The sequence below is a fragment of the Pseudarthrobacter sp. Pseusp20 genome (assembly GCF_059492155.1).
This window is the reverse complement of sequence record NZ_CP168521.1, coordinates 561,331-617,037: the sequence shown is the minus strand read 5'-3', so window position 1 is coordinate 617,037 and position 55,707 is coordinate 561,331. Positions and strand designations below refer to the sequence as shown.

At 66.8% G+C, this 55,707-nt stretch carries 52 protein-coding genes and 1 pseudogene (2 of these 53 cut by a window edge); 13 read left to right on the top strand and 40 right to left on the bottom strand.

Annotated features, from left to right (window positions below; all coding sequences use genetic code 11):
• Both malQ and ACEN9K_RS03000 read right to left on the bottom strand, forming a co-directional pair.
• On the bottom strand, window positions 1-1,987 hold the 5' portion of the coding sequence (gene malQ / locus ACEN9K_RS03005) for a 4-alpha-glucanotransferase (protein WP_134166014.1). Its footprint begins 236 nt before the window's first position; only the first 1,987 of its 2,223 coding nucleotides appear in the window; the start codon lies at window positions 1,985-1,987; its stop codon lies off the left edge, out of view.
• Window positions 1,988-2,148: 161 nt separating this feature from the next.
• Window positions 2,149-2,883: a GAF and ANTAR domain-containing protein gene (locus ACEN9K_RS03000; protein ID WP_134166011.1), complete on the bottom strand. Its 735-nt coding sequence runs from the start codon at window positions 2,881-2,883 to the stop codon at window positions 2,149-2,151.
• A 177-nt stretch (window positions 2,884-3,060) separates the two neighbouring features.
• Between ACEN9K_RS03000 and ACEN9K_RS02995 the strand changes: the two genes are divergently transcribed.
• Window positions 3,061-4,107: an aldo/keto reductase gene (locus ACEN9K_RS02995; protein WP_056388212.1), complete on the top strand. Its 1,047-nt coding sequence runs from the start codon at window positions 3,061-3,063 to the stop codon at window positions 4,105-4,107.
• A gap of 95 nt (window positions 4,108-4,202) precedes the next feature.
• Window positions 4,203-4,382 (top strand): annotated as a pseudogene (locus tag ACEN9K_RS02990) (DUF3040 domain-containing protein); the annotation flags it as partial.
• On the opposite strand, the gene ACEN9K_RS02985 reads toward ACEN9K_RS02990, so the two are convergent.
• The 10 genes from ACEN9K_RS02985 to ACEN9K_RS02940 all read right to left on the bottom strand — a co-directional run bounded on the left by ACEN9K_RS02985 (window position 4,369) and on the right by ACEN9K_RS02940 (window position 12,975).
• Complete coding sequence (locus ACEN9K_RS02985) at window positions 4,369-5,502, bottom strand: DMT family transporter (protein ID WP_495635158.1); 1,134 nt, start codon at window positions 5,500-5,502, stop codon at window positions 4,369-4,371. The pseudogene ACEN9K_RS02990 and the gene ACEN9K_RS02985 sit on opposite strands and share 14 nt — an antisense overlap.
• Window positions 5,499-6,095: a TetR/AcrR family transcriptional regulator gene (locus ACEN9K_RS02980; RefSeq protein ID WP_495635157.1), complete on the bottom strand. Its 597-nt coding sequence runs from the start codon at window positions 6,093-6,095 to the stop codon at window positions 5,499-5,501. Before ACEN9K_RS02980 ends, ACEN9K_RS02985 begins: the two co-directional genes overlap by 4 nt.
• Window positions 6,096-6,169: 74 nt before the next feature.
• A complete protein-coding gene (locus ACEN9K_RS02975) occupies window positions 6,170-6,712 on the bottom strand; it encodes a gluconokinase (RefSeq protein WP_018772089.1) in 543 nt (180 codons plus the stop codon).
• Window positions 6,709-7,800 (bottom strand): L-idonate 5-dehydrogenase, encoded by a 1,092-nt coding sequence (locus ACEN9K_RS02970; RefSeq protein WP_495635156.1) that lies wholly within the window; start codon window positions 7,798-7,800, stop codon window positions 6,709-6,711. Before ACEN9K_RS02970 ends, ACEN9K_RS02975 begins: the two co-directional genes overlap by 4 nt.
• Window positions 7,800-8,570: an SDR family oxidoreductase gene (locus tag ACEN9K_RS02965; RefSeq protein ID WP_018772091.1), complete on the bottom strand. Its 771-nt coding sequence runs from the start codon at window positions 8,568-8,570 to the stop codon at window positions 7,800-7,802. Before ACEN9K_RS02965 ends, ACEN9K_RS02970 begins: the two co-directional genes overlap by 1 nt.
• Window positions 8,567-9,508 (bottom strand): 2-hydroxyacid dehydrogenase, encoded by a 942-nt coding sequence (locus tag ACEN9K_RS02960; RefSeq protein WP_223993511.1) that lies wholly within the window; start codon window positions 9,506-9,508, stop codon window positions 8,567-8,569. Before ACEN9K_RS02960 ends, ACEN9K_RS02965 begins: the two co-directional genes overlap by 4 nt.
• A gap of 45 nt (window positions 9,509-9,553) precedes the next feature.
• The gene (locus ACEN9K_RS02955; protein WP_056388221.1) at window positions 9,554-10,309 is read right to left on the bottom strand and encodes an SDR family oxidoreductase; all 756 of its coding nucleotides are present in this window, start codon (window positions 10,307-10,309) and stop codon (window positions 9,554-9,556) included.
• Window positions 10,310-10,445: 136 nt separating this feature from the next.
• Complete coding sequence (locus ACEN9K_RS02950) at window positions 10,446-11,459, bottom strand: 5-oxoprolinase subunit C family protein (protein WP_056388223.1); 1,014 nt, start codon at window positions 11,457-11,459, stop codon at window positions 10,446-10,448.
• Window positions 11,456-12,187: a 5-oxoprolinase subunit B family protein gene (locus ACEN9K_RS02945; protein ID WP_056388225.1), complete on the bottom strand. Its 732-nt coding sequence runs from the start codon at window positions 12,185-12,187 to the stop codon at window positions 11,456-11,458. The genes ACEN9K_RS02950 and ACEN9K_RS02945 overlap by 4 nt, the downstream gene beginning before the upstream one ends.
• A gap of 2 nt (window positions 12,188-12,189) precedes the next feature.
• Entirely contained in the window at window positions 12,190-12,975 is a 786-nt protein-coding gene (locus tag ACEN9K_RS02940) for a LamB/YcsF family protein (protein WP_056388227.1), read from the bottom strand.
• Window positions 12,976-13,368: 393 nt separating this feature from the next.
• Here ACEN9K_RS02940 and nac point away from each other — a divergent pair, with 393 nt between their 5' ends.
• Complete coding sequence (nac, locus tag ACEN9K_RS02935; RefSeq protein ID WP_134166002.1) at window positions 13,369-14,331, top strand: nitrogen assimilation transcriptional regulator NAC; 963 nt, start codon at window positions 13,369-13,371, stop codon at window positions 14,329-14,331.
• 123 nt (window positions 14,332-14,454) lie between these two features.
• Window positions 14,455-14,697: a hypothetical protein gene (locus ACEN9K_RS02930; protein ID WP_026266203.1), complete on the top strand. Its 243-nt coding sequence runs from the start codon at window positions 14,455-14,457 to the stop codon at window positions 14,695-14,697.
• Between the two features lie 96 nt (window positions 14,698-14,793).
• On the opposite strand, the gene ACEN9K_RS02925 is transcribed toward ACEN9K_RS02930, so the two are convergent.
• Together ACEN9K_RS02925 and ACEN9K_RS02920 are read right to left on the bottom strand one after the other, a co-directional pair.
• Window positions 14,794-15,489, bottom strand: a complete 696-nt coding sequence (locus ACEN9K_RS02925; protein ID WP_223993509.1) for a 4-carboxy-4-hydroxy-2-oxoadipate aldolase/oxaloacetate decarboxylase — start codon at window positions 15,487-15,489, stop codon at window positions 14,794-14,796.
• A 46-nt stretch (window positions 15,490-15,535) separates the two neighbouring features.
• Complete coding sequence (locus ACEN9K_RS02920; RefSeq protein ID WP_495635155.1) at window positions 15,536-16,744, bottom strand: aspartate transaminase; 1,209 nt, start codon at window positions 16,742-16,744, stop codon at window positions 15,536-15,538.
• Window positions 16,745-17,046: 302 nt separating this feature from the next.
• Here ACEN9K_RS02920 and ACEN9K_RS02915 point away from each other — a divergent pair, with 302 nt between their 5' ends.
• From ACEN9K_RS02915 to ACEN9K_RS02895, 5 genes are all read left to right on the top strand, one after another.
• Window positions 17,047-17,610: a hypothetical protein gene (locus tag ACEN9K_RS02915; RefSeq protein ID WP_261377410.1), complete on the top strand. Its 564-nt coding sequence runs from the start codon at window positions 17,047-17,049 to the stop codon at window positions 17,608-17,610.
• 322 nt (window positions 17,611-17,932) lie between these two features.
• Window positions 17,933-19,312, top strand: coding sequence for an MFS transporter (locus ACEN9K_RS02910; protein WP_056388237.1), 1,380 nt, complete (start codon window positions 17,933-17,935; stop codon window positions 19,310-19,312).
• A gap of 353 nt (window positions 19,313-19,665) precedes the next feature.
• Window positions 19,666-20,526 (top strand): SDR family NAD(P)-dependent oxidoreductase, encoded by an 861-nt coding sequence (locus ACEN9K_RS02905; RefSeq protein WP_223993504.1) that lies wholly within the window; start codon window positions 19,666-19,668, stop codon window positions 20,524-20,526.
• 144 nt (window positions 20,527-20,670) lie between these two features.
• Window positions 20,671-20,970: a DUF4193 domain-containing protein gene (locus ACEN9K_RS02900; protein WP_018772148.1), complete on the top strand. Its 300-nt coding sequence runs from the start codon at window positions 20,671-20,673 to the stop codon at window positions 20,968-20,970.
• Between the two features lie 127 nt (window positions 20,971-21,097).
• Window positions 21,098-22,168 (top strand): quercetin 2,3-dioxygenase, encoded by a 1,071-nt coding sequence (locus tag ACEN9K_RS02895; protein WP_495635154.1) that lies wholly within the window; start codon window positions 21,098-21,100, stop codon window positions 22,166-22,168.
• A 108-nt stretch (window positions 22,169-22,276) separates the two neighbouring features.
• Here the strand turns inward: ACEN9K_RS02895 and ACEN9K_RS02890 are convergent, their stop codons facing one another.
• From ACEN9K_RS02890 to ACEN9K_RS02875, 4 genes are read right to left on the bottom strand one after another with little or no spacing between them, the layout of a single operon-like run.
• Window positions 22,277-23,521, bottom strand: a complete 1,245-nt coding sequence (locus tag ACEN9K_RS02890) for a DUF3500 domain-containing protein (protein WP_144600924.1) — start codon at window positions 23,519-23,521, stop codon at window positions 22,277-22,279.
• Window positions 23,499-25,325 (bottom strand): FAD-dependent monooxygenase, encoded by a 1,827-nt coding sequence (locus ACEN9K_RS02885; RefSeq protein WP_495635153.1) that lies wholly within the window; start codon window positions 25,323-25,325, stop codon window positions 23,499-23,501. Before ACEN9K_RS02885 ends, ACEN9K_RS02890 begins: the two co-directional genes overlap by 23 nt.
• Window positions 25,325-26,206, bottom strand: a complete 882-nt coding sequence (locus tag ACEN9K_RS02880) for a fumarylacetoacetate hydrolase family protein (protein WP_495635152.1) — start codon at window positions 26,204-26,206, stop codon at window positions 25,325-25,327. Before ACEN9K_RS02880 ends, ACEN9K_RS02885 begins: the two co-directional genes overlap by 1 nt.
• A 56-nt stretch (window positions 26,207-26,262) precedes the next feature.
• Complete coding sequence (locus ACEN9K_RS02875) at window positions 26,263-27,189, bottom strand: alpha/beta hydrolase fold domain-containing protein (protein ID WP_495635151.1); 927 nt, start codon at window positions 27,187-27,189, stop codon at window positions 26,263-26,265.
• Between the two features lie 235 nt (window positions 27,190-27,424).
• Here ACEN9K_RS02875 and ACEN9K_RS02870 point away from each other — a divergent pair, with 235 nt between their 5' ends.
• Window positions 27,425-28,177: a MerR family transcriptional regulator gene (locus ACEN9K_RS02870; RefSeq protein ID WP_018772154.1), complete on the top strand. Its 753-nt coding sequence runs from the start codon at window positions 27,425-27,427 to the stop codon at window positions 28,175-28,177.
• A 34-nt stretch (window positions 28,178-28,211) separates the two neighbouring features.
• Here ACEN9K_RS02870 and ACEN9K_RS02865 read toward each other — a convergent pair whose 3' ends face one another.
• The 9 genes from ACEN9K_RS02865 to ACEN9K_RS02825 all read right to left on the bottom strand — a co-directional run bounded on the left by ACEN9K_RS02865 (window position 28,212) and on the right by ACEN9K_RS02825 (window position 38,964).
• Entirely contained in the window at window positions 28,212-28,694 is a 483-nt protein-coding gene (locus tag ACEN9K_RS02865; RefSeq protein WP_018772155.1) for a hypothetical protein, read from the bottom strand.
• The gene (locus ACEN9K_RS02860; protein WP_495635150.1) at window positions 28,691-31,156 is read right to left on the bottom strand and encodes a molybdopterin oxidoreductase family protein; all 2,466 of its coding nucleotides are present in this window, start codon (window positions 31,154-31,156) and stop codon (window positions 28,691-28,693) included. Before ACEN9K_RS02860 ends, ACEN9K_RS02865 begins: the two co-directional genes overlap by 4 nt.
• Window positions 31,157-31,282: 126 nt before the next feature.
• Window positions 31,283-32,281, bottom strand: coding sequence for a bile acid:sodium symporter family protein (locus ACEN9K_RS02855; protein ID WP_018772157.1), 999 nt, complete (start codon window positions 32,279-32,281; stop codon window positions 31,283-31,285).
• Window positions 32,282-32,386: 105 nt separating this feature from the next.
• Entirely contained in the window at window positions 32,387-33,946 is a 1,560-nt protein-coding gene (gene menE / locus ACEN9K_RS02850; protein WP_134165982.1) for an o-succinylbenzoate--CoA ligase, read from the bottom strand.
• A 7-nt stretch (window positions 33,947-33,953) separates the two neighbouring features.
• The gene (locus tag ACEN9K_RS02845) at window positions 33,954-35,282 is read right to left on the bottom strand and encodes an MFS transporter (protein ID WP_495635149.1); all 1,329 of its coding nucleotides are present in this window, start codon (window positions 35,280-35,282) and stop codon (window positions 33,954-33,956) included.
• Window positions 35,283-35,401: 119 nt separating this feature from the next.
• Entirely contained in the window at window positions 35,402-35,857 is a 456-nt protein-coding gene (locus tag ACEN9K_RS02840; RefSeq protein WP_018772160.1) for a MaoC family dehydratase, read from the bottom strand.
• A gap of 59 nt (window positions 35,858-35,916) precedes the next feature.
• Complete coding sequence (locus ACEN9K_RS02835) at window positions 35,917-37,131, bottom strand: acyl-CoA dehydrogenase family protein (protein ID WP_495635148.1); 1,215 nt, start codon at window positions 37,129-37,131, stop codon at window positions 35,917-35,919.
• Between the two features lies 1 nt (window position 37,132).
• The gene (locus ACEN9K_RS02830) at window positions 37,133-38,023 is read right to left on the bottom strand and encodes a 4-hydroxyphenyl-beta-ketoacyl-CoA hydrolase (protein ID WP_018772162.1); all 891 of its coding nucleotides are present in this window, start codon (window positions 38,021-38,023) and stop codon (window positions 37,133-37,135) included.
• Window positions 38,024-38,025: 2 nt separating this feature from the next.
• The gene (locus ACEN9K_RS02825; protein WP_223993480.1) at window positions 38,026-38,964 is read right to left on the bottom strand and encodes an SDR family NAD(P)-dependent oxidoreductase; all 939 of its coding nucleotides are present in this window, start codon (window positions 38,962-38,964) and stop codon (window positions 38,026-38,028) included.
• Window positions 38,965-39,098: 134 nt separating this feature from the next.
• Here ACEN9K_RS02825 and ACEN9K_RS02820 point away from each other — a divergent pair, with 134 nt between their 5' ends.
• Complete coding sequence (locus tag ACEN9K_RS02820; protein ID WP_495635672.1) at window positions 39,099-39,566, top strand: MarR family winged helix-turn-helix transcriptional regulator; 468 nt, start codon at window positions 39,099-39,101, stop codon at window positions 39,564-39,566.
• 51 nt (window positions 39,567-39,617) lie between these two features.
• On the opposite strand, the gene ACEN9K_RS02815 is transcribed toward ACEN9K_RS02820, so the two are convergent.
• Genes ACEN9K_RS02815 through ACEN9K_RS02805 form a run of 3 tightly spaced genes read right to left on the bottom strand, consistent with a single transcriptional unit; the run spans window position 39,618 to window position 43,223 of the window.
• The gene (locus tag ACEN9K_RS02815) at window positions 39,618-40,085 is read right to left on the bottom strand and encodes a DUF3237 domain-containing protein (protein WP_268002483.1); all 468 of its coding nucleotides are present in this window, start codon (window positions 40,083-40,085) and stop codon (window positions 39,618-39,620) included.
• Entirely contained in the window at window positions 40,082-41,827 is a 1,746-nt protein-coding gene (locus ACEN9K_RS02810; protein WP_495635147.1) for a CocE/NonD family hydrolase, read from the bottom strand. Before ACEN9K_RS02810 ends, ACEN9K_RS02815 begins: the two co-directional genes overlap by 4 nt.
• A 28-nt stretch (window positions 41,828-41,855) precedes the next feature.
• A complete protein-coding gene (locus ACEN9K_RS02805; protein WP_018772239.1) occupies window positions 41,856-43,223 on the bottom strand; it encodes an MFS transporter in 1,368 nt (455 codons plus the stop codon).
• Window positions 43,224-43,400: 177 nt separating this feature from the next.
• Between ACEN9K_RS02805 and ACEN9K_RS02800 the strand changes: the two genes are divergently transcribed.
• Window positions 43,401-44,336 carry a PaaX family transcriptional regulator gene (locus tag ACEN9K_RS02800; RefSeq protein ID WP_134166162.1) on the top strand — a complete coding sequence of 312 codons (936 nt, stop codon included), beginning with the start codon at window positions 43,401-43,403 and terminating at the stop codon, window positions 44,334-44,336.
• Between the two features lie 77 nt (window positions 44,337-44,413).
• Here the strand turns inward: ACEN9K_RS02800 and manD are convergent, their stop codons facing one another.
• The 7 genes from manD to ACEN9K_RS02765 form a co-directional block, all read right to left on the bottom strand.
• Complete coding sequence (manD, locus tag ACEN9K_RS02795) at window positions 44,414-45,643, bottom strand: D-mannonate dehydratase ManD (protein ID WP_495635146.1); 1,230 nt, start codon at window positions 45,641-45,643, stop codon at window positions 44,414-44,416.
• A gap of 61 nt (window positions 45,644-45,704) precedes the next feature.
• Entirely contained in the window at window positions 45,705-46,676 is a 972-nt protein-coding gene (locus ACEN9K_RS02790; protein WP_495635145.1) for a sugar kinase, read from the bottom strand.
• On the bottom strand, window positions 46,673-47,356 hold the full coding sequence (locus ACEN9K_RS02785; RefSeq protein WP_495635144.1) for a bifunctional 4-hydroxy-2-oxoglutarate aldolase/2-dehydro-3-deoxy-phosphogluconate aldolase: 684 nt from the start codon (window positions 47,354-47,356) through the stop codon (window positions 46,673-46,675). Before ACEN9K_RS02785 ends, ACEN9K_RS02790 begins: the two co-directional genes overlap by 4 nt.
• Before the next feature lie 5 nt (window positions 47,357-47,361).
• Window positions 47,362-48,510 (bottom strand): galactonate dehydratase, encoded by a 1,149-nt coding sequence (gene dgoD / locus ACEN9K_RS02780; RefSeq protein WP_018770859.1) that lies wholly within the window; start codon window positions 48,508-48,510, stop codon window positions 47,362-47,364.
• A gap of 9 nt (window positions 48,511-48,519) precedes the next feature.
• On the bottom strand, window positions 48,520-49,398 hold the full coding sequence (locus tag ACEN9K_RS02775; protein WP_495635143.1) for a carbohydrate ABC transporter permease: 879 nt from the start codon (window positions 49,396-49,398) through the stop codon (window positions 48,520-48,522).
• Window positions 49,395-50,348 carry a carbohydrate ABC transporter permease gene (locus ACEN9K_RS02770; RefSeq protein WP_186447807.1) on the bottom strand — a complete coding sequence of 318 codons (954 nt, stop codon included), beginning with the start codon at window positions 50,346-50,348 and terminating at the stop codon, window positions 49,395-49,397. Before ACEN9K_RS02770 ends, ACEN9K_RS02775 begins: the two co-directional genes overlap by 4 nt.
• Window positions 50,349-50,443: 95 nt before the next feature.
• Window positions 50,444-51,742, bottom strand: coding sequence for an ABC transporter substrate-binding protein (locus tag ACEN9K_RS02765; protein WP_134165247.1), 1,299 nt, complete (start codon window positions 51,740-51,742; stop codon window positions 50,444-50,446).
• Window positions 51,743-51,879: 137 nt separating this feature from the next.
• Between ACEN9K_RS02765 and ACEN9K_RS02760 the strand changes: the two genes are divergently transcribed.
• The gene (locus ACEN9K_RS02760; RefSeq protein WP_018770863.1) at window positions 51,880-52,635 is read left to right on the top strand and encodes a FadR/GntR family transcriptional regulator; all 756 of its coding nucleotides are present in this window, start codon (window positions 51,880-51,882) and stop codon (window positions 52,633-52,635) included.
• A gap of 36 nt (window positions 52,636-52,671) precedes the next feature.
• On the opposite strand, the gene ACEN9K_RS02755 is transcribed toward ACEN9K_RS02760, so the two are convergent.
• The 3 genes in view from ACEN9K_RS02755 to ACEN9K_RS02745 are tightly spaced (at most 20 nt apart) and all read right to left on the bottom strand, a layout consistent with a single transcriptional unit that may run on beyond the window.
• The gene (locus tag ACEN9K_RS02755) at window positions 52,672-53,616 is read right to left on the bottom strand and encodes an alpha/beta hydrolase (RefSeq protein ID WP_495635142.1); all 945 of its coding nucleotides are present in this window, start codon (window positions 53,614-53,616) and stop codon (window positions 52,672-52,674) included.
• A 20-nt stretch (window positions 53,617-53,636) separates the two neighbouring features.
• Window positions 53,637-54,659 carry an alpha/beta hydrolase fold domain-containing protein gene (locus ACEN9K_RS02750; protein ID WP_495635141.1) on the bottom strand — a complete coding sequence of 341 codons (1,023 nt, stop codon included), beginning with the start codon at window positions 54,657-54,659 and terminating at the stop codon, window positions 53,637-53,639.
• Window positions 54,656-55,707, bottom strand: the 3' end of a protein-coding gene (locus tag ACEN9K_RS02745) for an alpha-L-rhamnosidase (protein WP_495635140.1). It continues 1,681 nt past the right edge of the window; 1,052 of the gene's 2,733 nt are visible here — the last part of the coding sequence; its start codon lies off the right edge, out of view — the gene reads right to left on this strand; the stop codon is at window positions 54,656-54,658. The genes ACEN9K_RS02750 and ACEN9K_RS02745 overlap by 4 nt, the downstream gene beginning before the upstream one ends.

The following is a 55,707-nucleotide window of genomic DNA, read 5'->3' as shown; positions in this document are numbered from 1 at the left end:
CCTCGATGGTGTGCTCCTCGGACGGCTGCCCCTCCACGCCGCCGGCGGCGCCCTCGGAGAGGTACCCGCGCTCGCGCAGCAGGGCGAACATCTTCTCCAAAGACGCGTTGTGCTCCGCGCGCTCCTCCTGCTCGGACCGTTCCAGCAGCCCCAGCCGGCTTCGGAGCCCCACATGGTCCCCGGCAAGGTAGCCGGCGGTGGGTGGCAGGTCGTGGGTGTTGACGCTGGCGAGCGCCTGCGTGCGGTACTTTTCGGGCGCAAGGGGCGAATCGCCGTCGTACTCAAACCACAGGATGGACGTGCCCAGGATCCCCCGGGCCGCAAGGTAGTCACGCACCCAGGGCTCGAAAGTGCCCAGGTCCTCCCCGATCACCACGGCACCGGCGCGGTGCGCCTCGAGCGCGAGGATGCCGATCAGGGCCTCGTGGTCGTAGCGGACGTAGGCGCCATCCCCCGGAGCGTTCCCCATGGGGATCCACCACAGCCGGAAGAGTCCCAGGATGTGGTCCACGCGGATGCCGCCGGCATGCCTGAGCACGTTGGCCAGCATGTTGCGGAACGGTTCATATCCGGCCTCGGCCAGGCGTGCGGGGTGCCATGGGGGCTGGCCCCAGTCCTGCCCCTGCTGGTTGTACATGTCAGGAGGTGCGCCCACGCTGGTGTTCGGGGTCAGCACGCCGCGCAGCGTCCAGGCGTCGGCACTGCTGTGGTCCACGCCTACTGCAAGGTCGTGCACCACGCCCAGCCGCATCCCCGACCGGAGCGCGGCCCTCTGGGCGTTCTCGAGCTGCTCGTCGCAGATCCACTGCAGCCAGCGGTGGAACCCGATCCGGTCCGCCAGCTTCTCCCGGAGGGCTTCGGCTTCCGGTGTTCCGATGGCGCACTCCGGGTCCGTCCACAGGGGGTCGTCCGGCGCCAGGTCCTCGCGGATGGCTGACCAGAGCGCGAAGTCCTCCAGGCCGCGGCCGGAGCTGCGGCAGAACTCATCGAAGGCGGCCTGCCGGGCCGGTGAACGGCGCGTGTGATAAAGCATTTCCAGCGCCTGCAGCTTGGCCGCGTACACGGCATTGCGGTCGAGGCGGGTGCCTTCCCGGTTCAGCCATGCCACTTCCTCGTGCAGCTTTTCCAGCGCCGCACGTTTCCGCGGCCGGAGGTATGCCAGCTCGGGAATGGCCTCGATGCGGATGTACAGCGGATTGAAGAACCGGCGGGTGGACGGCGAGTAGGGCGACGGCTGGACCGGCGGTACCGGCTCGGCCGCGTGCAGCGGGTTGACCAGCACGTAGTCGGCGCCGCGCGCACCACTGATCGCGGCCAGGTCCGCCAGGTCCGCAAAGTCGCCGATGCCCCACGACCGCTTTGAGCGGACCGAATACAGCTGCGTGGCCAGCCCCCAGCCGCGGCGTTCCTCCAGCGGCTTTGCCGTGGCCAGCCGCGCAGGGGTTACCACCAGGGCGGCGCTGGCCATAGCGCCCTCCGACTCGACATGCAGCGTGTGCCAGCCCAAGGGCAGGTCCTGGGGAAGGGCGAAGGTGGCACGTCCGGTGGAGACGCCGTCCACCTCCCGGGGCTGGACCCAGACATCCTGCTGGACCGCTTCGCGCTGTCCGGTTCCACCTTCCAGGGTGACGGTCAGGCGCGCGGTGGCGCCGTCGCGCACGTGGACCGGCACTTGGGCCGGTTCGCCCTGCTTAATGACGACGGCGGGCGGCAGCATCCGCCGCCACGGCGCCAGTTCGGCTTCGGCCAGGGCAGCCTCAATGTGACTGTTGGTGTGTGCCTCAACACCGAGGGCTGCCAGCACCTTGACCAGCGTCTCCTGGGCAACGGAATGCGGCAGCCCATCCCAGCCCTGGAAGGACGTACCCACACCATGCGCGTCGGCCAGCTGCTGCAGCAGGTGCGGATCGACTGGCCCGGCCGCAGCGGCGGGAGGGCCTGCTGGGATCGCTGGGCCTGGTGCGTGCTGCTGGTCTGAAGCCGTCATGGGTGTCCGCCTCGTCTGTGATGGTCCCGGAACTTACAGTGCTGTTGTACCGGGCGCTGACACCCCCGTGCACAACCGTTGGTTCAGATTATTGCAGGGCGGCGCGGAGGCGAAACCGGGACGGCATCCAGGCGGATCAGGACGGGTTCCGGAGGTGGACGTTACGGATCGAAGTGCGTGGTCACGGCTCCGTCGCTGACCCGGCCGATGACTCCCGCTGCAAGGTCCCGCAGCTTCTGGTTCCGGTGGCTGGACGCCTTGGTGAGCAGCGCCATGGCTTCATCCTGGCTGCACCGGTTCTGGGCCATGATCACCCCGCACGCCAGGTCGATCGTGGTGCGGTTGGCCATTGCGGCCCTCAGGTCGTCCGCCAGGTTCTGGGCGTCGGCGATCCGCAGTGCCAGCCTCAATGCGCGGCCCGCGAGGTCAGCAAACCCCTCAGCCCTGCGAACGACTTCGTCAGCGAAGACGTCCGGTTCCGAAGCGAAAAAATTCAACGCGGCGGACTGGTGCCCGTCCAGGGCAAGCGGGACGCCCAGGACGCTGCGGCAGCCGTTCTCGGCCAGCAGCTTCTGGTACTTGGGCCAGCGGGTATCGGTCTCCACATTGGAAAGGATGACGGGCTTCATGGCCTCCAGCGCCGCAATGCACGGACCTTCACCCAGGACCTGCTCCAGCTTGTCCAGGACAACGGCGCGTTCACTGCTGCCCGCAATGGTGGCACTGCGTTTGCGGCGCTGGAGGGTCACGCCGCACTCGACGAACACGCCCGCGTCCTCGCTGACGGCGGAGGCTGCAACAGAGGACAGCTCAGTCAGGAAATCAGCAACATTGCCGCTGCCCATGATGATGTCATGCAACTGGACGAACTGGTCGTCACTATTGGAGGAGCCCATCCCTCAATATAGGCGCTATGGAGTGCCGCGTGCGCGCCACAAAACGTCATTTGCGGGGCGCCGGTTACTCCGTACGACGAAAAGAGAAGGACTAAGGCGGGAATCTGTGGCGGCCTGCCGAATCTGTGTAGCCTCGTGACGATCCAAGGCACGGCAACTGAATGGAGGAGGCCGCAGATGAGCCTGAGCGAACTGCGGGTGTTCGGACGGTCGGGAACCCCCATCAGTCCCCTCACCCTTGGCACCATGAACTTCGGCGAGGGGAACGGCAGCTCCCAGGGAGCCCCCACCGGCGCGGACGAGAGCATCCGGATCATCCATGAAGCCCTGGACGCCGGCATCACCGCAATCGACACCGCTGACGTCTACTCCCAGGGTGAGTCCGAACAGGTGGTGGGCCGGGCCCTCCGCGGCCGCCGGGACGATGTCTTCCTGGCCACCAAGTTCCACGGCCAGATGAGCCCCAACCCGGCGCACTCCGGGAACTCGCGGCGCTGGATCACCCAGGCCGTGGAGGGCAGCCTCCGGCGCCTGCAGACGGACCGCATCGACCTGTACCAGGCGCACCGGCCGGACTACAACACCGACGTCCTGGAGACCATCACCACCCTCAACGACCTGATCCGCCAGGGCAAGATCCTGTATTACGGGACCTCGGTGTTCACGCCGGCCCAGCTGGTGGAGGCCCAGTGGCTGGCCACCACAAACCATCTGATCCCGCCGCTGGGCAACCAGGTTCCGTACTCCATGCTGGTCCGCGGCAACGAGCGGGACGTCCTGCCCATCGCCCAGCAGTATGGCCTGGGCGTGCTTGCCTACGGCCCACTCGCGGGCGGTTGGCTGTCCGGCAGCTTCGTCCTCGAATCGGGCAAGCCGCCCACCCGGGTCCACACACTGCCCGGCCGGTACGACATCTCCGGGCCATCCAGCGAGCGGAAGCTGCTGGCCGCGGACTCGCTGGCCCGGCTGGCGGACAAGCTGGAAATGTCCCTGGTGGACCTGGCCGTGGGGTTTGCCCTGACCCATCCCGCCATCAGCAGCGTGATCATCGGCCCGCGCAGCGAGGAACACCTCCGGGCGTACCTGCGCGCGGCGGATGTCCAGCTGGGCGAGACCGTACTGGATGCCATCGACGACCTGGTGCCGCCGGGAACCAACTTTGTGGAGCGGGACGCGGGCGCAATCGTGCCGTCCATCGAGTTCGCGGAATTACGACGCCGGTAGGCGGCTTCCAGCCCGGACCCCGGACTATTGACTAACCGGTGGAAGGCTCCTACGGTCGATACCGATACCGCCGCCCAAGGAAGCCGGGGCCTGCCATGCCAATGTCCGATGAGGAGCGACGCCTGCTCAAGGAGCTGGAACTGGGGCTGATCGCGGACGATCCCCACCTGGCCATGGAACTGCTGTCCGGCTATCCGGCACGCCGTTTCCCCGCAGGCCTGTTCCCGGGCATGGCGGCGGCACTGATTGGTGTGGTGCTCATTATCGCGGGGGCCGGGCTGCCGGCTCCCGGTGCGGTGGTGCTAGGGATTCTGTTGCTGGGGCTGGGCGCCTGCCTGCTGCTCGGTCCCACGGTGCTGGCCCGGAGCGGCGGCCGGCAGACCACCGGCTAATGGCCGGGTTGGTGCACCTGCGCGGCCCCCCGGGTGCCGCAGCAGTTTGCCGCCGCGGCGCCAGGATGAACATGCTTGCCAGGACGACGGCGGCGCCAAGCCAGGCAAGTGCTTGGAGCCGTTCTCCCACCACGAGCACGGCCAGGACGGCGGCCACCACGGTTTCGAGCAGCGAGATGCCGGTGGCCGTGCTCGCCCCTACCCGGGCCAGGCCCCACCCGAACAGCAGGTACCCGGCAAACATGGGGACCGCCGCCATGTAGGCGCCGACGCTGGCGCTGGTCCAGGACTCCAGCAGCGGGCGTCCCGTTGCGGCAAGGACAGGCACCAGGAGGAGCCCGCCGAGTCCGAACACGGCGCCCATGGCCGCCCGTGAAGAGACCCCGTCACCGGTCAGCCGGTGTGCCGCCCAGGAGTACAGAGCATAAGTAGTTCCGGCCAGCAGCCCCAGCAGGATTCCCGCCGTCGGCGCCAAGGAAGTCAATGTCAAGGAAGTCGAGTTCCAGGAATCAGCCCCGGCGCCAGCAGCCCCGTGTGCGGGTGCTGCCGGCGAGTGCCCGGCAAGGGACAGCAGGGCTGCGCCGCCAATTCCCAGCAGCGCCCCGAGAATCCAGCGTCGGCTCAGCGGCTTCCCGTCCGCGAAACGTTCGATCAGGGCGGCCGCTACCGGAGCTGAACCGATGGAAACCACCGTACCCACGGCCACTCCGGAGAGGCGCATGGAACTGTAGAAGGCCAGGGGGTAGACAGCAACCGCCACGGCACCGAGAGATACCAGGCGCCATCGCGCAAGCAGGCTGCCTGACTGAACGGCAATGTGCCGTGCGGCGTACAGTGCCTGCATCAGTCCGCCCAGCCCCATTGCCACCGCGCCGATGGCCAGTGGGCTCACGGCGGGCGCGAAGGTGGCCGCTGTTCCGGTGGTTCCCCAGAGGATGGATGCCGCCACTATGGAGAGCGCTCCCCAGGGCTGGGCCTGCTGATGGTTTGGCTTGTTGTTCACAGGTCGTCCAGCAGTTGCCCGGCGATGGCCCGGGCTTGCCGCAGCGGCACGTCGCCGCCCTCCAGGCCTGCCCTGGCCATGGCACCTTCGAGGAGGAAGGCCAAGTGGGCGGCAACGGCAGGCGCCTGCCCCTCCCTCCCGGGCAACAGTGCCGTGACGTGCCGGGCCAGGAGTTCCTGCACTTCCTCCTTGTGGAGCCGCACTGCAGTCCGCCCGGGGTCCCCTGCGGGCAGTTCAGCCGCCGCGTTGAGCAGCCCGCAGCCGCGGAATCCGTGCTGGTAGGCGGCATTTGCGTGGTCGAGGTAGGCGTCGAAGACCGCCAGTGCCTGCTCCGACGGGGTCCCGGCCTTTTCCAGCCGCGTCCGGTAAAGGCCGAGCCACTCCTCATGCCGTGCTTCCAGGTAGGCGGCCACGAGGTCCGTTTTGGACGTGAAGTTGTTGTAGAGGCTTTTTTTGGCAACGCCCGCCTCGGCAGTGATGGTGTCGATCCCGGTGGCCGCAACGCCGCGGGCATAGAAGAGGCGTGCGGCGGCGTCGAGCAGCAGGTCCCGGGCGGGGCGGCGGCTGGTCGCCGAAGCGCGTGACACAGGCATGGGGCTCCTTGCGGTGGTAGTAGGTAGGCCAGTCTACCTACTACCACCACAAGGGCGGAACACCCGTTTGTGAATCAGGCGGTGCGGACCGCCTTAGCGGACACGGCCTGGAGCTCCGTGGCCAGCCGTTCCACCAGGAGTTCCGGGGGCTCGGTGATATCGGCCAGGAGGTGGGCCTCGTCCTCGTCCAATTCCTCCAAGGCTGCGAACTGGGATTCCAGCAGGGTCCGCGGCATGAACTCGTGGGCGCGGGCTTCCATCCGCGCGCCAATGGTGCCCGCGCTTCCGGTCAGGTGGATGAAGACAACATCCGGCGCTGCGCTGCGCAGCAGGTCCCGGTAGCGGCGCTTCAACGCTGAGCAGGCGACGATAGGCGGGACTGTTGTGACGCCGTCGGCCTTTCCTGCGAGCAGCTCCCCCAGCGTGCCAAGCCAGGGCTCCCTGTCAACGTCCGTGAGCGGTTTGCCGGCGCCCATTTTCTGCTTGTTGGCGGCCGGATGGAAATCGTCGCCATCGAAGAATGGCATGTCCAGGCGCAGGCCCAGCAGGGAGCCCATGGTGGATTTCCCCGAGCCGGACACGCCCATCACCACCAGGGGCGGCAACGGGGCGTTCACCGTCCCTCCCCGTTCCCGTCGAAGCTGAGGAGGACTTTGCCGGAACTGGTGGAGTCCTTGGCCACCTCGAAGGCGTGCAGGGCGTCCTCCACGGGGTATTGGTGGGTGATGACGGGGTCGATGTGCAGTGACCCGTCGGCAAGCGCCGCGATGACCTCGTCGATTTCGTCGTTGAAGCGGAAGGAGCCCTTGAGGTCCAGTTCGCGGGTGATGGCCAGCGAGATGGGTAGCGGCTGCATGCCGGTGGGCAGCAGCCCCACCATCACCACGGTCCCGCCCCGCACCGCGCCGCGGATGGCGGAGGCCAGTCCGTGGTGGTTGCCGGAGGATTCGATCACCACGTCCGCCTCCACGGCGGCGATCGCTTCCGTGTCTGCGGCGTTGATGACCTGGTCCGCGCCGACGGCCTTGGCGATCTCCAGCGGCTTGGGATGGAGGTCCACAGCGGTGATGTGCGCTGCACCGGCGCGTTTGAGGACCGCGACAGCGAGGGCACCGATGGGGCCGGACCCGATCACCAGCGCGGTCTTCCCGGCCACGTCCCCGGCGCGGGAGACCGCGTGCCAGGCCACGGACGCGGGTTCGACCAGGGCGGCCGTGCGCAGGTCGATGCCCTCGGGCAGGGCCCGCAGCATCCGGACGGGCAGGTTCACGTACCGGCTGAAGGCGCCGTCGGTGTGCGGGTAGCGGGCGGCGCTGCCCAGGTAGGTGCAGCCGGGTGAGAGGTTGGGCCGGTCCGCGGGGTACCTGGCCGCGCCAGGTCCCGGGGTGGCGGGGTGGACGGCGACGGCGGTTCCGGGCTGCGGTCCCTGGCCGTTGGCGGCGGCGCGGACCACCAGGCCGGAGATTTCGTGGCCCAGGACCAGGGGTGCCTTCAGGATGGATTCCCCGGCCGCGCCGTGCAGCCAGTAATGCAGGTCTGAGCCGCAGATGCCGCCGTACAAGACCTCGACGACGGCCTGGTCATCCGCCGGCAGGGCCAGCGGGACCTCATCGATCCGGAGGTCCCCGGCGGCGTGGGCCACCACGGCCGGCCCGGAGGCGGGCAGCGTGTTGGGGCCTGGCTGGACGGGTGTGTTCGCGGGCATCAGACCACCACCGTCATTCCGCCGTCGATGAAAATGGTCTGGCCGTTCACGAAGTCCGACCCGTCCGAGGCCAGCCAGACCACGGGCCCGGCCAGGTCCTTCGGCGTGCCCCAGCGGTGGGCCGGGGTGCGGCCCAGGATCCAGGTATTGAACTGTTCGTCGTCCACCAGGTTCTGCGTCATCTCGGTGTGGATATACCCCGGCGCGATCCCGTTGACCTGCAGGCCGGAAGCGGCCCACTCGGCCGTCATGGCCCGGGTGAGGTTCCGCAGCCCGCCCTTGGCGGCAACATACGGGGCGATAGTGGGGCGGGCCAGGTCCGTCTGCACCGAGCAGATGTTGATGATCTTGCCCCGGCCGCGCGGAATCATGTGCCGGGCCGCCTCCCGCCCCACCAGGAACGCACTGGTCAGGTCCGTGGAAATGACCCGCTCCCAATCCGCCACCTCAAGGTCCAGCATCGGCACCCGGTGCTGGATCCCGGCGTTGTTCACCAGAATCTCCAACGGACCCACGTGCTCTTCGATCCACGCGATGCTGCGGGCTGCCGCCTCGCCGTCGGTGACGTCAAACGCGATGCTGGCGATGCGGCCGGCCGGGAAGTCGGCGGCGAGCGCGGCTTCGGCTTCCTTGAGCCGCTCCGGGTTGATGCCATTCAGCACAACCGTGGCACCGGCGTCGGCCAGTGCCCGGGCGAGTGACGAGCCGATGCCGCGGCTGGAGCCGGTGACCAATGCGACGCGGCCGGTGAGGTCAAACAGTGAGCTCATGCGAACGGTCCCTGCTGCACCAGGTTGACCGGGGTGTCGCCGGCGGCGAGGGCCTCAAGCTGCCGTTTCAGGAGTTTCAGGATCCGTGGTTCGAACGCTGAGGCGTTGCCGCCAACGTGGGGGGTGATGAGGGCGTTCTCCGACGACCAGAGCGGGTGGCCGGCGGGCAGCGGTTCGGGGTCGACAACGTCGATGGCGCAGTGCAGGCGGCCGGACACCACTTCAGCCGTTAGGGCGTCGGTGTCGATCACGGCGCCGCGGCCGACGTTGACCACCAGGGCGCCGTCCGGCAGGGCGGCCAGGACCTTGGCTCCCACCAGGTGGTGGGTCGCCTCGGTGAGGGGAAGGACGGAGACCAGGATGTCGTGGCCGGCGGCGAGCGCCACGAGTTCATCCGGACCGTGGACCTGGCCGTCCGCATCGGTCCGTGCGGCGCTTCCCACCCGGGTCAGTGTGACTTCGAAGGGCTCCAGGCGGCGGGCCAGCTCCTTCCCGATTCCGCCGATGCCCAGCAGCAGGACCTTCCGGTCGGCCAGCGACTGGCGGCGTTGCGGGTTCCAGCGTTCGGCCTGTTGATCGCGGGCGGCCTGGTCGATGCCGCGGAGCTTGGCGAGGATGAGGCCAACGGCCAGCTCCGCGGTGGCAGCTGCATGGACGCCCGAGGCGTTTGCCACGGCGGCGGCCGGACCCGCTGCCTCGCGGACGCCGTCGAACCCTGTTGACTGAGTTTGCACGAACTTCAGGTCCGGGACCTTGCCAAGGTTCGCCAGGACCGCACCGGCATTGAGGTACGGCAGGATGACCCCGTCGATGCTTCCGTGGGCCTCGTCAGGGGCCCCCTGCATGTCCCACACCACTCCCGTCAGTCCCTCCGGGAGCGGGGACAAATCGGCCAGGAGCTGGGGTTCGGGGAAACTGACGGTTTGCACGTGCTGCATCGTTGAAGGCCTATCGGTTGGTGGGAAGGTGCTGCGGGCGGATCGTTATGCGTCGCGGCGGTCGAAGGTCAGTCCGCCGGGGACCTGGAAGGTGGGCATGAGCTCGAGCATGCCCACATTCACGTGGCGCGGGGTTTCAATGGCGTAATCAAGGGCATTGACGATGTCGTCCGTGGTGAGCGACTCGTAGCCCTCGTAGTAGGTCTGCCAGGCTTCTTCCATGGCCTCGGGGCTGCCGCCCAGGTTGCGGCCGAAGATTTCGGTCTCCACCCGGCCGGGGCAGATTTCGGTGACGCGGATGCGCTTGCCGACCGTGTCGTTGCGCAACTGCCGGGAGATCTGGTGCACGGCGGCCTTGGTGGCGTGGTACGCGGTGTGGCCGTAGAAGTTGTAGAGCCCGGCGATCGAACTGATGTTGACCACGTGGCCCAGGTCCCGCTCCACCATGCCGGGCAGCACCAGCCGGGTGAGCTGCAGCAGGCCGCGGAGGTTGACGTCGATGAGTTCGTCGATGTCCTGCTCGGAGGAGTCCAGGATGTTGCCGGTCCGGGAGACCCCGGCGCAGTTCACCAGGACGTCCACCTTGAGGTCGCGGACGACGCCGGCCAGGCCGGCGGTGTCGGTCAGGTCCACCACATGCGGGACTGCTCCCGTGCGGTCGGCCAGTTCGGCGAGGCGTTCCTCGTTGCGGGCCACCGCGTGCACGGTCAATCCGCGCTTGGCGAGACGTTCGGCGATGGCCGCGCCCATGCCGGTGGACGCTCCGGTGACGAGGGCTGTGGTGTAGTCGGAAAAAGGCACAGGGACTCCAATAAGTGGTAAATGGCGGGGCTCTTAGGTCCGGCAATGGGCTGGGCGTAGTGGTTGGCAGGGGGTTAGGGATCGCGTAGCGGTTTGTGGGTGCGGTCCCGGGCGGTGGGACGGGCATTCATGATGTTCAGGCTCCTGACGCCGGGCTGAGTTCGTGCCAGCGCTGGCCGGCGCCGACCCCCAGGAGTCCAAAGACTGTGTTCACGGTGTTCCGGAGTCTGTCCAGCTCCAGGCAGGCTGTGCGGTGCATGGCTGTTGCTTCAGCCACGGTTGTCTTTCTGAAGGTGACGGTGTGTCCGGGCCTGGACTGTGCCAGGACATCCAGGGAGCGGCTTGTGACGACCCCCAGGACCGGATAGCCCGCCGTAACGCCGCGTCCCCGGTGCAGGACCAGCAGTTCGTCCCGGGACGGAACCTCGATGGCCCCCACCGGGACACCGCGGGAGAGGACCTCGGAGGTGAGTTGGCGTTCGGGAAGTGCGCCGCCGAGCCGGAGTCCGATGTGGTTGCTTCGGGGGCTCACGGTGTACTGCGTGGTGAAAAGCAGGTCTGCGGTGTCGCCGAATTCGGCTACGTCCGGCCCGTCGGTGACGTCGATGACCGGGTGGGTGGTGAATTCCGGCTTTGCCAGCCCCAGCCGGAACAGGGGCAAGCCGAAGTATGGCTGAGTGAGGGGCGCGGTGGTCTTTTGCGTTGCAAGCCGGGTGCCCTCAACAAGTTTCAGTCCGAAGCCCACCACCGTGTCCGGTGCGCAACTGCCCAGCAGCGTGGGGACAGTGAAGGATCCGCGGACGGCGATGTAGGCCCGGAGACCGGTGCGGATTCCGCGGACCGCCACTGTTTCGCCGGCCCGTACGGAGACGGGCTCCCACTGGGGGCAGTCGCGGCCGCCCACCGAGAGGTCCAGCGGCGCGCCGGTCACGGCGATCAGCAGGTCCGTGGTGGCGCGCATCCTGAAGTCCAGGGCGGTTAGTTCCAGCAGCGGATCGTTGTCCCCGTTGCCGGCCAGGATGTTCGCGGCCTTGGCCGAAAACTGGTCCAGGGCGCCGTTGACGGGAAGTCCGAATGCAGGACCCTTCGTCCGGCCAAGGTCGGTGACGACGGAGTGTCCGGGCTGAAGGACGATAAGTGACCCGGTCATGGCCGGGCCTCCAGGAACTGCCCCTCGTACTTTCCGAAGTCCTCCGCGGGAATGCGGTAGAAGCGCAGTTCATCGCCGGGGACGTAGGGCACCAGGGGTTCGCGTGCTGCGTCCAGGACCGTAAGGGGGGTCTGGCCGATGACGCACCAGCCTCCTGGTGCGACGGCGGGCGCGATCACGGCTTGGCGTCCGGCCACGGATACTGCACCGGCGGGTACGGACAGCCGCGGGTCTTTGAGCCTGGGGACGGGGACCGGGAAGTCTGGTCCGTCCATCATGGGCGAGCCTGCCGGCGCTCCGAGGCAGCGGATGACGTAGGTCTTGGCCGTGTGCCGGGCGATCACGTCCTGGACGTCCAGGCCCTGGTGCTCTGCCACGCTTTCCAGGTCCGGCCCGTAGCTGCCCCCGTACACGACCGGTACCTCGAAGCGGCGCGGCTCGCGCAGGGTGGTGCCAACAAAGTCCAGCTGGCGCATCCCCAGGAGGATGAACGCCCTGACCTGGCGGGCGGAGGTGAGGTAGGGGTCGAATTCGACCAGGACGGAGTCGTAGGTGGGAACGGCGCCATGGATGCCTTCGACGCCGGCGGTCGCCAGCCAGCCGGCCAGGGAGTGGACCGTGGCCCAGTTGGCTTCTGCGTCACCGGCCTGTGCCACCACACGCAGGGCGGCGTCGCCTGACTCGTAGATGTCCAGCATTGTCCGGCTGGTTGTCGTTGGGGCGGCCATGGTCAGGAAACCTTTTGCTTTGCGGCGAGCACTTGTGCCAACGGGGCAATGGTGACGCCTGCGGCGATCAGTTCGCTGCGAACCAGGCGGGCAAGTTCGACGGCGCCCGGATTGTCGCCGTGGAGCAGCACCGTGTCGGCATGGATGGCGATGTCGCTGCCGGAGACTGTTTCGATGAGTCCTTCGGTCACCATCCGCACAGTGCGCCGGACAATGACGGAGGGGTCGTGGATCACGGCGCCGGGCCGGCTGCGCGGCACCAGAGTACCGTCATCCTGGTAGGCGCGGTCCGCGATGCCAACGATGGCCACCCGCAGGCCGCGCTCCGCCGCCGCAGTGGCGAGTTCACCGTCCTGCGCCAGGATGATCAGCTTCGGGTCCACCCGGGCGGCGGCATCTGCTACGGCTCGGGCGTAGTCCGCGCGGGTGGCCACCAGGTTGCCCAGGCGGCCGTGGGGAGCCAGGTGGGAGACGGTACCGCCGTGGTAGGCGGCAAACGCCGACAGGGCACCCAGCTGGTAGATCACATCGTTGCGGACTTCGTCAGCCGTGAGGTCCATGGCCCGGCGGCCGAAGCCGCGAAGATCCGGGAAGCTCGGGTGGGCGCCGATGCCGACTCCCGTCCTGACACATTCAGCCACGGTGGCGTCCATGATGTCAGGGTCCCCCGCGTGGAAGCCGCAGGCGATGTTGGCGCTGGAGACGATTTCCAGGAGGGCGTTGTCGTCGCCGATCGAGTAGGCGCCAAAACCTTCACCAAGATCCGCTACGAGATCAACTGTGGGCATTGCGGGCCTTCCTCTGCTGGTGCTGCGGGTGTAAATCAGTGTGGCATCGGGATTGGAGCCACACAAAGACGAATGCGGTATCACGCTATAGGGAACAGTTATGACCTTTAGGGGCGCTATTGGCGACCCCGAAAAATTCAAGCGGCCCTTATTTCGTAACAACAAGACTGGCTTTTCCAACAAATTTTTTCCTGCTTATGCACAAAACATATGCCGGCATCAAAACCGGCGATGGCTTGGGCCGGGATAGAATGATCTGGTCATTGGAAAAGTCATCTGCAATTAACCTATGCCCGAGACTCGGATCACACAAAGACGTATTGCCTGTCCCGCCATAGCGCCAACGTATGACCCCGCATGCTGTGCCGTCCCCGGCTGGAAAAGAGGAGCGCTATGGACACCCGGAAGCTGGCGTACTTCGTGAAGATCGTCGACTCAGGAAGCATCACCAAGGCGGCCGCCGCCCTCCACGTCGCCCAGCCGGCGCTGAGCCAGCAGGTGTCGGCCCTGGAAACGGAGCTGAAGCAGCGGCTCCTGATCCGGAGCAAGCAGGGCGTGGAGCCCACGGCGGCCGGCCATACCCTCTACCGGCACGCCCAAACCATCCTGCGCCAAGTGGAGCAGGCAAGGATCGATGTGGCAGCTTCAGGAGCGGCACCTTCCGGGCGCGTCTCCATAGCAATCGCTCCCTACAGCATGGCCTCAAGCCTTACCCCGCGGATTATCCGCGAAGTAGGGCGGCGCTACCCCGACATCGTGCTGCACCTGACGGAGATATACGGCGGCGTACTCAGCGAGGCCATCAAGAACGGGCGGCTGGACATGGCCCTCATCTATGAACCGGGGCCCATCCGGGGTGTGCAATTCACCACCCTCATCGTCGAGGACCTGTACCTGGTGGTCAACGCCGCGCGGGAGCTTCCGGTGGATCCCGGGGCCGGCACCATCGCCCTGGAAGCGGCGGCCACGCTGGGCCTGTTCCTGCCCGAACGGATCCACACCCTCCGCCAGGTGGTGGAGGCGGGCTTCGACAGCAAGGGCCTCACGCTGCACCTGGTGGGGGAAGTGGAATCGGTGCCGTCCCTGACCCGGCTGCTGCGCAGCGACCTGGGTGCGACCATCCTGCCAAAGTCGGCCGCGGATGCCCTGTTCCATGAGGAGGACTTCCGGGTCCTGCGGATCACCGGGCCTGCACTCCAGTGCAAGATCGCGCTGTGCACTCCGGACCACGAACCGCTCTCTGAGGCCGGTTCCGCCGTTCTGCTGGTGCTGAAGGAAATGCTCCAGGAAATGCTGCGCAGCAAATACCAGCCGCTTTCCAGCGAAACACCCTCAGCTGGCGCGGGCGCATCATAAGCGGCCCTTATCAGGTCACGCTCCATTAGTCTTAGCCATGGAATTTGCTGCGTCCTAGGATAAAAGCCATAAAGGTTCGCCAACGGCGTTTACCCGGCACAAATGATTCCCTTGGAGCCCAGCATGAAAAAGATCACCAGCCTGCAATACCGGAAATCCTCGGAACGAAGGATCCAGCTTAAGGCCAGCACCGGTTCGCATTGCCCCACCAATGGTTTCTGGCGGGCCGAGGACGGCGCTGCCTCGGATCCGGTGTTTGTCTTCGAGGGCAGCATGATGCCGCCGGGCAAGCGGGGATCCACCATGTGGTACCTGGATGACTCCCAGGTGGGGCCGCCTGCGTACCTTCTTCCCGGGATCAACTGAGGTGGCTTGAACCACCGCCCCGCCGGCGGCCAAGAGAAGGCCCGGAGTTCCAAAAGGAACTCCGGGCCTCTGTGGTTTAACCCCATCGGTGTGAAGCTACAGCGCAGGTTCCAATTCGGCGTCCTCCACCAGCAGCCCCTTGGCCTTCAGGACCTCGGTCAGCTTGCACAACTCGATGGTGGTGCCACCCTCCTTGTAGCGGCGGATGAGGTCGTCCTCAGCGTCCACGCGTGCCTGCGACAGCCTGATGACTTCCTCGATCTCATCCTTGCGGACCACCACCACACCGTCGGCATCACCCAGCAGGACATCGCCCGGGTAGACAATTTCGTCGCCGAACACCAGGGGATGGTTGATCGGGCCAATGGTTTCCTTGACGGTCCCCTTGATGCAGACACTGCCGGAGAACACCGGCAATCCGAGTTCAATCAGGTCCTTGGTGTCGCGGACGCCTGAATCCGTAACCATACCCGCCAGGCCTTTCGCCTTCATGGCGTTGCCCAGCACATCGCCGAATGTCCCGGCTTCCTCGTACTCACCGGCTGCCACCAGGACAACGTCGCCCTGCTTGGCGTAGTGAATGGCCACCTGAAGCATCAGGTTGTCCCGCGGTGCACAGACCACGGTGACGGCGGGGCCGCAGAAGGACATGCTGCGGTCAATCGGCTTGATCTTCGAACTCAGCGCACCTTTGCGGCCCTGGGCTTCATGCACGGTGGCAGATGAGAACTTGGAGAGCCGCTGAACGGCATCTTCGGAAGGGCGGTCGAATTTCGTTTTGACATGGATCATGAGGTGCTCCTGTTTTGTAGAAAGCGTGGGCAAAGCAGTGATTGGGTCAGGCCAGCGCCCTGACGGCCTTTTCGATGGCAGCGATGGAATCCTCGATCACCGGCAGGCCGGTGGCATAGGAAATCCGGAAGTAGGGGCTTAGTCCGTACGCCGAACCCTGGATGACGGCAACGGACGCCGCTTCCAGGAGATGCAACGTGAAGTCCTCGTCGTTGCTGATCCGCCTGCCGTCGGGTGTCGTCTTGCCGATGACCCCGGCGCAGTTGACGTACGCGTAAAAGGCGCCTTCCGGCGTCGCGCACTGCAGGCCATTGACCGCGTTAAGCCCGGCGACTGCCGCATCACGCCGTTCGCGGTACACCTCCACGCTTTCGCGGACGAACGCATGGTCTCCGGTGAGTGCCGCGGCGGCAGCCGCCTGGCTGATCGAGGACGGGCAGGAGGACATTTGGGACTGCAGCTTGTTAATGGCAGCCACCAGGGGCGCCGGGCCGCCGGCGTAACCCAGCCGCCATCCGGTCATCGCGTAGGCCTTGGAGACCCCGTTGGTGACCAGCACGCGGTCCTTAAGCTCAGGGGCAACGGCCACGAGACCCGTTATGGGCTCTTCGCCGAAGTGGATCTCGTCGTAGATCTCATCGGTGAGGACATAGACGTCAGGGTGGTCCTTGAGGACGGCGGCCAGGCCTGCCAGTTCTTGGCGGGAGTAGACCGCTCCGGTGGGGTTGGAGGGCGTGTTGAGGATGACCCACTTGGTGTGCTCCGTCAGTGCGCCTGCCAGTGCCTCGGGGGATAGTTTGAAACCGGTGTCCTCACCACAGGAAACGATGACGGGGGTGCCTTCGTTGGCGAGCACCATGTCCGGGTAGGAGACCCAGTACGGCGCTGGAATGACAACTTCGTCGCCCGGATCGAGGGTGGCCATGAACGCGGTGAAGATGACCTGCTTGCCGCCTCCCCCGATGGTGATTTCGCCGGCGGTGTACTGCTGCCCTGTTTTGCGGTGCAGCGTCTGCAGGATGGCCTTTTGCAGTTCGGGCGTCCCGGTGACCGATGTGTACTTGGTTTCACCACGGTCGATGGCCGCGACGGCAGCGTCCTTGATGTGCTGGGGCGTGTCGAAGTCCGGCTCGCCGACCGTCAGGTCCAGGATCCGGCGGCCCTCGGCCTTGAGCTCCCGGACACGGGCCGCCGCGGCAACGCTGGGTGAGGATTTGATACGGGTTACGCGTGATGCGGGCACGAATTCAGGCATGGTGTCTTCCAGGCTTCCGGTACGGATGGGGGTGGTTCATTTGAGCCTAGGGAAGGAGCCGCCCCCTTGGATAAGACCTAAAGTGCGTGGACAGATAAGCAGCCCTTATGACGGAGCACCTAGAACTTTCGCCTATTGCTCCAAGTACTTTCGGTATTGCCCTGCCGGTTTGACCGGGGCGTAACCTGCAGGGTGGATAACGGGCCCAATGAAGGCACACCGCCGGCCCCCGCGACGCCTCCACGTCCGACGGGCGGGAAGCCGCGCGGGCAGGCGAACACCAACGGAGACAAGGAGCAGAGGTGCCCGGCAGAAAAATTCACGATCGGATACCTCCGCGTTCAGCCAGGACCGGCACGGGCGCGGCCGGCGTGGCAGCGTACCGGTACCGCGGCGTCCCGAAGCCGGACCCCGCCACGGCCCGAGCCCAACAAGTCCTGGCCATGCTGGCCCAGCTGAGGACGACCCTCGCACTTCGGTCCAGCAGGGTACGTGCCCTCACCGCCGAGTTGGGTGATTGCCTTGCCCAGGCCGTGTGCGATGGCGTGAAGGTTGCCGCCGTCGCGAAGGCCGCCGGACAGCCTGCAGCAAGTATCCGGTCTGCCGCGCTGGCACGCGGCGAGCTGTACCCGTCCGGCCAAACCCGGAGCGGGCATCTTCACCTCATTGCGGGATTGGCTTCAGAGCTGGCGGCAGCAGAAGGCGCCCGGAACGACGCGGAAGAACAACGAACGCAGGTTCTGGCCCTGGCCAGGAAATCCCGGCTCCTTGACGACTACCAACTTGCCGGGGCAAGCGGGCTTAAGTCCGACGAAATCCGCAAAATGACCAGGGGCGTCGGCTTGCGTGTGGCCCAGCCGCAGTAATCGTCCCGCCTGATCCCCGGCCGGCGGGCCGGCGGGCCTTCCGCCCTCCCATCCCCGTCCCACGGCGAGCTTCCGTGTTGTCCAAGGTCTCCGGTCCTTCGACTCCAAGCCATAACAAATCGCTATGTAGGTACATAAAAGCCGACTTTGTGTGACCCATACCGCAAACGTTAACTTGATGTTTGAGGCCGGTCCGCAAAGCCGTAAACACGATTTGCGAGAGAGCTCACAGCAGGACCAACAGGACATTCCACTCAAGATCTCTTTCCGAGAGCCCAGGTTTAGCGGCAACCGGTGCTCACCCATCACCCACGGAGACGAAATGACAGAAACCACACTTCCCAGGAAGACCCCGGTCAAGGCCGCAATCGCGGCCTGGATCGGTACGACGTTGGAGTACTACGACTTCGCGGTGTACGGCACCTCGTCGGCGCTGGTTCTGAACGTGCTCTTCTTTTCACCCGAGCTGCCCCAGGGCCTCAGCGTACTGCTCGCCATGATCACCTTCGCGGTCGGCTACGCGGTGCGCCCCCTCGGCTCCCTCATCCTGGGGCCGCTGGGCGATCGTCGCGGCCGCAAGTTCGTCATGATGATCACACTGTTCGGCATCGGCGGCTGCACCTTCCTGATCGGGTGCCTCCCCACATACGCCCAAATCGGGCCTCTTGCTCCAGTCCTGCTCGTGCTGATCCGCGTCATCCAGGGACTGTGCCTTTCCGGCGAGCAGCCCAGTGCCATCACCATGAGCCTGGAGCATGCTTCCGAAGGCCGGCGCGGGTTCCTCGCGAGCTTCACCACCTTGGGTTCCTCCTCCGGCACGCTGCTTACCCTGCTGGTCTTCATCCCGATCGCCGCCATGCCCTCGGAGCAGTTGCTGAGCTGGGGTTGGCGGCTGCCGTTCTGGGCCTCCGCCCTCGTAGTCGTCGCTGCCTACCTGATCCGCCGCCACATCGAGGAGCCGCCGGAGTTCGTAAAGGCCCAGGCCGCCAAGGTGAACGTTGCTCCCCTCCGGCATCTTCTGCGCTTCCACTGGCGTGCGGTGCTGCGGATCGTGTTCTGCGCCCTCATCGCGGGCACGAGCTACATGATGCAGACCTTCTCGGTGGCATTCGGTACCGCCGGATACAAGCTGGATAAGCCGACCATGCTCCTGACGACTACCGTCTCGGCCGTGATCGCCCTCGGCATCACGCCCCTCGCAGGATTCCTTGTGGACAAGATCGGCCGCAAGACGATGTTCCTCATCGCAACGGGCGGCGTGGGCGTCACGATGGTCCCCTACCTGTGGTCAATCACGACCGGGAACTGGTCGCTGATCTTCCTGTTCGGCATCATCAACTACTCCCTCTTCTACTCAATGGTGAACGCGTCCTGGCCGTCATTCTTCGCGGAGATGTTCCCCGGCCGCCTGCGCGTCTCCGGACTCGCCCTTGGGACTCAGGTCGGCTTCGCCATCTCGGGCGTCATCGGCCCCGTTCTCTCGACAGCCCTCGCTGGCCCCGACCTGAAAGATTGGGTCGGACCGTCCATGGTCGCGCTCGGGTTCATGGTCCTGGCCGGAGCCTCAGCCCTGACCGCCAAGGAGACCAAAAAGTACACCCTCAAGGAGCTCGACGAGGTGCAGCAGAGCGAACGGGAAACGTCCGTCCTCACGGCCGCGGCCATGTCCCCAAGCTCAGCTGCCCGCGGCCTCGCCGGTTAGACCCAAAAGCTGGATGACGGGATATCTCCCTTGAGATGATCACGGACTCGCTGAACGTCCCACAACGTTGATTCAGTTGTGAACAAGTGAAGACCTCTTAGTGACGGCACCAACAGCCAACCACTAAGAGGTCTTCCTGTCGCCAGGGCCGCTCCGGCTGGCTGCAGCACGCCAACCAAAACTTCAACGGCCGCGGCCACCGGCCCGAAGCACGACGGGATCCGCAAGCTGACCAGGGGCATCGCTGCACCGTAACGGCCCGGGCACCTGAGTCCGGTCCGGAAGGCTCTGGCCAGATCTACCGGATAGTGCTGGGATAGTCCCGGAACACGGACTCGCTGGAGGCGATGGGCATGGCACGGTTGAACGGGCGTATTGCGTTGGTGACCGGTGCCACCGGTGGGATCGGGCGGGCAGTGGCTGCCGGCCTTGCCCGCGAAGGCGCAACTGTCGTGGTGGTGGGCCGGACCGTGGCGCGTGCCCAGGCGGCGATGGCCGATATCCGGACCCGCGTTCCGGGCGCGGAGCTTGAGCCGCTGGCCTGCGACCTGTCACTGCAGTCTTCCATCCGCTCTGCCGTGGACGGGTTCCGCTCCCGTCACGGCAGGCTGGATGTGCTGGTGAACGCGGCCGGCGTGTTCCGCAAGGAACGCCTTGAAACTGCCGAAGGGCTGGAGCTCACCTTCGCCACCAACGTGATGTCCTACTACCTGGTCACCGGGCTCCTGCTGGACGATCTCGGGAAGGGTGCGTCCGCCGCCCTGCCGTCGCGCGTCATCAACATCGCGTCCAAGTACGGCAATGTCCGGATCCCCTTCGATGACCTGCAGACGGCGAAGGGGAAATACAGCTTCCTCCGTTCCACGCCGCCCACCATGCTGGGCCGGGTCCTCCTGACCCAGGAATTCGCCGCCAGGCTGCGTGGAACAGGGGTGGTGGTCAACGCCGTCCATCCCGGACTGGTGAAGAACACGGGGCTGTTGCAGGACGTGGGCGGCCCGTTCCGGTGGATCACGAACACCCTGGGAAAGTCGGCAGAGAAGGCTGCCGACACGCCGCTCTGGCTGGCAACCTCACCCGAGACGGCGGTGCTGACCGGCAAGCTGTGGGCAGGCCGGAAAGAGCTTCCCACCCCCGGCATGGGTTCTGACCCGGAGGCGCGGCGGCGGCTGTGGGACGCCTGTGCCGGTCTGGCGGGGACTGACTTCCGGTGAGCGCCACCGTTCATGCCCGCCGCACGGGCCGCATGCCGGGGCGGCGCCGGATGCCGGGGCACGGGAATTTGTTGCCCGCGTCCGGCGTTGTCGATCTGTCCAGAACAATCTGGACATCAGCAGCTGGACAGGAGAACACACCACATGTCAGTTGACTACGACGCTCCACGGGTCACGCCCGAGGAAGAGCCGAACGTCGCCCTGGAGGAGCTGAAGTCCGATAAGTCCGGCCGCCGGGAGGCAGCTCCCGACATGGACGAAACGGACCTGGCGGACAGCTTCGAGCTGCCCGGCGCGGACCTCTCCAACGAGGAACTCCTCATTCAGGTGGTCCCGGTGCAGGCAGACGAATTCACCTGTATGTCCTGCTTCCTGGTCCACCACCGCAGCCAGTTGGCGCGCGAGAAGGATGGCAAGAAGTACTGCAAGGAATGTGAGGGCTAGCAGGGGCACGACGGCCAACTGCGTTCGGTTTCCAACCATTGGAATCTGCACTCGTGGCCGGAGCGATGGACAGCCATGATGTAGGTCACGCTCCGGCAAAGGCCGGCCGACTGGAAAGAAGGAAACCATGTCCCTCAGCGTTGAGGAAATGAACAAGCAACTCCCGGCGGCCAACGTGCTGCCCGGAGAGGCAGTCCCGTATTACATGGCGTCGGGCGAGGGCGCGCGCTACGAAATCAACGGCCAGTTAGTAACGGTCATCGCCCGCGCCGCCGATACGGGCGGCATCTTCAGCGCGGCCTACATCTCCGGCGGAATGGGGGCCGAATCCCCCTTTGTCAGCCACAGCATCGAACACAAGACCCTCTACGTCTTCGACGGGATCCTGCACGTCTGGCTGCCCGGCGAGAGCAGGATCCTCACCCCCGGAGACTCGGTGGTCATCCCGCCGAACACCCCGCACGCCTACCGGATGGCAAGCCACTACACCCGGTTCCTGAACTGGATGACGCCCGGCGGCGGCGAAAAGTACTACGAGCGGGTGGGAACGCCCATTGATTCGCACGTCCCGCCGGTGCGCGCCGGACACAAGGCCAGCCTGCAGGAGCAGGCCGAGGTGGGCGCCGAGTTCGGCATCACCTTCCCCGACTTCCAGCGCGTGGCGCCGTCGTTCAAGCACGACGCCGGCCTCCCGCCTGTGCAGAGCCCCTACTTCCTGAGTGCCGGGGAGGGTGAGCGACTGGTCAGCTACCAGACCATGTTCACCTACCTGTCCCGGCCGGCCAACACCGGTTCGAGCTACTTCGCCGTGCACACCAAGGGCGCCAAGTCCCCCTACATCCCGCTGCACTTCCACTCACAGCACACGGAAAACTTCCTGTGCACCGAGGGCCGGATGTGGCTGTACGCCAACGGCCGGGAAATGCTGCTGACCAAGGGGGACTTTGTGCACGCCCCCGCGGGAACCATCCACTCGTTCGCGTTTGATGCCCACAACACCCAGATGGTGGGGTTCCTGACGCCGTCCGTGTTCAACGGGTTCTTCGAGTACTTCAACCAGCCCACCGAGGACTACATGTACACCGAGGGCGGCGAACCCTACATGGACCTGGAAGGTTTCGGCCGCGCCCAGGCCGAAATGGACCTGACGGTGGTGGGGCCGCCGCCCCAGCGCCGCGCGGCACTGGACATCCCCTAACCGCTGCTCCCAAGGCCAGGGCCCGGACTTCCGAAAGGAAATCCGGGCCCTGGCTTTGTCATCAATCCATTGCTCCGTAGCGGCCGTTCCGGACACTCAAAACGGCAGTTACGGAGCAGCCGATGGGTATTGCCTGACAAGTTCGCGGCCGTAGTCGTTGCCGTTGGGGGTGCGGACCACGGTGTGCATGTGGAACGGGGCAGGTTCGTCGTTGCTGAGGAACACGCCGGTGTGGTGGTCCAGTTCCAGCACCACCACAGGGCTTTGCAGGCGGAAGTAGAAGGCCTCCTCCCCCTCCCAGCCGCCGATCCAGCTGAAGTACGATTCACCGTAGTGCTGCTGGATCTCCCGGCGCCGTGCGGCGCGGGGCCCGTCCGGCAGGTAGGCGATGAAGTCATCCACCACCGCGTCCAGCAGTTCACGGGCCTCCGTGGGCATATCCCGCACGGGGATGCCCTCACAGGGGATCACCCGGTTGTCCTGGAAGCACCCGCCAAGGTGCCGCTCGTCGCCCGGGTGGAGGCGGCCTTCGGGCATGGCCGCGTCCACCATCGACGCGTAGACGGTGGCGCCAGCCCGGAGCTGGGCGGGCAGCGCGCCCATCAGCTGCCGGGCCAGGGCGATGCGCTCCTTGAACACCTTCACGCCCCGGTGCGGGCCGGCGTCGATCATGTCCGGTTCGGCGCCCATGAACACCGGCGACACCACCAGCTGCGTCCCCGCCACCAGGCAGTTCAGCGCCGCGTGGTGGCCGAAGAGCTGCCACCCCCACGGTTCGGTCTCGGACGGTTCGCCGTAGAGGGCAAAGTTGTAGCTGAACTCGTTCATGAGCAGCGGCAGCTCCACCAGGTCGCCCAGGAACCCGTTGATGCGCATCAGGTTCCGCACCAGCTCAAACCCCTGCGGGCTCAGGCTTGCTTCCACCACGCCCAGGGCAGCGTCGCGGACCGGTGGTTCCAGCTCATCCAGGCGCAGCCCGGTATCGTGCTGCATGAATTCGGGGTTGGCCCAGCTTTGCCACTCGGGCGCATCCACGGCGTAGCTGAGCTTCCGCGCCTGGTCCGCAGTGACGGTGCCCAGCAGCTTGCGGGCCGCGGCCACCATCTCCGCGGCAGGCGCTTCCTCCCCGGGCCGGGCCGGTGCCAGCGGGTACAGGCCTTCCCGGCGCACGCCGTCGCTGGTGATGCCGGTGAAGGGCTGCGGGTAAAGCTTCTGCCAGCCTTCGATCATGGGCCCGGCGAACGGGTCGGTCTTGGCAGCTTCTGCGTACTCGCGGGCGTTCAGGCCCCGGATGTCCGCCACGCGCGGGTGGTCCGGGGGAAACAGGTAATCACGGAATGACGGCGTCGACACGGTTGCTCCTGGTGTTCTCAAGGGAAGTGGGCGACCATCCGGCCGCCACGGATAGGGCTGCGCCCGCGGCGGGGGCGGAATTTCCGCGCCAGGCCACGTGCTGGTCCGGGCGGACCAGCACGGCGTTGGCGCCCCACACGTGGGAAAGGGGCCTGCCGTCGTAGGAAGGTCCGACGACGGCGACGGTCACCGGAACGCCCGTCCGGGCGGCGGCCGCCAACACCGGCTGGGCGACTTCAGCCGCGGTCGCGCCTGCCGCGCCGGCGTCCACCAGCAACGTGAATCCGGTGCCCAGATGGCTGTACAGGGAGGTGCCGTCCGCCAGCCATGCGTGCGGCAGCAGGGCGCCCGGGCTGGCGGACGGTTCGTAGCGGATGGGGTCTTCGGCCGGGACTGGCAGGCCGTCGGGAACCACGAGGGCCGACTCCGCGTACGAGTAGCCCAGGACCAGGCCCAGGGAGTCGAACTCGCTCTGCTTCACGGCGAGCGCGTCGTGGGCAGCCCGGCGCGCAGCGTCACCACGGGTCCCGGCAAGCGCCAGGTGCGGGTCCGCAAAATGGTACGCCAGGGCCTTGCCGTTCTCCGCGGCGTCGCGGATGGTGCGGGCTGCCACGGGCCGGCGTTCTTCCCCGTAGCTGGGCAGGAGGCCGGGGCCTGCCCAGCCGTTGACGGCGGCGGCGAGCTTCCAGGCCAGGTTGGCGGCGTCGCCGATGCAGGTGTTGAAGCCGTGGCCGCCCCATGGCGGGTTGAGGTGGGCGGCGTCGCCCACCAGGAAGATGTTGCCGCGGCTGTACTCCGGGGCCAGCAGCATGCGGGCAGTCCAGGGGTCCGTGGCCACCACTTCGACGTCCACCTCAGTGCCTACCAGCGCCCGGACCATCGCGGCAGCATCGGCGGCGGTGACGGTCACGGCCGGATCCACGCCCTGGACAATCGCCCACCAGGTGTCGGTGCGGTCCATGGGCCCCACCATTCCCGAGGTCTCCGATCCCACCACCCAATACTGCACGGCAGGATCCAGCGAGACGGCGGAGGCCAGTGACCGTGACCGGAACAGGATGCTGATGTTGGACAGGGCTGCGGAGCCGCCCTCCAGGCGCATGCCCAGGCTGCGGCGCACCGCAGAGGATCCGCCGTCGGCGCCAATAACGTAGTTCGCGCGGATGGTGCGGCAGGTACCGGAAACATCGGCGATGACGACGGCGTACGGCGCCGTGGCTGCCACGCCTTCCGGATCAGCGGCATCTTCGGGAGCGGCGGCGTGGGAAAGTCCGGCGTGATGGCTGCCGCCTTCGTCTCCGCGGGCGCCCGGCCCCTGAACCTCCTGGACCTCCTGGACGGACCACCCGGTCACAAACGTGACCAGCGGGTTGTCCGCGACGGCGGCGCGGAGCACCTCTTCGAGGACCGGCTGCGGCACCTGCTGGCCGCACTCCGGCTGGGGCCCGTATGTGCCGGGAACCAGCTGGAAGGCGTGCCGGAACCGGCGGAGTTCATGTGCGGAAGGCCCGGTGAGCGCGGTGCAGAAGATGACGTCCTGGGCGTAGTCCACCGGCAGCGGCGAAGCCTTCCGGAGCGCGCCGGCAAGGCCCAGCCGGCGCAGGTGCGTCATGGTGCGGGCATTGGTGGTCTTGGCCCGGGGCCGGGTGGGGTCCACGGCGGTCCGGGGATCGATGACGGTGCTGGGGACCCCGCGGGATGCCAGGTCCAGGGCCAGGAACAGCCCGCTGGGGCCGCCGCCGGAAACCAGGACCCGCGCCTCCTCCGGGATGTCCGCGGGGCCGGCGTTCTGGAACGTGCTCATCAGGCACGGCTCCGGAGGGAGGGATCGCCTACGGGCGTGGTCAGGGTGCCGAGCTTCTCGATCTCCACCTCGACGGTGTCACCGGGCTGCAGCAGCCACTGCGGGGTGCGGGCGTACCCCACGCCTTCCGGTGTTCCGGTGGCAATGACGTCGCCCGGGTGCAGGGTGAACGTTTGGCTGATGAGCGCGATGATGGCCGGGACGGAGAAGATCATGTCGCGGGTGTTGCCGTTTTGGGCTTCGATTCCGTTCACGCGCGTGCGCACCTGCAGCCCGTCCCGCAAGTCGCCCACCTCGTCGCGGCTGACCAGTGGACCAAGGGGTCCGCTGAAGTCGCCGTTCTTGCCCAGGGTCCACTGCGACGTCAGTTTCTGGGCCCTGCGGGAGGTGATGTCGTTGAAGGTGGAGTAACCAAAGACGGCGCCGGCAGCTGTTACCTCATCCGCGGACTCGACGCGCCGGCCGATGTAGGCGGCCACTTCGCCCTCCCAGTCCAGTCCCGACTCGCCGGCCGGGACGGGAACCGGGACGTTGCCCACGGACAGGGACGCCGTCCAGCGGGCAAACAGGGTGGGGTACGGCGGCAGTTCCTGGTCCTTGAAGCTGCCTTCCGCCACGTGCGCCTTGTAGTTCAGGCCCACGCAGATGACCCGTGCGGACGCCGGGACGAGCGGCACTTCGGTGACGGTGCCGCGCTCCAGCCAGGCGCCGGCGTCGGACGCGTCATGCTCTGCCGCGTCGGCAACCAACGATGCCGCTTTGTCCTGCCAGCCTTCCGCGTCGGTCCAGAAGCCGGCGACGGGTGCCAGCGGGAGGACGCGGGAACCGGCGAGCGCTGCTGCCCAGGGTTCGCCGTGGTGCGTGATGCCAATGAACTGCATGGAGGTGCCTTTCGGGTGTGTTCCGGGCGCATGGCGCACCGAAGGAAGTGGGGAAATCAGTGCTGCTTTGCCTGCCGGCAAAGGAAATCAATGGTGGCGGCGGTTGCCTGCCCGGCCGCCGAGCTGCCGCCGTCCGGCAGCTGCCACATGTGGTCCGCGTCTTCCAGCAGGAGAAGTTCGACGGCGGCACCGGCACCTTCCAGCGCTGCGGCGAGGCTGGTGGACTGCTCCACGGGGACGAACCGGTCCGCCGTTCCGTGGATCAGGAGGAAGGGAGGCACGCCTGGATGCACATAGGTGAGGGGGCTGGCCGCCCTGGCCTTGTCCGGGGCATCGGCCGGCTGCGCTCCGATCAACAGCGCTTCACGGGAGCCGGGGTCATCGGCGCGGGCTATGGCATCCGTCCTGGCCTGTTCGCCCATGCGTTCCAGGTCCGTGGGCGGGTACCAGGCCACGACGGCGGCAACCTGGTCCCCGCCGTCGCGGTCCAGGGTGCCGGCGTCCAGGGTGCCGGCGTCCAGGGTGCCGGCGTCCAGGCTGCCGGCCGGTTGGGAGGATCCACCAGTCAGGCCCAAGAGCGCGGCCAGGTGGCCGCCTGCCGAATCGCCCCAGGCGTAGATCCGGCGCGGATCCACGCCATAGCGGGCAGCGTGGGCGCGGAGCCAGCGGACCGCCGCCCTGGCGTCCAGCAGCTGGGCAGGGAAGGTGGCAACGTCCGTCAGGCGGTAGTCGGCGGAGGCCACCACGAACCCGGCGTCCACCAGCTGTTCGATGGGGCTGAGGCCGAAACCGTCCACCCCGGGCCCCAGCGAGGAACGCTCACCCATCCGCCAGCCGCCCCCGTGGAAGTGGATCACGGCAGGGCGTCCGTCCTGGTACGGGCCCTCCCCGGGAGTACCGGGAAGGTAGAGGTCCAGCAGCAGCGGGACTGCGTTTTGGGGCCGGGCGAACTCGATCCCCCGTTGGATCCGCAGTACCGTCATCGTTGACTCCATGTATGCCGCGCCGTTTCTGTCCTGTGCCTTTGAGCGGGCCAATCCCGGGCTCCGCGTTCATGGACTCAACTCTGGGCCATGGACGGCTCCGGACGCGCCGCCGGTTTCACTGAATGAAACCCCTTCGGCTGCACCTTCCTTCTGTTCAAGCAGCGCCTTCTGTTCAAGGAGCGCCGTCCCAGGACTTGAACCTGACGCGGCGTCAGGTCCTACCGTTGGCGGTATGGAACATCTGGATGAACCGCGCTGGAGCATTGGCGAACTGGCCGCGGCCACGGGGGTCACTGTCAGGGCGCTGCACCACTACGACAGCATCGGGCTGCTCCAGGCAAGCGCCCGGACCGCGGCAGGCCACCGCCGCTACACAGGCCAGGACCTCAGGCGCCTCTACAGCATCCGGGCCCTGCGGAGCCTGGGGGTGCCGCTGGGCGGGATCGCCGCCGTGCTGGACCGGTCGGGTGGCAGTCCGGAGTCCATGCGGGATCTCCTGCAGCGACAACTGGACGCACTGGACGGGCAGGCTCTCCAGCTTGGGCAGCTCCAGCGGACCATCAGGGACCTGCTGGGCCGCATCAACCAGGGGGACGCCGCCCCTGCTTATTTCATGACCGTTTTGGAAAGGATGACGATGTTCGAGAACTACTTCACCGAGGACCAGCGCCGGGAGCTCGAGGAACAGCGCAAACGGCTGGGCCCGGAAGCCACTGAGGAATCCCGGACCGAATGGGCCGGGATGGTCAAGGAGGGCCTGCGCCAGGTGGACGCCGGTGTCCCTGCCAACAGCCCGGAGGCGAGGGAGCTGGTGCGCCGCTGGGATGAGCTGGGCTCCCGGTTCCACAGCAGCGAGGGCACCAAGGCGGCCGCCCGCGCCATGTGGAGCGACAACAGCGCCGAACTCAGCAAGGACCTGCCGTGGACGGTGCAGCAGATGCAGGCACTGGTGGCTCACCTGCAGGAAGCCCGTGAGGCGGGATAACCCGCTGACCAAGCCCCTCAGCTGACCAAGCCCCTCAGCTGACCAGGACCTGGGTGGCGGATTCCTTCAGCTTGCCGTTGGCCCACTTCATCTGGCGGATCGTTTGGGGATGGCACTTTTCGGCCAGGGCCAGCAGGTCCTTGTCCTTCATTCCCTGGGCAGCCTGGGCCAGCAGCTCCCAGTCGGCCGAGACCCCACACGCCATCAAGTACAGCTCCCGGAGGTCCCGCAGCAGCAGCATCCCGGTTTCCGGACGCCGGCCCACCATCTCACTGCCCTTCTCGCGGAGGGTCTCCATCAGCCCCGCTTCGCCGCGCGGCTCCGGGTCCAGGTCCTGGCCGTAGTTCCTGCCGATCTCCGCGATGTCCCGCACGTGCTGCTGGGACCAGCGCGCCAGGTCACGGGCCAGATGGTAGATCTCGTGGTCCACTTTGTGGCGCTCCGAGATGACCAGCAGGTGGTGTGCCAGGTCGTTCTCGGAGCGGTGCATTTCCTGAAGTACAAGCCCGAATTTCATCGTGCCCCTCCTGCCGTGCCGGTTTCTTCGTCAGCCAGGGCGGCGGCGGTCCCCTTGGTCCTGGCCTCTTCCGGGAAGTCGCCGACGGGAGCCGACGCCGTGGTGGTGGGCGCCAGGGACGGCCCGTCACCGCCGTAAACCCGGGTAATGCGCGCCGCCGCTGTCTTGAAGATGGGCTGCTTGGAGGCGGCGTCCCAGTCCGTGATGGTCAGCTCATTGGCCGCCCGGCCCGGGCCGTCCGGCCGGTGGCCGCCGTTGGTGTCCCAGTAGCCGTAGTGGAACGGCAGGAACAGCACCCCGTTCCGGATACCGCTGATCCGCACCCTGGCACGGACTGAACCGCGGGGTGTCTCCACCTCTGCAAGGTCGCCCTCGGCAATCCCGTACGCGCCGGCGTCGTCCGCTGACAGCTCCACCCAGACGTCCGGTGCGGCCGCCTGCAGCTCCGGTGCCCGGCCTGTCTTGGTGCGGGTGTGGAACTGGTAGAGCGTGCGGCCGGTGATGAGCTGGAGCGGGAAGTCCCGGCTGGGCAGCTCGTGCGGCGGCATGTACTCGGCGGCCTTGATGATGGCCTTGCCCTCCGGGTTGAGGGCCTTGTATTCGGACGGCTCCACGGGCGCCCCGGTGATCAGGTCGCGGCCGTACGTTTCGCAGTACTCCGGGTGGGCCCAGAACTTCCCGTCGGCGTAAATGCGTTCCGTGCCGTCCGGGTTTTCCTCGTTGCACGGCCACTGGATGCCGGAGCCGCCGCGCAGCTTGTCATAGGTGATGCCGGTGTAGTCGCAGGGGCGGCCGCGGGTGCATTCCTTCCACGCTTCGAAGGCGGACTCTGGATCGTGCCACTTGATCAGCGGCTGCCCGTCCTTGTCCTGCAGGCCCATCCGGTGGGCGTAGTCGATGAAGATTTCCAGGTCGGGCCGGGCCTCACCGGGTGGGTCCACGGCCTTCTCCGACAGATGGACGGTACGGTCCACGTTGGTGAAGGTGCCCGTCTTTTCGCCCCAGGTCGCAGCTGGAAGCACGACGTCGGCCAGCTGGGCGGTCTCGGACAGGAAGATGTCCTGCACCACCAGGAACAGGCGGTCCCGTTCCAGGATGCTGCGGATCCGCTTCAGTTCGGGCAGCGAAACGGCGGGGTTGGTGCCGCTGACCCACAGCATCCGGATGGAGCCGTCCTCCGCGTACCGCATCATCTGCATGACGTGCGTTGGCGGTGAGTAGTGCGGGATGGACATGGGGTCGATGTTCCACACCCTGGCGAGGTCCTGGATGTGGGCGTCGTTGGACCAGTTGCGGAAGGCGGCCAGGTCGCCGTCGGCCCCGCATTCGCGGGTGTTCTCCGCGGTGGGCTGGCCGTTCATCTGCAGGATGCCGCAGCCTGGCTTGCCCAGCATGCCGCGGATGATGTTGATGTTGTTGACCTGGACAGCGGCGGCGGTGGCCTGGTTGGACTGGTAGAAACCCTGAAGCACCGTGGACAGCAGCCGCTCGGCGTGGCCGATGATACGGGCGGCTTCGGAGATCTGCTCCGCCGGGACGCCGCAGATCTCCGCCACCAGTGCGGGCGGGTAGTTCCTGACCTCTTTTTCGAGCTCCGGGAACCCCACCGTGTGGGCCTTGATGTACTCGTGGTCCACCCAGCCGTTGGCGATGATGTCGTGCAGGATCCCATTCATCAGGGCCACGTTGGTGCCCGGCCGTGGCGCCAGATGCAGGGTGGCCGCCTTGGCCACGGGGGTGAGGCGGGGATCCACGCAGATGATCTTGGGCGGGTTGGGTCCGGCCAGGCGGTCCAGCATCCTGGTCCAGAGGACGGTCTGGGTTTCCGCCACGTTGTGCCCGTAGAGGGCGATCACGTCCGCGTGGTCCACGTCCGTGTAGGAGCCGGGCTGGCCGTCGCAGCCGAATGATTCCTTCAGCGCCTCTCCGGCAGTGGCAGTGCACAGGCGGGTGTTTCCGTCCACGTGATTGGTGCCGATGCCGCCGTGCGCCAGGGTCCCCAAGGTGTAGTACTCCTCGGAAAAGAGCTGGCCCGTGGTGTAAAAGCCAATGGCGCTGGGGCCCTGTTCGGCCAGCAGCGCCTTGGAACGGTCCACCACGCGCTGCATGGCCGTGTCCCAGTCGGTTTCCACCAGCTTTCCGCCCTCGCGGATCAGGGGCGTGGTTAGCCGGTCGGCTGACGCGTTCGCCTGCCAGCCGTACAGGTCCTTCGGTCCCAACCGGCCGTGGTTGACGCGGTCCACAGCCCGGCCGCGCACCCCGACAATGCGGTTGTCCTTGACCGCGATGTCCATGGCGTCGCCGTTGGAGTGCAGGAGGGACGCCGTCTGGACCCACCTGTCCACGTCCTCCGGGGCCACCCCTTCGGCCAGGTGGGTGTCCACCCTGACCGGCCACTCACCGCCACTGCCGTACGGTGTCCTTGTCCCCCATGGTTCAGCTATTCGGTCAATCCGAGCCATCTGTCCATCTCCTGTCCGGAACCGGCAGGCAACATCGGGAACGACGTTGTCCCTACCCGATCCTGTACCCACGAAGTACGGATGGAAACAGGCCGGCTTCCAGGCCGTGGAGCGTGACGGCGCTGGTCAGGCCTGCTTTTCCTGCAGCGGGCGCCGGGCGAGCCAGGCAGCCACGATGGCGCCGGAAATGTTGTGCCACAGGGAGAAGACGGCGGACGGGAGCGCCGCCAGCGGGCTGAAGTGGGCGGTGGCCAGGGTCGCCGCCAGGCCGGAGTTCTGCATGCCCACCTCGAAGGCGAGGGCTCGGCGCGCCTTGTCGTCCAGGCGTCCGATTTTGCCGGCGAGGTAGCCCAGGCCCAGGCCAAAGCCGTTGTGCAGCACCACGGCAAGGAACACAATGGCGCCGGCCCCGATGATCTTGCCGGCGCTGCCGGCCACCACGATGGCCACGATCAGGGAGATCACGACGGCGGACGCCCACGGCAGTGCGGGCAGCACCTTTGCGACGAGCTTCTTGAGGAAGAGCCGGGCGAGCAGGCCTGCCACCACCGGCAGCAGCACGGTCTTGACGATGTCCAGGACCATGCCGGCGGCGTCGATCTGAAGGTAGGAACCGGCCAGGAACAGGACCAGCAGCGGGGTGACGATCGGGGCGATCAGGGTGGAGACGGATGCCACCGCCACCGAGAGGGCAACGTCGCCCTTGGCCAGGAACGCCATCACGTTGGAGGCCGTACCGGAGGGTGCGCATCCCACCAGGATGACGCCGACGGCCAGCTCGGGCTCGAGGTTGAGGGCGCCGGCGATCAGCCAGCCGGCCCCGGGCATGATGATGTAGTGGGCAACGATGCCCAGTGCCACCGCCCACGGACGCTTGGCCACGGCGGCGAAGTCCGGCGGAGTCAGGGTCAGGCCCATGCAGAACATGATGATGCCCAGCAGGTAGGGCACGCTGGGCGCCATGGGTTTGAAGACCCCGGGGAGCAGGAAGCCGATGACACCTGCGGCCACCACCAGGATGGGGAACATCGTCACCGCGATGCGGGCGATCTTGCTCTCCGCTTGCAGCGCAGGGTTGACGGGTGTCCCGTCCGGGGAATTATGGGATTTAGTTGCCTCAAGCATCCAACCATGCTGTCACCGGCTGGTATGGTTCCGCCAATTGATGACCGTGAACGGTAACAACGGCGGAACCATACGGGCCAGCGGGCACCTGCCCCGTTTTGGTGCTCAGAGCTGCTTGCGGAGCTCCATCTTGCGGATCTTGCCGCTGGCCGTGCGGGGCATGTCCGCCACCACCACCAGCGACTTGGGAATCTTGTACCGGGCCAGCCGGCCGTCCAGGAAGCTGCGCAGCTGCTCCTCCGTCAGCGATTCGCCCTCCCGCAGGGTCACGATGGCCTGGGGAACCTCGCCCCATTTGTCATCGCTAACCCCGATGACCGCCACGCTGCTGACAGCCCTGTGCTCCGCGATCACGGCTTCCACCTCGGCCGGGTAGATGTTTTCCCCGCCGGAGATGATCATGTCCTTGAGCCGGTCCGAGACGAACAGGAAGCCTTCCTGGTCCCGGTAGCCCATGTCCCCGGAGCGGAACCAGGCCCCGTCCGCGTAGCTGGCGGCGGTGGCCTCCGGCCGGTTCCAGTACTCCTTGATCACATTGGGGCCGGAGATCTGGATCTCCCCCACCCCGCCCGGGTCCACTGCACCGCCCATCGGGTCGGCGATCCGGACGTCCGTGAAGAAGTGCGGCAGGCCTGCCGAGCCCGCTTTGTCCCGGGACCTGTCGACTGGAAGCATGGTGGCGCCCGGCGCTGTTTCGGTCATGCCGTAGCAGCTGGTGAAGCCGATGCCGCGGTCCTCGTACGCATCCAGGACGCGGCGGGGGATGGCGGAGCCGCCGCAGGTGAGCTTGTCCAGGGAGCTGACGTCCGCCGCGGCCCATCCCGGATGCTCGCAGAGGAGCTGGAACGTGGTGGGCACGCCGTTAAGGGTGGTCACCTTGTGCTCCTGGATGAGTTCCAGGACCCTGGCGGGATCGAACTTCGCCTCAAGCACCACGGTGGCACCCTTCAGCAGCATCGGCAGCAGGCCCATGTCCAGCGACGCCACATGGAACAGCGGCGAGATCATCAGCGCCACATCGTTTCGGTTCAGGTCCATGTCCACGATGGTGTTGATGCAGTTCCACGTGATGTTCCCGTGGGTCAGCAGGGCACCCTTGGGCTTGCCCGTGGTGCCGGAGGTGTAGAGGATCATCGCCGCGTCATCGTGCCCCACCGGCACGTCGGCGGGATCCGGTGCCGCAGCCTGCAGCGCCTCCTCGTAGGGTGCCACCTCACAGGGAACGACGGCGGCGGGTGAGGTGCCGGCGGAAGGTTCCGTCCCGCCGTCGGCCGCTACAACCAGCCGGTGGGTGACGCCCGTACCTTCCAGGGCAGCAGCGGCAGACGCCTCCAGGGCGCCGGCGTTGACCAGGAGCCGGGCCCCGGAATCCTGCAGCTGGAACTGCAGTTCCGGCGGAGCCAGCCGGGTGTTGAGCGGCACGAAGATGGCACCGAGCAGACCGCAGGCAAAGAACGTTTCCACGAAGGAAGGGTGGTTCTCACCCAGGTAGGCCACCCGGTCGCCCTTTGCCACTCCCCTGTCCCGGAGCGCGCTGGCCAGGCGGTCGGTCCTGTCGGCCAACTCTTCATAGCTCAGCGTGCGGGCTCCGGACAGGATGGCTGCCTTCGCGCCTGACTTCCGGCGGCGGCGGTGCAGCCAGGATCCAACTCCGTTGTTGTCCATGGTTCTCCTAACGGACCGTGGTGAGGTCGTTGTTCTTAGACTCGCGCGTCAGGGCGATGAAGACAATCGAGACGAGGGCCATGACGGACAGGAACACCACCACGGGAACGATGCTCTGGCCGGAGTCCTTGTAGAGCCCGGCCAGGATGCCGGGGGTGAAACCCGCCCCGATCAGGGTGGCCAGCTGGTAGCCGACCGCGGCGCCGGTGTAGCGGGACGTGGTGCCGAACTGTTCGGAGACGAAGGCTGCCAGCGGCCCGTACAGGGATGAGTGCAGGACCAGTGCCACGGTAAAGGCCACGAAGACAAGCCCGACGTTGCCGGAGCCCAGCATGCCGAACATGGGGAAAAGGTAGGCGATGAACAGGGCCAGTCCGGCAATCATCACGGGCCTGCGGCCAAAACGGTCGGACAGGCGGCCGCCCAGGAGGACGAAGATGATGGAGATGGCCGAGGCTCCGGCGAAGGCGTAAAGCACGCCCTGCTGCGGCGCCCCCTTGGACACGGCATACGTCACTGAGAACGTGGGCAGTACCACCTGCAGGCCGAACCCGGCGGCGCCGGCAAACATGATCATGATCAGGGCCTTGGGGCGGCGCAGCACCTCAAGCAGCGGGATCTTGCGCTTGGTGGTTGCCTGGGCCTCTTCCTTGGCCACGGCCTCGGCGAAGATGGGGCTCTCCGAGACCCGCAGGCGGACGAACATGCCCACGATCAGCAGCAGGAAGGACAGCAGGAACGGCACCCGCCACCCCCAGGCCAGGAACGCGTCCTGCGGCAATGCCGAGAAGATGCCCATCACCACGGTGCCCAGCACGGCGCCGGTGGGGGCGCCGGCGTTGACGAAGGAGGCGGCGAAACCGCGCCGCCTGGGGTCGGCGTGCTCCAGGGCCATGAGCGCGGCACCGCCCCATTCACCGCCGACGGCGATGCCCTGGCAGACGCGCAGGAGCACCAGGATCACGGCGCCCCACGGCCCGATGACGCCGGCGCCGGGAATCAGGCCGATGAGGGTGGAGGCGATGCCCATCATGGCCATGGAGATGATCAGCATTCCCTTGCGGCCCACCTTGTCACCGAAGTGGCCGAAGATGATGCCGCCCAGCGGCCTGGCCACGTACCCGGCGGCGAAGGTGGCGTAGGCCGCCACCACGCCCACCCATTCGTCCGTGCCGGCGAAGAAGACCTTGGGGAAGGCCACCGCTGCGGCCGTGGCGTACAGCAGGAAGTCGTAGAACTCGATGGTGCTGCCCAGATAGCTGGACAGGATGACCGTGCGCGCTTCCTTGCGCTTGGCGGCCGTGCCCGCGGGTGCGAGCGTGGTGTGTCCGGACATGGCTGTTCCTAGGGTTTGGGGAATGGGGTACGGAGGGAAGGGGATTTTGGGGTTGCCTGAAGAGGCGGCGCCGTGTGGTGCCGCCGGCGTGGTGAAGGGGTTACTGCCGGTAGTGCGGCCTACTTGTAGAAGCGGGCGAGGAATTCGGCGACGACGGCGGGGCGTTCCTGGCCTTCGATTTCGATGGTGGCGTTGACCTTGATCTGGGCACCGCCCTTGACCTCGGTGACCTCGGCGATGGTGGCCTGCATGCGGACCTTGGAGCCGACCGTCACCGGGGAGGTGAAGCGGACTTTGTCCAGGCCGTAGTTGACCTTGGTGGTGACGCCGTCCACGTCGAACAGCTCGCCCCAGAACGGGATGATCAGCGACAGCGTCAGGAAGCCATGGGCGATCGGGGCGCCGAACGGGCCGTCCTTGGCGCGTTCGGGATCGGTGTGGATCCACTGCTGATCGTCGGTGGCGTCGGCGAAGAGGTTGATTTGTTCCTGGGTGATCTGGCGGTAGTCGGTGGTGCCAAGGTCCTTGCCGGACAGGGTGAGCAGGGTGTCGAAATCGACGACGAGATTGGGCATCGTTGCCTCCTGGCAGTTGTTTCTTCGAGTGTGGAAGTTAGGTTCAGCGGGTGGGTGGTTCAGCGGGTGAAGGCGCTTTCGCCCGTGAGGGCGCGTCCGATGATGAGGGCGTTGATCTCGTGGGTGCCCTCGTAGGAGTAGACGGCTTCGGCGTCGGCGTGGAAGCGGGCCACATCCGTGGCCAGCGTGATGCCGTTGCCGCCCACCACCTCGCGGGCAAGGGCTACGGTGTCACGCATGAAAAGGGACGTCTGCATCTTTGCCAAAGCAGAGTCCTGGTCACGGTAGATGCCTTTGGCCTGCTGCTCGGTAAGCCGGACCACCAGGGACAGGGCGGCGGTGACGTTCCCCAGCATGCGGGCCAGTTTTTCCTGGACCAGCTGGAAGGAACCAAGGGTGCGTCCGAACTGCCGGCGTTCGTTGACGTAGGCCAGCGCGGCCTCGAACGCGCCGGCGGCGATGCCGGTGGCGATCCAGGCCACATCCGAGCGCATGGCCCGGAGCATTGCCGCGACGTCCCTGAAGGAGTTCACGTTCTGCAGGCGCATCGACTCAGGGACGCGGACACCGGTGAGGGTGATGTGGGCGTTCTGCATCATCCTGAGCGACGTCTTTCCGTGGATCTTTTCCAGCGTGATTCCGTCCGCGGCGCGGTCCACGAGGAAGGCCTCGATCTGCCCGTCCGCGGCGTCCCGGGCGAACACGGCCAGGACGTCCGCGGTGGCTGCGCCCCCGATCCAGCGCTTGGCGCCGTCAAGGACCCAGCTGCCGTCAGCCTGCCGCCGGGCGGTGGTGGACAGTCCGCCGGCGATGTCCGAACCGGACCCGGGTTCGGTCAGCGAGAAGACGCCCTTGAGCGAGAAGTCGATGACCCTGGGCATCCATTCGGCCTGCTGTTCCGCCGAGGCACCCACGCGGATGGCCGTCCGGAACAGGCCGGCCTGGGCGGTGTACCAGGTGGCCAGGGACGCGTCGGTGCGGGCAAGTTCAAAGATCCGGAAGCCCTGGTAGATGCCCCGTGCGGGTCCGTCCGCCGTGAGCCCGGCCGGTTCCATCAGGTCCAGGTCGATCAGCGGCCGCGCCAGCTGTTCGGGAAACTCGCCGCGTTCCCAGTACTCGGCCAGGAGCGGCCTGGCTTCCGCGTCCAGGAATGACCGCAGCCGGGACAGGACCTGGCGCTCCTCGAGCGTGAGCAGGGACTCGGCGTCGTACCAATCCGCTGCTTCGTAAAGCCGGGCACCCAGGGCGGCATCCGCCGTCGTCAGCGTGCCCATGTCAGCCGCCCAGCCCGAGCAGGCGGACCGCGTTGTCCTTGAGGATCTTGGGCCGGACCTCGTCCTTCAGCGGGAGGTCGGCGAACGCTCCCAGCCATTTCTGCGGGGTGATCAGCGGGAAGTCGGTGCCAAACAGCACCTTGTCCTGAAGGTAGGAGTTGGAGGCCTTGACCAGCGACTCCGGGAAGTACTTGGGCGACCAGCCGGAGAGGTCGATGAAGACGTTGGCCTTGTGCGTGGCGATGGAGTTTGCCTCGTCCTGCCACGGCACCGACGGGTGGGCCATGATGATCTGCAGGCCCGGGAAATCGGCGGCCACGGCGTCCAGCAGCAACGGGTTGGAGTAAGCGAGCTTGATGCCATACCCGCCGGGCAGGCCCGCTCCCATGCCGTTTTGGCCGGTATGGAAGATGGCGGGCAGGCCCAGTTCCTGGAGCGTCCCCCACAGGGGGTAGAAGCGCTCGTTCGAGGGGTCGAAGCCCTGGAGGGACGGATGGAACTTGAAGCCGCGGGCACCGAGCTCCACCGCCTGGTGCTTGGCCCCGGCGATGGCGTCCTCACCCGTGCGCGGGTCGACACTGCCGAACGGAATCAGTACGTCGTTGTTCCGGGCGGCGCCGGCGATGAGTTCGGGGATGCTGTTGGGCTCATGCTTGAGCTGGGTGCGGGCGTCCACGGTGAAGACGACGGCGGCCATGTTCAGTCCGCGGTAGACCTCGGCGATGCGGTCCAGGGACGGGGTGCGGTCTTCAGCCTTGAAGTACTTGGCCGATGCTTCGGTCAATGCCTCAGGCAGCGACCCGTGCCCGCAGCTGTCCACCTCGAGGTGTACGTGCATGTCGATCGCCTCGAGTTTGGCGGGGTCGACGCCCAGTTCGTAACGGTCTGCCATGATCAGCGCGCCTGGACCGGTTCGGGCTGCAGTTCTGCAGGCAGCGGCAGGAATTCCTCGCCGTAGCCCTGCAGCGTGTCCCGGTTGAACAGCTGGCCGGCGTTGTCCAGCAGGGCCTCATAGGTCCAGCCGCCGTCGCGGTATTCCGTGGTGGCCGCTTCCGGGTGGGTCCAGACCTGCAGACGGTCACCGCCGGCGCCGATGGCCTGGCCGGTGATGTTGGCTGCCTCGTCGGAGGCGAGGAAGGCAACCAGTCCGGAGACGTCGTCGGCCGTTCCAAAGCCGAGGTCATGGCGGAAGAATGACGGCATGGCCTCGCCACGCTCGTCCGCCTCCACTGCCTTCTGGAAGTACGGCACGGTCTTGGTCATGGCGGTGGCGGCCACCGGAATGACGCTGTTGACCGTCACGCCCGCCTTCTTCATTTCCAGCGCCCAGGTGCGGACCATGCCCACGATCCCGGCCTTCGCCGCAGCATAGTTGGTCTGGCCGAAGTTGCCGCGCTGGCCCGTGGGGGAACCGATGGTGATGATGCGGCCCTGCACGTTGTTTTCCTTGAAGTAGCCAAACGCCTCCCGGACGCAGGTGAAGGTGCCCTTGAGGTGCACGTTGATGACCAGGTCGAAGTCCTCGTCAGTCATCTTCAGCAGGGACTTGTCCCGCAGGATCCCGGCGTTGGTGACCAGGATGTCCAGCCGCCCGAACGCGTCGACGGCGCCGGCCACCAGGGCCTTGGCCGCGTCCGTGGTTCCCACCGGAACCACCACAGCGGTGGCCCGGCCTCCGTCGGCCTCGATCCGGGCCACAGCCTGCGCGGCGGTTTCAGCGTTGACGTCATTGATAACGACGGCGGCACCCTGGCGGGCCAGTTCCCTTGCGTAGGCGAGGCCGAGGCCCTGCCCGCTCCCGGTGACGATTGCAACTTTGCCGTTCAAGCTCATGGCCTGCTCCTTCGCATGCGCCGGCCGAAGCCGTTGGGGTGGTCCCACTGCGGTGTGAGATCCTTGTTGGATTCAATGAAATTACGGATCATTGAAAAAGTCAACGATTGTTTTTTACCAGTACCGGAGTTGTGATGGCCACCTTGGGCACAGACGTTCAGACCCCGCGCCTTGCGGCAGCCAGGATCGGCAGTGACGTGGGACTGCTGCTGGCGAAGCTGCATGCCGCAGGCTCGGTCCTGAACAACAAGGCACTGGCCGACTTCGGCCTGCGGGAGCGCTCCTTCTCGGTCCTGACACTGGCGTGCAGCGGGCTGGAGCCGACGCAGCGGGAGCTTGCCGACTTCCTCAGCCTGGACCCGAGCCAGGTGGTCACGCTGGTAGACGACCTGGAACGCCGCGGACTGGTGGAGCGGGCGCAGGGGAAGCAAGACCGGCGCGCCAAGATCATCGTCTCCACTGCCGAGGGGCGGAAGATGCACGCGAAGGCCCGCACCGCCATGGACGCGGCCGAGCTGAACCAGCTGGCCGGGCTTTCCGACGGGGAGTCGCAGGAATTGAAGCGGCTGCTGCGCAAGGCGCTGTGGGGCGCGGAGGCCTAAGTCGTAGTGCCCCTCCCGGCCCGGTTCCGCAATGCCCGGCCGGGACAGTGCCTAGCGGACGATGAAGACCGCGATCCGCACCGAATCCGGGTAGCGCTCACCAGTGCCCACGGCGATCACGTGATTGAGCCATGCCCACTCTTCGGAGGCCGTGGAGAACCGCAGGGAGCAACGGAAGTAGATGGCACCCGGGTCCACCTCCTCGCCGCGGTTCAGGCGTGCAATGTCCGCCGCTGAGCCGTGGCGGAGCGCGTTGTTGTGCACGTGGATCAATGCCCCGTCATCGGCTTGGATAATGTAGCGGGCATCGAGTTCGGTCAGTTCCGGGCTGTGGAGGACCTGGAAATCGGCACCGCCTGGCAGCACCGTGCCGTTAAGTGCGGGGCCAACCATCGTTCCGCCCGTGATTGGCACGATCCTCCGGTGGCCCGTGGGGGCAGGGCCACCATCTACAGGTGGATCCACCGCCACGTTGAGCTCGGTAAGGAATTCAAGGGGCGGCGGTGGCGGGGCCGTCACAGCACCCCCACCGTCAGGCGGCTGGGGTGGGAGGCGCCCACATGGATGCGCTGGTTGGCGGTTACGGCAACTCCCGATTCGTAGGCCAGTTTGCCGGTGTTGAGGTTGCGGTCCCAGCGCGGGTGGCAGCTCGACGTGACCTGGACGCGCAGGCGCTCCCCCGGGGCGAGAGTCAGAGCCGTCTCCCAAAGGCTGATGGTGTACTCGTAGACCTGGCCTGGCTCGATGGGAGACGGCGGATGCCCTTCCTCGAAGAGCCCGGTACCGGCGTACGCGTCGCGCCAGGACGCCCGGACGATCCCGTCGGCAATCCCCAGGGAAACCCCGTCCGCTGACACCCTGCAAAGCCGGACCACCCAGTCCGTGTCCACGGCACTGGAAGATGCAAACAAGGTGGCGGTGACGGCACCGAAGATGGTGGTGGTTTCGGTGAAGGGCTCCGTGGTGAAGACGGCGACGTCGGTGCGCGCCTCGACGGCGTCCTGCCGCGCCGGACCCGCGGGAAAGGCGCCGGCGAGCATGGTGGCCCCGCCCGTAGTGGGCACGGGATCCAGGGGGTCGTAGGCGTACTCAACGTTTCCGTCCACACCCGCCTGGTCCAGCAGGTCCCCCTCGGCGGAAAGGAACCACGACCTCTGCCCGGCGGGAACCGGCAGTTCATCAAAGCCGCGCCAGCGGTTCTCGCCCAGGAAATACAGCAGCACCTTGGGGACCGCGGCGATGGCCGCTCCGTCCTCCTTGAGGACGGCGTCGAACCAGGCCGTGTGGAGGGACGACAGATCTCCGCGGCCATCGACGATGCCGGAGGACGCGGCTGCGCCGAAGTGGATGTCCGGGTACCCGCCCGTGAGGTTGGTGTGTGTCCAGGGGCCAAGGATGAGGCGGGGTTCAATGCCGGGGAAGGTCTTGCTGAGGACCGCCTGGCGGCGGTACTGGTCCAGCGTGTTCGGGGCGAAGATATCGAACCAGCCGCCGATGTGCAGCGTTGGCAGCGGCACCGCCGCATCGGAAGCGGCATCCCACAACCGGCAGAAATCACTCCCCGGCCCCTCCCCCGCGGACGGGGTGACCACGTTGCGAAGGAAGGTGCCCAGCCTGGGTTCCAGGTCCCGCAGCGGGAGGACTCCGTAGCAGGAACCATCGGCAAATCCAGTGTCCAGGGCAAGCCATTCCTGGAGCTCCTTCGCGCGCCGCTCGGGATCGTCAGCATGTTCCCGCATCAGTTCATTCAGGGAAATCGAGGCGTGCCCCCAGGCCAGGCGGCTGCCCAGCTCATGGGCACCGCCCCTGTACAGCGCACCGTTGTTGGCGTTGCCGCCCGCCGAGACCCCCGGCGCCAGGGCCTTGAGCGCTGCCGGGGACTGCCGGGCGGCACGCCACTGGGTTTCCGCGAAGTAGGACCGGCCCCACATGCCCACCCTGCCGTTGGACCACGGAAGGCGCGCGGCCCACTCCACTGTTGTGGCGCCGTCGGACGCTTCATTGACCGAAGGCTCAAACCTGCCGTCCGAGCCGAACCTGCCGCGGCAGTCCTGCATCACCACCACGTACCCGGCCGCCGCAACGGTCAGCGGATTGAAGTACGCCGAGTTGACCGCCAGGTCCCGCCCGTAGGGCGTGCGCGTGAGCAGCACCGGGAAGGTTTCATCCGGCGCGTCCGGCCGGTAGACGGTGGACCGGAGGATGGTTCCGTCGGTCATGGTTGCTTCAACATCGCCGTCGACGACGACAAGGTAGCGCACGTGGGTGCCTTTCGTTTGGGTGGGGGTGCTAGGCCGCGGAGGCGGGTTGCTTGCCGAGGTCTTCGGTCCGGGTCCGGTAGGTCTCCTTGACCCACACGGCGGTCACGACGGCGGAGACGAGGCAGCAGGCGGCCGTGAAAAAGGCAACGGGCAGCCACCCGTCAGGGCCGGGCTGGACGATGGCGGCGGCAATGGCGGGAGCAAAGCCGGTGACGACGAGCCCCAGCTGGGAGGCAGTGGCAGCTCCGGTGTAGCGGATCCTGGTTTCGAACATTTCCGCGGTCATGGATGGGCCAAGCGGGTTGACCATGCCGTAGCCGACGGTCATGAAGAGGATGGCCGTGGCAAAGATCAGCGGGATGGAGCCGGCGCTGATCGACCAGAAGAACGCGAACACCGACGCCGCGCAGACGATGTTGCCGGTGATGAACACCGGTTTACGTCCGATCCGGTCGGCCAGGATGCCTGCGTACGGCTGGACGACGATGCCCAGGGCCGCGGTGACGATAGTGACGGTGAGCATGACGGCCGCGGGGACTCCGAGCTTGCCGGCGTAGGCAAGACCGAAGGCCGCGAACACCGAGGAAACGACGCTCCAGAGACCGAACAGGATCACCTTGAGGATGGTGGCCCAATGGTCGCGCAGGACCACCTTGATGGGCAGTTCCTGGGCGCCCGCAGATTCCTTGGCGGCCTCGAACACTTCCGATTCCGGGAGGCGGAGCCTGATGTACAGGCCCACCACGACAACCAGGATGCTGGCAAGGAACGGCAGGCGCCATCCCCATGCGAGCAAATCGTCCTGCGGCAGCAGCGATACCGCAAGGAACGCGAGCGACGCCAGCATGATGCCGGCCACCGCTCCCGTGTTGACCCAGCTGGCGTAGAAGGCCCTCCTGTGGGTAGGGGCGTGTTCCATGGTCATGGTCACGGCACCCACGGACTCGCCGGCGGCCGAAGCCCCCTGCAGTGCGCGCAGGAGTACCAGCAGGATCGGGGCGGCGGCGCCGATCACCGACACGGGCGGAAGGCAGCCGATCAGGAACGTGGCGACTCCCATGAGGACCAGGGTCAGGACCAGCATCTGGCGGCGGCCTATGCGGTCACCAAAGTGGCCAATCACGCCGGCGGCCAGGGGCCGCACCACGTAGCCGATGCCGATCGTGGCCATGGAAAGGACCATGCCCAGGGATGGGTCGATGCCGGGAAAGAAGATTTTGTTGAATATCAACGCCGAAGCAGAGCCGTAGATGAAGAAGTCGTAGTACTCGAGGGTGCTGCCAATGAAGCTTGCGGCAGCGGCACGGCGGGCGTTGGCGTTGCCCTTGGAAGCTGTGGCGGGGACGGAAACGGTGTCCGGTGACAACGGCGTCAGCGGACCGGGACCTGCGGTCATTGCGGATCTCCTGGAAAGTTTTGAAGCAGGGCCTGACTCGCTCCTGCGGCGGGAAAAGCTACCGGCGCGGGGTGTGGGCCGGATCACTTGGATAGATATTATGCGCTTATCGCAACGGCCGTCAAGAAAACTGCAAGGTTCAATTTGCCGTTCCCTCTCCTCCTGAGAAGATGGACCGTGACCAGCAACCTCCACGTCCACTCCGGCGACCCCGCCGCACACCGCGTTGCCGCCGAGCAGGTCAATTTCCCGCGGCCGTTGAAGGGATCCGCTTCCCAGCACCTGGTGGTGACGATGATGGCGGACTATTGGCGGGAGTACACCGGATGGCTGCCCTCACGACTGATCGTGGCCCTGGCGGGAGCACTGGGCGTCAGCGCGTCGGCCGCCTCTACGGCGCTGAGCCGCCTGGCCGGACGCGGGGTGCTGGAACAGTCGAGCGCGGGACGAACGTCCCGTTACCGCTTCACGCCGGAAGCCCAGGCCCGCCTCGACGTGGGTGTGGGCCAGGTCAGTGGTTTCGGTTCCGAGGACCGCCGGTGGGACAGAATGTGGACTGTCATGGCCTTCACCGTTCCCGAGAGTTCCAGGGAGGTGCGTGACCTGCTCCGCAGCCGGCTCAAGTGGCTTGGTTTCGCTCCGCTGTACGGCGCGGTCTGGGTTTCCGCGTGGGACACGGTGCAGGATCTGGAGGACTCCTGCCGGCATCTGGGCGTGGACAACTATGCCATCTTCCGCACGCCTGAGGAGGAACTACGCGGCCGGCCGTTGATCGAGGCCTGGGACCTGAACGAACTCCGCGGGCAGTACGCACCCTTTATCGATGCCTACCGTGGGAAGGCCCAGACACTTGACGCCCAGCGCCTGAGCGGGGAGGAGGCCTTCCGGCTGAGGACCGAGGTGATGGATGCGTGGCGCGCTTTCCCCTGGGAGGACCCGGGCTTGCCTCCGGACCTGTTGCCCCACGATTTTCCACTGTTCGAGGCGCGCCGAATTTTCGTCACCCTCTACAACTCACTGATGGAGAGGGCTGCCTCCTACGCGGAGGAGACGGTAGCCCGGCTCGCCCCCGAACTCGCCGGGGAGAGCCGGGCCTTCCGGCTCAAGGGTTAGGGCGCCCCCGCAAGCAGCGGCTTGCAGGTCGTGGCCAGCCTCATGCGTCGTGGCGGTCCTTGCCAGTCGTGGCGGTCTTACCAGTCGTGGACGGTGCCGTCGACGAGGCGGTTGTAGGGCAGGTAGGCCTGCTGGTAGGGGTAGGCCGCGGCGGCTTCTTCGTTGAATTCGACGCCGATGCCCGGCTTGTCGCCCGGGTGCAGGTACCCGTCCACGAACGTCATGGACTGCTCGAAGACCTCGTTGGTCTTGGCCGAGTGCTGCATGTACTCCTGGATCCCGTAGTTATGGATCGCCAACCCCACGTGCAGCTGCGCCGCGAACCCCACCGGGGAAATATCGGTCGGACCGTGGAAACCGGACTTGATCTGGTACTGCGCCGCGAAATCCATCACCTTCTTCAACGGACTGATCCCACCGAAGTGCGTGGACGCCGCCCGCACATAATCAATCAACTGCTCCTTGATCAGCGTCTGGAAGTCAAACACCGTATTGAAGATCTCCCCGATCGCCAACGGCGTGGTGGTGTGCTGCCGCACCAGGCGCAGCCCCTCCTGGTTCTCCGCCGGCGTGCAGTCCTCCAACCAGAACAAGTCATACGGCTCCAGCGCCTTGCCCAGCTTCGCCGCCTGGATCGGCGTCATCCGGTGATGCCCGTCATGCAGCAACGGCAACTCCGGCCCAAACTCGTTCCGCACAGCCTCAAAGACCGTGGGCAGGTGCCGCAGATACGCCCGGGTATCCCAGTCCTCCTCCTGCGGGAACGCACCCCGCCCGGCCGGCTCATAGTCATACCGCTCCCCCGACGCCTGCGCCTGCGCCGCAACCCCATAAACGGCCTTGATCCCCGGGATCGCCGTCTGGATCCGGATCGACTTGTACCCCAACTCCAGATGCTCCCGCACCGAATCAAACAACGACTCAATATCCGCACCCGAAGCATGCCCATACGCCCGCAACCCGTTCCGCGACGCACCACCGAGCAACTGGTACACCGGCAACCCAGCCACCTTGCCCTTGATATCCCACAACGCCATATCCACCGCAGCGATCGCCGCCATCGTCACCGGACCCCGCCGCCAATACGCACTCCGGTACAGGAACTGCCACGTATCCTCAATCCGGTGCGGATCCTTGCCAATGAGCAACTGCGCCACGTGTTCCTTCAGGTAGGCGGCGACGGCGAGCTCGCGGCCGTTCAGGGTGGCGTCGCCAATGCCGGTCACGCCGTCGTCCGTGGTGATCCGGAGGGTCACAAAATTCCGGGTGGGGCTGGTCACAAACACATCGGCGGCAATAATCTTCACAGCTGGCTTTCGGGTAGGGGCTTTGGGTAGATGGGAATTTCCCGTTGGGGTGGGCAGTTTCTCAGCGCTGGGTACTGCCCCTGGCGGAGTCGAGCAGGGCGAGTTCTTCGCGGCGGGGCAGGCCCTCCCAATCGCCGCGCGTGCTGACGGCGAAGGCGCCGGCGAGGATGCCGCGCTTGAGGCGGCCGGCGACGTCTTCGCCGTCGAGCAGGGCGGAAAGGTAACCGGCGGTGAACGCGTCCCCGGCCCCAACGGTGTCCACGCACGTCACCGGGATGGCCGGAGCTTCAAGAAGGCCGTCGGCTGTATGGACCGCGGCCCCTGCGGCGCCTCGCTTCACCACCACTTCGCTGACCCCCAAGTCCAACAGGTGCGCGGCCGCACGGGCCTCATCGGCCGGGGACGTTGCCTCCCCGCTCCCATCCGGCGGGACGGCAACCAAGTCGAGTTCGTCGTCGGACGCTATGACGATGGTGGCGTGCCGGGCCAGGGGGCCAAGCACGGCTCCCGCCTGGACCCGGGGCCAAAGCTTGCTCCGGTAGTTCACATCCAGGGAGACCACCACGCCTTCAGCCGCTGCCCGTTCCGCGGCGTACTCCACCGCGTCCCGCGCTTCCGGGCTGAGTGCCGGGGTGATGCCGGTCAGGTGGAGGATCCGTGTTCCGCCATCCAGGGCCGCAGCAACCTGGCCGCGGGAGATGGTGGCTCCCGCAGATCCGGCGCGGTAGTAGAAGGCCCGGCTGAGGTCGGCGGTGCGCTGCTCCAGGAACATCACCCCGGTGCTCCGGTCCGCATGCACGGTGTGGTGCAGCTGGACGCCTTCGCCGCGCAGTTGCTTAAGGATGAACTCGCCGTGCGGGTCCGCGCCCACTGCCCCGGCCCAGGCAGCGCTGTGGCCAAGCCGTGCGACGCCGATGGCAACGTTCGATTCTGCCCCCGCCACCTGCATGTTCAGGGTGCCGCCGTTCGCCAGGGGGCCGCCGGCGCGGAGTGAGACCATGGACTCGCCGAAGGTCAGCAGGCAAACGCTCATGAAGGGGTCCCGGTTCCGGCACGGGCAGCAAATTCGGCCGCAAGGGCCAGGAAGCTGCGGGCACGTTCCCGCATTTCCGTGAGGTCGCCGCCGGAGGCTGCGCTGCCGAACAGCGGACCGCCCAGGCCGACGGCGATCGCCCCGGCTTCCCAGTACCCGGCCGCCTCGCCGAGGCCCACGCCGCCCACGGCGATGAAGGGGATGTCCGGGAAGGGATCGCGGACTGCCTTCAGGTAGCCGGGCCCGCCGATCGATGCCGGGAAAAGCTTGATGGCGGTGGCACCGCGTTCCATCGCCTCATAGGCCTCGGTGGGGGTCAGCGCGCCGGCCAGGACCGGGATGCCGGCACTGGCCGCCTCGCTGATGGAGGGGGCAAGGGAGGGGGTGACGATGAACTGGCCGCCGGCAGCGGTGACGTGTTCGACGTCGGCCTCGCTCAGGACGGTGCCGGCGCCCACCAGGCAGCCGGCCGGCGCAGCCGCGCGGACCTCGCGGATTGCCTCCAGCGCGTTGGGCGTGGTGAGGGCGATCTCCACGTACCGGAAGCCTTCCTCCATGGCGGCCAGCGCCGCCTTGGCGGCAGCACCGCCGTCGTTCCCGCGGACAATGCCGACAAGCCGCGACTGCCGGATGCCGGCCAGCAGGCCGGCGGAGGTGACGGCTGGATTTTGGGATGTCATGGGATTCACCATTCTGCGAAGGATCCGTCGGGGTGGCGCCACACAGGTCCGCGCCAGGCATGGCCGCGCTTGTCCGCTGCCCGCACCACGGCCTCGTCGATTTCGACGCCCAGTCCGGGCCCGGTGAGACGCTCGATGTGGCCGTTTACGAACTTGAACGGCGTCTTGTCCACCACGTAGTCCAGGACTTCGGCGCCCTGGTTGTAGTGGATGCCGATGCTTTGTTCCTGGATGAGGAAGTTGGGCGTGGCGAAGCCCACCTGGAGGCAGGCGGCCAGCGCCAGCGGTCCCAGCGGGCAGTGCGGTGCCAGCTGGACTTCGTAGACCTCGGCCAGGGCCGCGATCTTCCGGACCTCGGTGATGCCGCCGGCATGGGAGAGGTCCGGCTGGGCCACCGCGATGCCCGCCTGCAGCGCCGGCAGGAACTCCTGCCGGCTGTACAGCCGCTCCCCCGTGGACACCGGGGTGGTGGTGGACGCGGTGAATTCCCGGAGCAGGTGGGTGTTTTCCGGCACCACGGGCTCTTCGAGGAAGAAGGGCCGGAAGGGTTCCAGCAAGGGGGCCACCCGCCTGGCGTTGGCCAGGCTGAACCGGCCGTGGAAGTCGACGGCGACGTCCCGGTGGTCGCCCAGGACCTGCCGGGCCGCGGCAACACGGCGGATGACGCCGTCGATCTCTGCCACCGACGCCACCGGGCTCATCCGTCCGCTGGCGTTCATTTTGACGGCAGTGAGGCCCACGTCCAGCTGGGCGCTGATCTGGTCCGCCACCTCGTTCGGCTCGTCGCCGCCCACCCAGCCGTACATCCGGATGCGGTCGCGGACGTGGCCGCCCAGCAGCTGGTGCACCGGAGTGTTGAAGTGCTTGCCCGCGATGTCCCACAGCGCCTGGTCCAGGCCGGAGACGGCACTGGCAAGGATGGGTCCGCCCCGGTAGAAGGACCCCTTGGTCATCACCTGCCAGTGGTCTTCGATCCGGAGGGCGTCCCGTCCGATGAGCAGCTCCGAGAGTTGCCCGACGGCGGCGCGCACCGTCTCGCTGCGTCCCTCGCAGGTGGCCTCGCCCCACCCCACGATGCCGCTTTCGGTCTCGACCCGGACAAAGAGCCAGCGGGGTGGAACAAGGAATGTTTCGATCCGGCTGATGACGGTCACGCCGCGGTCCTAACCCTTGGTGGCGCCGGCGGTCAGGCCGGAGACGATGTACTTCTGCGTGAAGAGCGCAATGATCATGATGGGGATGGTGACAACAGTCGCCGCGGCCATCAGCCCGCCCCAGTCGATGCTGGCGTAGGAGACGAAGTCGAAGATCGCCACCGGCAAGGTCTTGGTCTTGGAGCCGGAGAGCACCAGCGCGAACATGAAGTTGTTCCAGGAGAAGATAAAGGACAGGATGCCGGCTGTGGCGATCCCGGACACCGCCAGCGGAAGCGTGATCAGCCGGAACGCACCGATCGGCGTAAGCCCGTCCACTTCGGCTGATTCCTCCAGCTCCAGGGGCAGCGAGTCGAAGTAGCTCATCATGATGTACACGATCAGCGGGAGGGCCACGAACATGTGGCTGAGGATCAGCACCTCGAACTTCCCCACCATGCGCAGGTTGGAGAAGACGTAGTACCAAGGCACCAGGAGCGAGACGCCGGGAATGACCCGGGCCATCAGGACCACCAGCGCCGAGCGGTGCATGGTGAACCGGCTCATGGCGTAGGCAGCCGGGACGCCGAGGACGATTGACAACGCGGTGGAGACGAAGGCAACCCAGAAGCTGTTGAAGATGAACACGAAGTAGTTGTTGCGCTGCAGCACATTGGCGTAGTTCTCGACGGTGGGCGAGAACAGGAACGCCTTGCCGGTGTCGTAGATATCCACGTTGGTCTTCAGCGATGCCAGCAGCATCCAGAAGAGCGGCGCAAGCAGGAACAGCACCACAAGGATGAGGGCGACGACCCGGAACACCTTGTAGGCGCGCGTGGCCAGGGGCTTGCGGCGGCGCGGGGGCCGGCGGTCCGCGGCGGTGGCGGCGGAATCTGTCATGACGGTCATTTGCTTACCGCTTTCTTGCGCATGGTGAGCAGCCACATGGAGCCGATGATGATCATGAAGAACAGGATCAGCACCGCCGAGGAGAGCCCGTACTGGTTGTAGTCGAAGCTGAGTCCGTAGGCGTAGACGTTCAGCGTCTCCACTTCGTGGAACGAGCCGCCGCCCTTGCCCTTGGTGGCGTAAAGGATGTCGAAGGTCTTCAGTGCATCGATGCCGCGCAGCAGGATGGCCACGATCACGGTGGGCATCATGAGGGGCAGCGTGATGTAGAAGAACCGCTGGAAGGCGTTGGCGCCGTCCACGCGGGCGGCCTCGTCCGGTTCGTCGGACAGCGAGGTCAGCCCGGCCAGCAGGATCAGGACCACCATGGGGGTCCACTGCCACACGTCCATGAAGATGGTGGTGCCCAGGGCGGTGTCCTGGCCGGACAGCCACGGCTGGGGCGGAATGCCCACCATGCCCAGGAGCTGGTTGACGAAGCCGATGTTGGGATCGAAGATCAGCCGCCACATCATGCCGACCGCTACGGGCGTGGCCACGAGCGGCAGCAGGATGGCCACCCGGACCCACTTTTCACCCCGGAAGGGCCGCCACAGAAGCAGCGCCACGCCCATGCCCAGCACCACTTCGAAGGCCAGTGCGACGCCGGTGAAGGAAAGGGTGCGGCCCACGGCGGGCCAGAAACGCTCGGTATCGCTGAGGACCGTGATGTAGTTCTGCAGCCCGATGAACTCCGTTGCGGCCCGCACGGATCCCTGGGAGTCGGTGAGGCTGAGGTACACGGTCCAGGCCAGCGGAAAGATGATCAGGACGCCGACGAAGATCATTGCCGGTGCCGCGAAGAGCCACTTTCGGTGCCGGTTGGCCCAGGCGGAAAAGTTCCCCCCGGCACCGGCGGGGCCACCGGGCCGGCGGGTGCGGGCGCTGCGGGGAGGGTTCAATACAGACATGGTTCACCTAAGGAGTTTGGGGGTGAAGTGGGCCGCGCCGGGACGGCCATGGGCCGTCCCGGCGGGATGTTGGTGCGCGATAGGCGCCCGGTGTCCTACTTCTTTTCGCTGTCCAGGAAGGTCTGGAAAGCAGTCTGGGCGTCGTTTGCCGCTGCGGCGGCGTCCCCGCCGGTGATGGTGGCGACAATCGGGGCGCCCACGATTTCGCGTGCCTTGCCTACGGTGACAACCTCGGGCCGGTCGTGGCCCACACCGTTCTTGGCGCTGGCGGAGATCGCGTCGGCGAGGTCCTTCGGGTAGGTGGAGGTTCCGTCAGGGTTGGACCAGACGGAGGTGCGCGGGCCCGGGACGCCGGCCTTCTGGGCTGCCAGGGTGCGTTCCTTGCTGGTTGCCCACTGGATGAACTTCCAGGCGTTGTCCTGGTTGCTGGAGTTCTGGTTCACGCCCAGCGCCCAGGAGGGGATGTTGTACGGCTTGGAACCGGCGGGACCTGCAGGCAGCGCAGCGAATCCAACCTTGTCCGCAACCTTGGACTTGGCGGGGTCGGTGGCGTTCTTGTAGAGCGAATCTGCCTCCGTGTAGAAGGCGGCACCGCCCTGGGTGAAGATTGCCATCGCCTCCGGCCAGCTCATGTCCGTGCTGACGTTGGCGGGACCGTAGTTGCGGATCAGGCCGCCGTAGTAGGCGTAGGCCTTCTTGGCGGCGTCGGTGTTGACGGAGGCCTTGCCGCTGGAGTCCATGAAGTCGCCGCCAAAGCTGTACAGGAAGCTGGAGAACTGGGTCACCGCGGCGGACTTGCCGGTGCGGGCCACGAAGCCTGCGGTGTCAGGGGAGGACGCCTTGATGGCCTTGGCCGCCGCTTCCAGTTCCTCCATGGTCTTGGGGACCTGGAGGCCTGCGGCCTGCAGCAGGTCCTTGCGGTAGTACAGGACTTCGCGCTCGGTGATGATCGGAACACCAACCACCTTGCCGTCAACGGTGGTGGCCTTGACCGGGCCCTCCTGATAATCCTTCCAGTCCCAGCCCGAGTCCGATGAGACGTTCTTGGTCAGGTCCGCAAGGTAGGCGTTCTTGGCAAAAGCCTTGCCTTCCTGCAGCGGGCGGTACATCATCACGTCGATCTCGTCGCTGCCTGCGTTGAGCTTGACGTTGTACTGGTCAGAGAGCTGGTCCTCGCCGAGCTGGGTCAGCTCCACCTTGAGCCCGCTGGACTTCTCGAATTCCGGAATCGCGGCCTTGATGCCCTCGGTCCACACGTGGTTGGCCAGGGTGACACGGACGGTGCCGGACTGCTTGGCCTGGTCGCTGCCGCCTCCGCCGCCGCTGCAGGCGGTCAGCCCCAGCGACATCGCTGCGGCAATTGCCGCGTACTTCACAATTGAATGCCGCTTCATTACGACTTCCTTTGCCTTCAGGCCCGCAGCTTCGCGGGCGGGTGACAGACGCCTCGTTACGTCTGTTGTGTTCAGCGAGCATAAACAAATAAGGCAGACATATACAAGACCTTGCCATGCCCCCATATGATTTATTCATGACCATCCCAAAGGCGGCGTTGTCCCCGGACCTGCATTCATCGCTGGTCGAGAACCTGGGGCTCGCCATTGCCGAGGGAACGCTGGCCCCGAATTCGATCCTGCGCTTGGATGAGCTGGAGGCGCAGCACAAGGTGTCCCGCTCCGTGATCCGGGAGGCCACCCGTGTCCTGTCGTCGATGGGCATGCTGGAATCGCGCCGCCGACTGGGAACGGTGGTTCAGCCGGAAGCCAGCTGGAACCTCTATGACCCCCAGGTGATCCGGTGGCGGCTGGCCTCGGCCAAGCGGCTGGAGCAGTTGCGGTCCCTGAATGAACTGCGCGGCGCCATTGAGCCGCAGGCCGCCCGGCTCGCGGCCGAGCGCGCTTCACTCGACCAGGCCAGCGACCTTGTTTCCATGGCAGCCCGGCTTTGGGCCGCCGGGCAGCGGGGAGACCAGGAAGATTTCCTGCGCCTGGACATCGAATTCCATGCCGCTGTCCTCAACGCCTCCGGCAACCTGATGTTTTCGCAGCTGCATAAACTCGTGGCGGAAGTGCTGGCGGGGCGGACACAGCACGGCCTGATGCCCCATCTTCCGGACCATGAGGCACTGCAGATGCACGTGGATGTGGCCAGCGCCATCCAGCGGGGCCAGGCAGCCGCCGCGCATGCCGCCATGAGCCGAATTGTGGAGCAGTCCACCGAGGAGATGGGTGACATCTGGTCCAGCAGCCATGCTTCCGTCAACGACGGCGCGGCCAACCCCGGGTAAGCCAGGTGCCGGCAGCACCAGCGGACGCCGGAAGCGTTACGCCCGCCGGACTGCCAGCAGCTCACCCGCCAGGAAATCCAGGGCCGCCTGCCCTTCCGGCAGGCCAGCGGTGTGGTTGAGGTGGCCGTGGACCGCGCCCTGGGCGAGGAAGCAGGACACCGGAACCCCTGCGCGTTCCAGCTCAGCAGCAAACAGCTCGGTGGAGCCGCGGGCGTCGTCGTACTCGCAGGCGAGCAGGGCCGTGGGCGGCAGTCCGGCAGGGTCCGCGTAGCCGGGCATCGCATAGGACGATGCCATGCTGACGGGGCCGCCCACGTAGTTCTCGGCCGTCCGGATGCAGTCCTCCACGGTGAACCGCAGGTGCCGGGGCAGCCCGGCCATGACCCGCTGATCCAGTCCCCCGGCCGGCGGCGGGAGTTCCGCGTGCAGGAAGGGGTAGGCCAGCAGGAGCTTGGCGGGCAGCGGCTTTCCGGCGTCAATCAGGTAGAGCGCGGCGCCCACCGCCAGGTTGCCACCGGCACCGGCACCGCCCAGGCAGAGCAGGTCCGGATCCAGCCCCAGGCTTTCGGCGTTCTTCCGGGCCCAAAACCAGCAGGCCAGGGCGTCGTCGTGCGGGATGGGGAAGGACACGCCGTCGCGGGCCAGCCGGTAGTCCACGGACAGCACCGGCGTGCCCTGGTTCGCGAGCACCCGCGCCAGGTAATCCGACTCCGGGCTATCCACGCTGCCGCTGACGAATCCGCCGCCGTGCAGCCACACGAGGGCGGGGCTGTCCGCGCCGGCCGGTTCCCCGTAGATCCGGATGGCCACCGGCCCGTGCCGGCCGTCGGCCGTCACGGCGCGGATGGGGACGTCCGGCCCGGGTGAGCGAACGGCGTCCGGGTTTAGGAACTGCGGTCCTTCCGGGCTGGCCAGGTACTCAGCGAAACCGGCAGCGGCCTCCCCCTGTGGGCCGGCCGGGGTGGCGTCGGGGGAAGCCACGTCTGGTTTTGTGCGGGGTGTCATGGTGTTCCCAACTTCCGTGAGAAGTAGTCAACGGCTGTGGCCAGGATGGTATCCAACTGGTCCTCGGCGCCGAAGAAGCAGTGGTCGCCGCCCGTGATGGTCATGACGTCATGTTCCACGCCGGCGCCCGCGAGCGCGGCGGCCAGAAGCTCAGTCTGCGAGTGCGGGACCAGTCCATCCGAATCGCCGTGGACCAGGAAGAACGGGGCGGCATCCGCCGATACGTAGCTGACGGGGCTGGCCGCGGCCAGCAGTTTCGGGTCGTCCGACCCGCCCACCAGCATCTGCTCGGGCTGCAGCGACATTCCCGGCGGGACAGCGGCAGTCAAGGACGGGGGAAAGAGCCCGTCCGGGGTGACTATTGGCGGGATGTCCACCAGCGAAGACACGCCGTAGAAGTCGACGACGGCGCTGACGCTGCTTGGGTGCCCCTGCGCACCGAGACCGCCCTCCAGGTCTTCGCGCTTGCCGGTGAGTCCCAGGAGCGCTACCAGGTGGCCGCCTGCTGATTCGCCCCAGGCGCCAAACCTGTCCGGGTCGATGCTGAGGTCCCCGGCGAACTCCCGGAGGTAGCGGACCGCGGCTTTGAGGTCGTGGAGCTGTGCCGGGAACGGCGCCTCCAGCGAGTGCCGGTAGTCCGCCGTGGCGCAGGCGATGCCTGCCTCGTTGAGCAGCCGGAACACGGAATCGGGGGCGAAGGTGGGCGGCAGTTCGCGGCGGTCGCCCAGCTGGAACGCTCCGCCGTGCACCCAGAGGACCATCGGCGTGGTCCCAAAGGCCTTGCGGGGCAGCCAGATGTCCATCTTCAGCGGCCGGAATCCGATGGCCCGGGCGTAGGTGACTTCACGGTGCACGGAGGATACGTCCGAGACCTGCCCCGCCGTGCCCGGGGCATCGAAGACAGGGAACGGCGGAACCTTCCTGCCTCCGGGACGGGAGGTGTCGGAACGGGATATGTCAGAACGCGACATGTCGGAAGGGGACAGGTCGAGTACCCCGGTAGCGTCATCCACTGTCATAGTGTGCTCCTCATCAGCGCAGGTTGTGCAGTGCCCCGGCCGGTGGCGGCAGGGAAAGTGTGGTGTCCCGGCCCGACGACGGCGGCCGGCGCGCCGGGGAGCCGCACCTCCGCGGTGGTGCCGGAGGGAATCGTGGCTGTGAGCGTCAGCACGCCGCCGTCCATTGAACCTTCCGCCGCAGTCCAGGCCACCCGGATCAGGCCCCGTGGCCCCATGTGTGAGGTGGAGGCGGATGCCAGGCCGGCGCCGGGGCGGGGCTCAATGATGATGCGCTCCCAGCCTGCGCTTCCGGGCGCCTGCCGCAGGCCGGCGGTGTAGCGGTGCAGGAAGGAGACCACGGCACCCTTGCTGTAGTGGTTGAGCGACTGGTGCGGCGTGCCGTTGGCATCGATGCCGTTCCACAACTCCCACACGGTGGTGGCGCCGCGGTCCACCATGGTCAGCCAGGACGGTTCCGAGTCCTGCATCAGGAGTTCATAGGCCAGGTCCAGTTGTCCGTTGTCCGCCAGGACCGGGAGCAGGTAGGGCGTGGCCAGGAAGCCGGTGCCCAGGTGGGTGCCGGCGTTCCGGATCAGGGCGGCCAGCTGCGAGGTGACCGTGGGGCGGTGTTCGGGGCTGACAAGGTCGAAGGCCAGGGCGCGGACGCAGTTGGCCTGCGTGGCTTGGATTACGCTGCCGGAAAAATCAAGGTATTCCGTCTCCCACGCGTCCCGGATCAGGTGTGAAAGTTCCGCGAGCTCGGCGGCCTCTGTATCCAGGCCCAGGACAGCAGCGATTCGTGCCATCACGTCCGTGGTGTGCCGGTAGTAGGCCGTGGCCACGATCCCGTGGTCGGCGCTGCGGGCGGCGAACAGGTCAGGTTCGGGGCCGTCCGGTTCCATCCATTCACCAAAGTGGAAGCCTGTGTCCCACAGGTACCGCTCGTGCGGCGCGGGCGCTGCGCTTGCGGCGGCGCGCGCGGCGTGCCGCTCCGTTTCGGCGGTAGCCTGCACAAAGTGAAGCCACCGCTGCATGGCCTCCCAGTTTTCGGCGAGGATCCCGGCGTCCC

What these genes read in the sequence shown, in the direction of transcription:
- ACEN9K_RS03000 (WP_134166011.1), bottom strand. Translation starts at nt 2,883, where the DNA reads ATGGGCTCCTCCAATAGTGACGACCAGTTCGTCCAGTTGCATGACATC.
- ACEN9K_RS02995 (WP_056388212.1), top strand. Translation starts at nt 3,061, where the DNA reads ATGAGCCTGAGCGAACTGCGGGTGTTCGGACGGTCGGGAACCCCCATC.
- ACEN9K_RS02980 (WP_495635157.1), bottom strand. Translation starts at nt 6,095, where the DNA reads ATGCCTGTGTCACGCGCTTCGGCGACCAGCCGCCGCCCCGCCCGGGAC.
- ACEN9K_RS02970 (WP_495635156.1), bottom strand. Translation starts at nt 7,800, where the DNA reads ATGCCCGCGAACACACCCGTCCAGCCAGGCCCCAACACGCTGCCCGCC.
- ACEN9K_RS02965 (WP_018772091.1), bottom strand. Translation starts at nt 8,570, where the DNA reads ATGAGCTCACTGTTTGACCTCACCGGCCGCGTCGCATTGGTCACCGGC.
- ACEN9K_RS02960 (WP_223993511.1), bottom strand. Translation starts at nt 9,508, where the DNA reads ATGCAGCACGTGCAAACCGTCAGTTTCCCCGAACCCCAGCTCCTGGCC.
- ACEN9K_RS02950 (WP_056388223.1), bottom strand. Translation starts at nt 11,459, where the DNA reads ATGACCGGGTCACTTATCGTCCTTCAGCCCGGACACTCCGTCGTCACC.
- ACEN9K_RS02945 (WP_056388225.1), bottom strand. Translation starts at nt 12,187, where the DNA reads ATGGCCGCCCCAACGACAACCAGCCGGACAATGCTGGACATCTACGAG.
- ACEN9K_RS02940 (WP_056388227.1), bottom strand. Translation starts at nt 12,975, where the DNA reads ATGCCCACAGTTGATCTCGTAGCGGATCTTGGTGAAGGTTTTGGCGCC.
- nac (WP_134166002.1), top strand. Translation starts at nt 13,369, where the DNA reads ATGGACACCCGGAAGCTGGCGTACTTCGTGAAGATCGTCGACTCAGGA.
- ACEN9K_RS02930 (WP_026266203.1), top strand. Translation starts at nt 14,455, where the DNA reads ATGAAAAAGATCACCAGCCTGCAATACCGGAAATCCTCGGAACGAAGG.
- ACEN9K_RS02925 (WP_223993509.1), bottom strand. Translation starts at nt 15,489, where the DNA reads ATGATCCATGTCAAAACGAAATTCGACCGCCCTTCCGAAGATGCCGTT.
- ACEN9K_RS02920 (WP_495635155.1), bottom strand. Translation starts at nt 16,744, where the DNA reads ATGCCTGAATTCGTGCCCGCATCACGCGTAACCCGTATCAAATCCTCA.
- ACEN9K_RS02910 (WP_056388237.1), top strand. Translation starts at nt 17,933, where the DNA reads ATGACAGAAACCACACTTCCCAGGAAGACCCCGGTCAAGGCCGCAATC.
- ACEN9K_RS02905 (WP_223993504.1), top strand. Translation starts at nt 19,666, where the DNA reads ATGGCACGGTTGAACGGGCGTATTGCGTTGGTGACCGGTGCCACCGGT.
- ACEN9K_RS02900 (WP_018772148.1), top strand. Translation starts at nt 20,671, where the DNA reads ATGTCAGTTGACTACGACGCTCCACGGGTCACGCCCGAGGAAGAGCCG.
- ACEN9K_RS02895 (WP_495635154.1), top strand. Translation starts at nt 21,098, where the DNA reads ATGTCCCTCAGCGTTGAGGAAATGAACAAGCAACTCCCGGCGGCCAAC.
- ACEN9K_RS02885 (WP_495635153.1), bottom strand. Translation starts at nt 25,325, where the DNA reads ATGAGCACGTTCCAGAACGCCGGCCCCGCGGACATCCCGGAGGAGGCG.
- ACEN9K_RS02880 (WP_495635152.1), bottom strand. Translation starts at nt 26,206, where the DNA reads ATGCAGTTCATTGGCATCACGCACCACGGCGAACCCTGGGCAGCAGCG.
- ACEN9K_RS02875 (WP_495635151.1), bottom strand. Translation starts at nt 27,189, where the DNA reads ATGACGGTACTGCGGATCCAACGGGGGATCGAGTTCGCCCGGCCCCAA.
- ACEN9K_RS02870 (WP_018772154.1), top strand. Translation starts at nt 27,425, where the DNA reads ATGGAACATCTGGATGAACCGCGCTGGAGCATTGGCGAACTGGCCGCG.
- ACEN9K_RS02865 (WP_018772155.1), bottom strand. Translation starts at nt 28,694, where the DNA reads ATGAAATTCGGGCTTGTACTTCAGGAAATGCACCGCTCCGAGAACGAC.
- ACEN9K_RS02860 (WP_495635150.1), bottom strand. Translation starts at nt 31,156, where the DNA reads ATGGCTCGGATTGACCGAATAGCTGAACCATGGGGGACAAGGACACCG.
- ACEN9K_RS02855 (WP_018772157.1), bottom strand. Translation starts at nt 32,281, where the DNA reads ATGCTTGAGGCAACTAAATCCCATAATTCCCCGGACGGGACACCCGTC.
- menE (WP_134165982.1), bottom strand. Translation starts at nt 33,946, where the DNA reads ATGGACAACAACGGAGTTGGATCCTGGCTGCACCGCCGCCGCCGGAAG.
- ACEN9K_RS02845 (WP_495635149.1), bottom strand. Translation starts at nt 35,282, where the DNA reads ATGTCCGGACACACCACGCTCGCACCCGCGGGCACGGCCGCCAAGCGC.
- ACEN9K_RS02840 (WP_018772160.1), bottom strand. Translation starts at nt 35,857, where the DNA reads ATGCCCAATCTCGTCGTCGATTTCGACACCCTGCTCACCCTGTCCGGC.
- ACEN9K_RS02835 (WP_495635148.1), bottom strand. Translation starts at nt 37,131, where the DNA reads ATGGGCACGCTGACGACGGCGGATGCCGCCCTGGGTGCCCGGCTTTAC.
- ACEN9K_RS02830 (WP_018772162.1), bottom strand. Translation starts at nt 38,023, where the DNA reads ATGGCAGACCGTTACGAACTGGGCGTCGACCCCGCCAAACTCGAGGCG.
- ACEN9K_RS02825 (WP_223993480.1), bottom strand. Translation starts at nt 38,964, where the DNA reads ATGAGCTTGAACGGCAAAGTTGCAATCGTCACCGGGAGCGGGCAGGGC.
- ACEN9K_RS02820 (WP_495635672.1), top strand. Translation starts at nt 39,099, where the DNA reads ATGGCCACCTTGGGCACAGACGTTCAGACCCCGCGCCTTGCGGCAGCC.
- ACEN9K_RS02805 (WP_018772239.1), bottom strand. Translation starts at nt 43,223, where the DNA reads ATGACCGCAGGTCCCGGTCCGCTGACGCCGTTGTCACCGGACACCGTT.
- ACEN9K_RS02790 (WP_495635145.1), bottom strand. Translation starts at nt 46,676, where the DNA reads ATGAGCGTTTGCCTGCTGACCTTCGGCGAGTCCATGGTCTCACTCCGC.
- ACEN9K_RS02785 (WP_495635144.1), bottom strand. Translation starts at nt 47,356, where the DNA reads ATGACATCCCAAAATCCAGCCGTCACCTCCGCCGGCCTGCTGGCCGGC.
- ACEN9K_RS02775 (WP_495635143.1), bottom strand. Translation starts at nt 49,398, where the DNA reads ATGACCGTCATGACAGATTCCGCCGCCACCGCCGCGGACCGCCGGCCC.
- ACEN9K_RS02770 (WP_186447807.1), bottom strand. Translation starts at nt 50,348, where the DNA reads ATGTCTGTATTGAACCCTCCCCGCAGCGCCCGCACCCGCCGGCCCGGT.
- ACEN9K_RS02765 (WP_134165247.1), bottom strand. Translation starts at nt 51,742, where the DNA reads ATGAAGCGGCATTCAATTGTGAAGTACGCGGCAATTGCCGCAGCGATG.
- ACEN9K_RS02760 (WP_018770863.1), top strand. Translation starts at nt 51,880, where the DNA reads ATGACCATCCCAAAGGCGGCGTTGTCCCCGGACCTGCATTCATCGCTG.
- ACEN9K_RS02750 (WP_495635141.1), bottom strand. Translation starts at nt 54,659, where the DNA reads ATGACAGTGGATGACGCTACCGGGGTACTCGACCTGTCCCCTTCCGAC.